This is a genomic window from Dyella sp. Tek66A03 (assembly GCF_052567735.1).
The window spans coordinates 860064-917734 of record NZ_CP199584.1; the positions used below are offsets into that span (position 1 = coordinate 860064).

48 protein-coding genes, 1 pseudogene and 1 riboswitch (2 of these 50 cut by a window edge) are annotated in these 57671 nt (G+C 64.9%); of the genes and pseudogenes, 19 read left to right on the forward strand and 30 right to left on the reverse strand.

Annotated features, from left to right (window positions below; genetic code table 11):
- Positions 1-23: the 3' end of a hypothetical protein gene (locus tag ACT01B_RS03765; protein ID WP_445146051.1), read on the forward strand. The gene continues 895 nt to the left of window position 1, outside the view; 23 of the gene's 918 nt are visible here — the last part of the coding sequence; its start codon lies beyond the left edge, outside the window; the stop codon is at positions 21-23.
- 120 nt (positions 24-143) lie between these two features.
- Here ACT01B_RS03765 and ACT01B_RS03770 read toward each other — a convergent pair whose 3' ends face one another.
- From ACT01B_RS03770 to ACT01B_RS03790, 5 genes are all read right to left on the reverse strand, one after another.
- A complete protein-coding gene (locus tag ACT01B_RS03770; RefSeq protein WP_445146052.1) occupies positions 144-1046 on the reverse strand; it encodes a DUF4097 family beta strand repeat-containing protein in 903 nt (300 codons plus the stop codon).
- Positions 1047-1064: 18 nt separating this feature from the next.
- Positions 1065-1502 (reverse strand): hypothetical protein, encoded by a 438-nt coding sequence (locus ACT01B_RS03775; protein WP_445146053.1) that lies wholly within the window; start codon positions 1500-1502, stop codon positions 1065-1067.
- Positions 1499-2047, reverse strand: a complete 549-nt coding sequence (locus tag ACT01B_RS03780) for an RNA polymerase sigma factor (RefSeq protein ID WP_445146054.1) — start codon at positions 2045-2047, stop codon at positions 1499-1501. The genes ACT01B_RS03775 and ACT01B_RS03780 overlap by 4 nt, the downstream gene beginning before the upstream one ends.
- Positions 2048-2176: 129 nt before the next feature.
- Positions 2177-3958: a phosphoenolpyruvate carboxykinase (GTP) gene (locus tag ACT01B_RS03785; RefSeq protein ID WP_445146055.1), complete on the reverse strand. Its 1782-nt coding sequence runs from the start codon at positions 3956-3958 to the stop codon at positions 2177-2179.
- 243 nt (positions 3959-4201) lie between these two features.
- On the reverse strand, positions 4202-4780 hold the full coding sequence (locus ACT01B_RS03790) for a TetR/AcrR family transcriptional regulator (RefSeq protein ID WP_445146056.1): 579 nt from the start codon (positions 4778-4780) through the stop codon (positions 4202-4204).
- A 122-nt stretch (positions 4781-4902) separates the two neighbouring features.
- Here ACT01B_RS03790 and ACT01B_RS03795 point away from each other — a divergent pair, with 122 nt between their 5' ends.
- The 3 genes and pseudogenes from ACT01B_RS03795 to ACT01B_RS03805 all read left to right on the forward strand — a co-directional run bounded on the left by ACT01B_RS03795 (position 4903) and on the right by ACT01B_RS03805 (position 8847).
- The gene (locus ACT01B_RS03795; protein ID WP_445147419.1) at positions 4903-5793 is read left to right on the forward strand and encodes an alpha/beta fold hydrolase; all 891 of its coding nucleotides are present in this window, start codon (positions 4903-4905) and stop codon (positions 5791-5793) included.
- 53 nt (positions 5794-5846) lie between these two features.
- Complete coding sequence (locus ACT01B_RS03800; RefSeq protein ID WP_445146057.1) at positions 5847-8318, forward strand: acyl-CoA dehydrogenase; 2472 nt, start codon at positions 5847-5849, stop codon at positions 8316-8318.
- A 57-nt stretch (positions 8319-8375) separates the two neighbouring features.
- Positions 8376-8847 (forward strand): annotated as a pseudogene (locus ACT01B_RS03805) (hotdog fold domain-containing protein).
- Positions 8848-8865: 18 nt separating this feature from the next.
- Here ACT01B_RS03805 and ACT01B_RS03810 read toward each other — a convergent pair.
- The 9 genes from ACT01B_RS03810 to ACT01B_RS03850 form a co-directional block, all read right to left on the reverse strand.
- Complete coding sequence (locus ACT01B_RS03810) at positions 8866-9861, reverse strand: diguanylate cyclase domain-containing protein (protein WP_445146058.1); 996 nt, start codon at positions 9859-9861, stop codon at positions 8866-8868.
- Positions 9858-10427: a chemotaxis protein CheB gene (locus tag ACT01B_RS03815; protein ID WP_445146059.1), complete on the reverse strand. Its 570-nt coding sequence runs from the start codon at positions 10425-10427 to the stop codon at positions 9858-9860. Before ACT01B_RS03815 ends, ACT01B_RS03810 begins: the two co-directional genes overlap by 4 nt.
- 1 nt (position 10428) lies before the next feature.
- Positions 10429-11310 (reverse strand): CheR family methyltransferase, encoded by an 882-nt coding sequence (locus ACT01B_RS03820; protein ID WP_445146060.1) that lies wholly within the window; start codon positions 11308-11310, stop codon positions 10429-10431.
- Entirely contained in the window at positions 11295-14948 is a 3654-nt protein-coding gene (locus tag ACT01B_RS03825) for a response regulator (protein WP_445146061.1), read from the reverse strand. The genes ACT01B_RS03820 and ACT01B_RS03825 overlap by 16 nt, the downstream gene beginning before the upstream one ends.
- Positions 14949-15019: 71 nt before the next feature.
- The gene (locus tag ACT01B_RS03830) at positions 15020-15949 is read right to left on the reverse strand and encodes a lysostaphin resistance A-like protein (protein ID WP_445146062.1); all 930 of its coding nucleotides are present in this window, start codon (positions 15947-15949) and stop codon (positions 15020-15022) included.
- A 257-nt stretch (positions 15950-16206) separates the two neighbouring features.
- A complete protein-coding gene (locus ACT01B_RS03835; RefSeq protein ID WP_445146063.1) occupies positions 16207-17808 on the reverse strand; it encodes a peptide chain release factor 3 in 1602 nt (533 codons plus the stop codon).
- A gap of 34 nt (positions 17809-17842) precedes the next feature.
- Positions 17843-18337: a GFA family protein gene (locus tag ACT01B_RS03840; RefSeq protein WP_445146064.1), complete on the reverse strand. Its 495-nt coding sequence runs from the start codon at positions 18335-18337 to the stop codon at positions 17843-17845.
- A gap of 26 nt (positions 18338-18363) precedes the next feature.
- Positions 18364-19029, reverse strand: a complete 666-nt coding sequence (locus ACT01B_RS03845; RefSeq protein ID WP_445146065.1) for a M24 family metallopeptidase — start codon at positions 19027-19029, stop codon at positions 18364-18366.
- Between the two features lie 81 nt (positions 19030-19110).
- Entirely contained in the window at positions 19111-19467 is a 357-nt protein-coding gene (locus tag ACT01B_RS03850; protein WP_445146066.1) for a DUF1304 domain-containing protein, read from the reverse strand.
- Positions 19468-19706: 239 nt separating this feature from the next.
- Between ACT01B_RS03850 and ACT01B_RS03855 the strand changes: the two genes are divergently transcribed.
- The 4 genes from ACT01B_RS03855 (at position 19707) to ACT01B_RS03870 (ending at position 24273) form a co-directional block, all read left to right on the forward strand.
- A complete protein-coding gene (locus ACT01B_RS03855) occupies positions 19707-20495 on the forward strand; it encodes a hypothetical protein (protein ID WP_445146067.1) in 789 nt (262 codons plus the stop codon).
- A 177-nt stretch (positions 20496-20672) separates the two neighbouring features.
- Positions 20673-20789: riboswitch (SAM riboswitch) on the forward strand.
- 89 nt (positions 20790-20878) lie between these two features.
- A complete protein-coding gene (metX, locus tag ACT01B_RS03860) occupies positions 20879-21907 on the forward strand; it encodes a homoserine O-succinyltransferase MetX (protein ID WP_445146068.1) in 1029 nt (342 codons plus the stop codon).
- A 57-nt stretch (positions 21908-21964) separates the two neighbouring features.
- Positions 21965-23155, forward strand: a complete 1191-nt coding sequence (gene metB / locus ACT01B_RS03865) for a cystathionine gamma-synthase (protein ID WP_445146069.1) — start codon at positions 21965-21967, stop codon at positions 23153-23155.
- Positions 23152-24273 carry a homoserine dehydrogenase gene (locus ACT01B_RS03870; RefSeq protein ID WP_445146070.1) on the forward strand — a complete coding sequence of 374 codons (1122 nt, stop codon included), beginning with the start codon at positions 23152-23154 and terminating at the stop codon, positions 24271-24273. The genes metB and ACT01B_RS03870 overlap by 4 nt, the downstream gene beginning before the upstream one ends.
- A gap of 85 nt (positions 24274-24358) precedes the next feature.
- On the opposite strand, the gene ACT01B_RS03875 is transcribed toward ACT01B_RS03870, so the two are convergent.
- Together ACT01B_RS03875 and ACT01B_RS03880 are read right to left on the reverse strand one after the other, a co-directional pair.
- The gene (locus tag ACT01B_RS03875) at positions 24359-25978 is read right to left on the reverse strand and encodes an APC family permease (protein ID WP_445146071.1); all 1620 of its coding nucleotides are present in this window, start codon (positions 25976-25978) and stop codon (positions 24359-24361) included.
- A gap of 200 nt (positions 25979-26178) precedes the next feature.
- The gene (locus tag ACT01B_RS03880) at positions 26179-27561 is read right to left on the reverse strand and encodes an L-serine ammonia-lyase (RefSeq protein ID WP_445146072.1); all 1383 of its coding nucleotides are present in this window, start codon (positions 27559-27561) and stop codon (positions 26179-26181) included.
- 183 nt (positions 27562-27744) lie between these two features.
- Here ACT01B_RS03880 and ACT01B_RS03885 point away from each other — a divergent pair, with 183 nt between their 5' ends.
- Positions 27745-27978: a glutaredoxin family protein gene (locus ACT01B_RS03885; RefSeq protein WP_445147420.1), complete on the forward strand. Its 234-nt coding sequence runs from the start codon at positions 27745-27747 to the stop codon at positions 27976-27978.
- 291 nt (positions 27979-28269) lie between these two features.
- Here the strand turns inward: ACT01B_RS03885 and ACT01B_RS03890 are convergent, their stop codons facing one another.
- From ACT01B_RS03890 to ACT01B_RS03910, 5 genes are all read right to left on the reverse strand, one after another.
- Complete coding sequence (locus tag ACT01B_RS03890) at positions 28270-29631, reverse strand: DUF697 domain-containing protein (protein WP_445146073.1); 1362 nt, start codon at positions 29629-29631, stop codon at positions 28270-28272.
- 9 nt (positions 29632-29640) lie between these two features.
- The gene (locus tag ACT01B_RS03895) at positions 29641-30204 is read right to left on the reverse strand and encodes a YceI family protein (RefSeq protein ID WP_445146074.1); all 564 of its coding nucleotides are present in this window, start codon (positions 30202-30204) and stop codon (positions 29641-29643) included.
- On the reverse strand, positions 30204-30782 hold the full coding sequence (locus ACT01B_RS03900) for a cytochrome b (protein ID WP_445146075.1): 579 nt from the start codon (positions 30780-30782) through the stop codon (positions 30204-30206). Before ACT01B_RS03900 ends, ACT01B_RS03895 begins: the two co-directional genes overlap by 1 nt.
- Positions 30779-31396, reverse strand: a complete 618-nt coding sequence (locus ACT01B_RS03905) for a YceI family protein (protein WP_445146076.1) — start codon at positions 31394-31396, stop codon at positions 30779-30781. Before ACT01B_RS03905 ends, ACT01B_RS03900 begins: the two co-directional genes overlap by 4 nt.
- Before the next feature lie 87 nt (positions 31397-31483).
- A complete protein-coding gene (locus ACT01B_RS03910; protein ID WP_445146077.1) occupies positions 31484-32965 on the reverse strand; it encodes a GTPase in 1482 nt (493 codons plus the stop codon).
- Positions 32966-33161: 196 nt separating this feature from the next.
- Here ACT01B_RS03910 and ACT01B_RS03915 point away from each other — a divergent pair, with 196 nt between their 5' ends.
- Positions 33162-36740 (forward strand): ATP-binding protein, encoded by a 3579-nt coding sequence (locus ACT01B_RS03915; RefSeq protein ID WP_445146078.1) that lies wholly within the window; start codon positions 33162-33164, stop codon positions 36738-36740.
- 184 nt (positions 36741-36924) lie between these two features.
- Here ACT01B_RS03915 and ACT01B_RS03920 read toward each other — a convergent pair whose 3' ends face one another.
- Together ACT01B_RS03920 and ACT01B_RS03925 are read right to left on the reverse strand one after the other, a co-directional pair.
- Positions 36925-37347, reverse strand: coding sequence for a DNA polymerase III subunit chi (locus ACT01B_RS03920; RefSeq protein ID WP_445146079.1), 423 nt, complete (start codon positions 37345-37347; stop codon positions 36925-36927).
- A gap of 68 nt (positions 37348-37415) precedes the next feature.
- Positions 37416-38903, reverse strand: a complete 1488-nt coding sequence (locus ACT01B_RS03925) for a leucyl aminopeptidase (protein ID WP_445146080.1) — start codon at positions 38901-38903, stop codon at positions 37416-37418.
- Positions 38904-39159: 256 nt separating this feature from the next.
- Here ACT01B_RS03925 and lptF point away from each other — a divergent pair, with 256 nt between their 5' ends.
- Together lptF and lptG are read left to right on the forward strand one after the other, a co-directional pair.
- On the forward strand, positions 39160-40218 hold the full coding sequence (lptF, locus tag ACT01B_RS03930; RefSeq protein ID WP_445146081.1) for an LPS export ABC transporter permease LptF: 1059 nt from the start codon (positions 39160-39162) through the stop codon (positions 40216-40218).
- Complete coding sequence (gene lptG, locus ACT01B_RS03935; protein ID WP_445147421.1) at positions 40218-41318, forward strand: LPS export ABC transporter permease LptG; 1101 nt, start codon at positions 40218-40220, stop codon at positions 41316-41318. Before lptF ends, lptG begins: the two co-directional genes overlap by 1 nt.
- 83 nt (positions 41319-41401) lie before the next feature.
- Here the strand turns inward: lptG and ACT01B_RS03940 are convergent, their stop codons facing one another.
- The gene (locus ACT01B_RS03940) at positions 41402-41680 is read right to left on the reverse strand and encodes a hypothetical protein (protein ID WP_445146082.1); all 279 of its coding nucleotides are present in this window, start codon (positions 41678-41680) and stop codon (positions 41402-41404) included.
- A 126-nt stretch (positions 41681-41806) separates the two neighbouring features.
- Between ACT01B_RS03940 and ltaE the strand changes: the two genes are divergently transcribed.
- Positions 41807-42826, forward strand: a complete 1020-nt coding sequence (gene ltaE / locus ACT01B_RS03945) for a low-specificity L-threonine aldolase (protein ID WP_445146083.1) — start codon at positions 41807-41809, stop codon at positions 42824-42826.
- Positions 42827-42890: 64 nt separating this feature from the next.
- On the opposite strand, the gene ACT01B_RS03950 is transcribed toward ltaE, so the two are convergent.
- From ACT01B_RS03950 to ACT01B_RS03960, 3 genes are all read right to left on the reverse strand, one after another.
- A complete protein-coding gene (locus ACT01B_RS03950) occupies positions 42891-44144 on the reverse strand; it encodes a polyhydroxyalkanoate depolymerase (RefSeq protein ID WP_445146084.1) in 1254 nt (417 codons plus the stop codon).
- 97 nt (positions 44145-44241) lie between these two features.
- On the reverse strand, positions 44242-44985 hold the full coding sequence (locus ACT01B_RS03955) for a class I SAM-dependent methyltransferase (protein ID WP_445146085.1): 744 nt from the start codon (positions 44983-44985) through the stop codon (positions 44242-44244).
- A 42-nt stretch (positions 44986-45027) separates the two neighbouring features.
- Positions 45028-45597, reverse strand: coding sequence for an RDD family protein (locus ACT01B_RS03960; protein ID WP_445146086.1), 570 nt, complete (start codon positions 45595-45597; stop codon positions 45028-45030).
- Here ACT01B_RS03960 and xerD point away from each other — a divergent pair.
- From xerD to ACT01B_RS03990, 6 genes are all read left to right on the forward strand, one after another.
- Positions 45596-46507, forward strand: coding sequence for a site-specific tyrosine recombinase XerD (gene xerD, locus ACT01B_RS03965; RefSeq protein ID WP_445146087.1), 912 nt, complete (start codon positions 45596-45598; stop codon positions 46505-46507). The genes ACT01B_RS03960 and xerD overlap by 2 nt on opposite strands.
- Positions 46508-46606: 99 nt before the next feature.
- Complete coding sequence (locus ACT01B_RS03970; RefSeq protein ID WP_445146088.1) at positions 46607-47386, forward strand: DsbC family protein; 780 nt, start codon at positions 46607-46609, stop codon at positions 47384-47386.
- A 349-nt stretch (positions 47387-47735) separates the two neighbouring features.
- Entirely contained in the window at positions 47736-51608 is a 3873-nt protein-coding gene (gene purL, locus ACT01B_RS03975) for a phosphoribosylformylglycinamidine synthase (protein ID WP_445146089.1), read from the forward strand.
- Positions 51609-51689: 81 nt separating this feature from the next.
- Positions 51690-52430, forward strand: coding sequence for a hypothetical protein (locus ACT01B_RS03980; RefSeq protein ID WP_445146090.1), 741 nt, complete (start codon positions 51690-51692; stop codon positions 52428-52430).
- Between the two features lie 72 nt (positions 52431-52502).
- Positions 52503-53414 carry a glycosyltransferase family 2 protein gene (locus ACT01B_RS03985; RefSeq protein WP_445146091.1) on the forward strand — a complete coding sequence of 304 codons (912 nt, stop codon included), beginning with the start codon at positions 52503-52505 and terminating at the stop codon, positions 53412-53414.
- A complete protein-coding gene (locus ACT01B_RS03990; RefSeq protein ID WP_445146092.1) occupies positions 53411-54313 on the forward strand; it encodes a DMT family transporter in 903 nt (300 codons plus the stop codon). The genes ACT01B_RS03985 and ACT01B_RS03990 overlap by 4 nt, the downstream gene beginning before the upstream one ends.
- Positions 54314-55247: 934 nt before the next feature.
- On the opposite strand, the gene ACT01B_RS03995 is transcribed toward ACT01B_RS03990, so the two are convergent.
- The 3 genes from ACT01B_RS03995 to ACT01B_RS04005 form a co-directional block, all read right to left on the reverse strand.
- Complete coding sequence (locus ACT01B_RS03995; protein ID WP_445146093.1) at positions 55248-55751, reverse strand: DUF2127 domain-containing protein; 504 nt, start codon at positions 55749-55751, stop codon at positions 55248-55250.
- A 154-nt stretch (positions 55752-55905) separates the two neighbouring features.
- Complete coding sequence (locus tag ACT01B_RS04000) at positions 55906-56100, reverse strand: YbdD/YjiX family protein (RefSeq protein WP_445146094.1); 195 nt, start codon at positions 56098-56100, stop codon at positions 55906-55908.
- Positions 56101-56111: 11 nt separating this feature from the next.
- Positions 56112-57671: the 3' portion of a carbon starvation CstA family protein gene (locus ACT01B_RS04005; protein WP_445146095.1), read on the reverse strand. 516 nt of this gene lie beyond the right edge of the window; the window shows 1560 of its 2076 coding nt (coding positions 517-2076); its start codon lies off the right edge, out of view — the gene reads right to left on this strand; it ends in the stop codon at positions 56112-56114.

Consider the following 57671-nt stretch of genomic DNA (forward strand, 5'->3'; position numbering starts at 1 on the left):
TGCAGTATCACCAGGACCTATAACCGTCCGTTGCCGTGGTTCGCGCTGTCATGGCGCAGCATCCAGCTCGTGGTTCCACACCTATCAAGCCAAGGGCCGCATGACATGACGCCATGCAGCCCCGTTGCGTTTGCGGCGCGTGCTCAATCTTGCTGACGGATGCGCAAGTCACCGCTGAACGTCTCGATGGCGATCTTGCCGCTGCCCGAACCGAGGGTGGTCTGGAGCGCACTCCCGGGCCCGTGTTCGGCTTTCTTCACCGTGCCGAAATCGCTGCGCAGGTCGCCGCTGAAGGTGTTGGCATGAATGGCTGCCGAGGTGTTGGCGGGTATCTGCAGTTGCACGTCGCCACTCATGCTGTCGACGTCGAGCGTGCCGCTCGTCGCGAGGCCGCCGGCGAGCTGCACGTCGCCGGAAACCGTGCTGAGGTTGAGCTTCTGCCACGGGCCACCGCTGACGCGAATGCGCCCCGACACCGTCTGCAATTCCGCGTTATTGCCGACGCTGGGTGCGAGGATGTCGCCGCTGACCGTTTGCAGTGAGACCCGATCGGCGTGGCCGGCCAGTTCGATGTTGCCGCTGACACTGTCCACTTCGGCGGAGGGCGTGCGGGCATTCACGCGCGCCTTGCCGCTGACGGCGTTGATCTTGATCTTGCCGCCGTCGATGCCGTCGATGCTGATCGGCGCGCTCACCACGTCCACGTCCAGCGACGCCCCCTTGGGCACGCGCACGTCGAGGGTGGTACCGCTCATCGAGGTATCGCTGTTCCAGTTGAGCCAGCCGGATTTTCCCTGCGCCTGCACCTTGATGGTCAGGTCGCTGTTGCTGCCTTCAATGGTCACTGGCTTGGCGCCATCGCCAAGATGACCACCGACCTGCACCTGGTCGCGGTCCCATGCAGTGACGGTGACCGCTCCCTTGACGTTGCCGATGCTGACGTGGACGGTGGGGATGGCGTCATGGCTGAGATTGATGGGCGTATCGGCCAGCGCCTGGCCAATCGACAGGCTGAGCAGGAGTGGAATGATGCGTGCGCTTTTCATGTGAAGGCTCCGCTGGACTCAACCAGCCTGGTGTTCCATCTGACGCAATTGCGATTGCTGTTTCTGGGTGCGGTACAGCAAGCGCTGCAACGCCGGTGAATCGGGCGCCTGCTCCATGGCTTGGCGCAGTTCCATACTCGCCGCGTCCAGTTGCACGGCAGCGCCGGCCAGGCGCGGATCGGATGGATGCCAGCGCGCCACGTCCGGCGTCGTTACGGTGGCTGTGGTCATGGGTTGATCACGCAGATGCACGGCGATGCTCCCGGCAAACAGCGACAGGCCGGCAAAACTGGCGGCGAGCAGCCAGGCCTGGCGTCGCTGGCCTCGTTGGCGCATCGGTTGCGCGGCAGGGTCCGCCGGGTCGAGCGTGGCTTCGATCTCGGGCCACAGGTCACGGCTTGGCATCACCGGTTCGCGCAGGGCGCGGGTCTGGCGGAGCCATTCGAATTCGTTCATGAGCGTTCTCCCAAAACCTTACGCAGCAGGCCGCGTGCGCGATGCAGCTGCGCTTTTGACGAGCCGACCGCCATACCAAGCTCGGCACCGATGTCCTCGTGCCGCCATCCTTCAATGTCATGCAAGACCAGCACGGCGCGCGCGCGTGGCGGCAGCTTGCCGATCGCGCGTTCCAATTCGTCGCGTTCAGCCGCGCAAAACGGCGTTTCGCCACGATCGGGGATGTCGTCTTCATCCATCATGCTGACCGGATCGGCACTGCGTGCACGGATATCCATGAGTGCCACGTTGACCGCCAAGCGATAAAGCCAGGTACCGAAGGCACTTTCGTGGCGAAAGCCGGCGAGCTTCTGCCAGGCGCGCACGAAGGCGTCCTGGGTGAGATCTTCCGCGCGGGCGTGGTCGTAACCGGCGAGCCGGTAGACGGCGCCGTAGACGCGCCCGACATGCAAGCGATAAAGTCGCTGAAATGCCTGCCGGTCACCTGCGGCGGCCGCGTGCACGTCATCCATGTCGGAAGGATCCGCGGCGGGCGCAGGCGGCATTGCGGTTCCGTTGGCAGGGCAGGAAGCAATCATCTTGCCAGCTTGGATGCGCCGCTGCGTGGCAAGGTTTAGAAGAGGGTATGCAAAAACGCCCATCAACCGCTTGCCGCAGCTGACGGGCGGCGTAGCTCAGCCTGCGGCAGCGGCGCGCGGGCTTACCGCGGCATCATCGAGCGCCTTGGCGACGCGTTGCTGCTCGGCGTGCAATGGCTGCGGCATGCGCTCGCCGAAACTGCGCAGGTACTCGCCGATGTCGGCCAGCTCGGCTTGCCAGCCGGCCTGGTCGACGTGCAGCAGCGCATCGAGCGTCTGGCGATCGAGGTCAAGCCCATCGAGCTTCAGTTCGCCCGTCGCCGGCACCGTGCCAATCGGGGTCTGCTGGCCGCTGGCCCGACCTTCGACACGATCGATCATCCATTCCAGTACGCGCAGGTTGTCGCCGTAGCCCGGCCACAGGAAGCGGCCGTCCTGGCCTTTGCGGAACCAGTTGACGTGGAAGATCTTCGGCAGCTTGGTGCCGGCCTGGTCGAACGACAGCCAGTGACGGAAGTAGTCGCCATAGTGGTAGCCGGCGAACGGCTTCATCGCCATCGAGTCGCGACGCAGCACGCCGACGGCGCCAGTGGCCGCGGCCGTGGTTTCCGAGCCCATGGCAGCGCCTACCAGCACACCGTGGGTCCAGTCGCGCGCTTCGAATACCAAGGGCACCAGGGACGGGCGACGGCCGCCAAACACGATGGCGCTGATCGGCACGCCCTGGGCATCCTCGGCACGCGGTGACCACGTCGGGCACTGCTTGGCACTGACGGTGAAGCGCGAGTTCGGATGCGCGGCGGGACCATTGGCCGGGTCGTACGGACGACCCTGCCAGTCGGTAACCGGCGTGCCCGGCAGCCCTTCCCACCAGGGCTGGTTGTCGGCGGTGACCGCGACATTGGTGAAGATGGTGTCGCGGGCGATGCTGGCCAGCGCGTTCGGGTTGGTCGCCTCGCTGGTGCCCGGCGCCACGCCAAAGAAGCCCGCTTCCGGGTTGATCGCGTACAGGCGGCCGTCGGCGCCGGGGCGCATCCAGCAGATGTCGTCGCCAACGGTCCACACTTTCCAGCCGTCCTCGCGGTAGCCCTCCGGCGGAATCAGCATGGCCAGGTTGGTCTTGCCGCAGGCCGAGGGGAAGGCGGCCGCGACGTAGTGGGTTTCGCCCTTGGGGTTCTCGATGCCAACGATCAGCATGTGCTCGGCCAGCCAGCCTTCCGACTGGGCCTGGTAGCTGGCGATGCGCAGGGCGTGGCACTTCTTGCCCAGCAGCGCATTGCCGCCGTAGCCGGAGCCATACGACTTGATGGTCAGCTCCTCCGGGAAATGCATGATGAAACGGCGCTCCGGGTCCAGCTCGCCGGTGGAGTGGAGGCCCTTCACGAAGCTTCCTTCACGCTCGATGCGCGCCTGTGCGGCGGCGCCCATGCGCGTCATGGTGCGCATGTTGACCACCACGTACGGGCTGTCGGTGATCTCGACGCCGCAGCGGGCGAGCGGCGAGTCGATCGGGCCCATGCAGTACGGAATGACGTACATGGTGCGGCCTTCCATGCAGCCTTCGAACAGCGCATCCATCTTTGCGTGCGCGTCGGCCGGTGCCATCCAGTGGTTGTTCGGGCCGGCGCCTTCCTCGTCCTTGGTGCAGACAAAGGTCAGGTGCTCGACGCGGGCCACGTCCGACGGACTGGAGCGGTGCAGATAGCAGCCAGGGTGGGTCTGCTGGTTCAGTTCGATCAGGTCGCCGGTCTGCAGCATCTGCTGCACCAGGCTCTGGTACTCGGCATCCGAGCCATCGCACCAATGGATTTGCGCAGGGCGGGTCTGCGCCGCCACTTCATCAACCCAGCGTTGCAGTGCTTCCAGCTTGCTCGACATCACGTTCCTCACTCTGGTCTTAGGTCAAAAAAGAGCAGAAACGGTAGTTTGCGTGTACTGGCATTGCAAGGAGGCGTGCAGCAAAAAGCCTGCTTGCTGCTCGCTAAACCGTAGGCAGGCCGAGGGTTTAGCGCGGGTTCTGGCAGTGACTCGAGCTACCCGACGGCAGCCAAAAAAACGACAGCGCCGCAGGGCGGCGCTGTCGTTGGTGGGCAGCTTGGCAAAGCCGATGTGAACAGGCTCTTAGCCCGGCGTCAGCGTCCTGATCATGTGCTCGACGTAGGCATCGAACTCGTCGTGGCTGATGCGCGGCAGCCCCAGCGTGAAATTGAGCTGCAGAAAGCCGACATAGGCCGCATAGGTCAGGCGGGCGCGATTCAGCGCCTCCTCGGGCGGCAGGCCTGCTTCGCGATAAATCGTGGTGAGGAACTCCATGCGCCGCTGCGACACGCGGGCCATCACCGGCACCACCTGCGGATGATCGAGAGCCTTCAGCAGGGCGGCATAGACGCGGTGCGGCGCCAGCTCATGTGCGACGCGACGGAACAGTTCCGGCAGGCGCCCGCGCGGATCGGGCATCGCCTCGATCTGGCTGATGACTTCGCGCTCACCGTATTGCTCCCAGCGCTCCAATGCCGCCTGTAGCAGGGCTTCGCGCGTGCGGAAATGCCAGTAAAAGCTGCCTTTGGTTACCCCGAGCTGGCGGGCCAGGGCCTCGACGGCCAGGGCGCCTACACCTTGATCGGCGATCAGCCTGAGTGCGGCGTCCTCCCAATCTTCGGCGGAAAGGCGGGTACGTTCGGGTTTGGCGCTTACATTCATACGCGCATGGTAGCCCCAGTTGGCCGCTTATGAAATCGCCGCCCTTGCAAGTGGTTGAATCCGTGGAGGGTTGGTTGCACTGCGTATTGACGTGGTAGGAAAGCAATTACATACTCGTGCGTATGGTCGATCATCCCCGCCTAGAACCGTCCGTGACACATATCGCTGCCGCCGACGGCCTCGGCCTGGCGGTCGAAGTGCGCCACCCGTCGGGTAGCCCGACCGTGCTGTTCGCCCATGGCTTTGGCCAAACGCGCGGTGCCTGGCACGGCACGGCTGCCGCGCTGGCGTCGCTGGGTTGTCGTTGCGTTAGCTACGACAGTCGCGGTCATGGCGAAAGCGATCGCCTTGCGGGCGGCGACTACCACATGGAACAGTTCGTGGGCGATCTGCGTCTGCTGGCCCATGCCGAAGTGCGCAAGCCCATTCTGGTGGGCGCCTCGATGGGCGGCCTGCTGGGCCTGATCATTGCGGGGGAGATCGATCCGCAGGCGTTCCGCGCGATGGTGCTGGTGGATATCACGCCGCGCTGGGAGACGGCTGGCGTCGAACGCATTCTCGCCTTCATGCAGGCGCATCCGGATGGCTTCGCCAGTTATGCGGAGGCGGCGGAGGAAATCGCGCTGTATATGCCGCATCGCGCGGGGCGCAAGTCCGAAGACCAGCTGCGTCCGCTCTTGCGCGAAGGTGCCGACGGCCGCTTGCGTTGGCATTGGGATCCGGCGCTGCTTGGCGGCCTCATCAGCGAGAGCGAGCGCTACCAGCCACGCCTGATGGCCGCGGCGGCGAAAGTCCAGCTGCCTGTGCTGCTGCTCTCCGGCGGCCGCAGCGATGTGGTGTCGCGCGACAACGTCGACGAATTCCTGAAGCTGGTACCGCATGCCGAACACCTGGAATTGCCGCGAGCCACGCACATGGTGGCCGGCGATGCCAACGATGCATTCACCCGCGAGATTGCACGATTCGTGGGTCAGTTTTCCGCCCAGGACCGCAGCGATGCGGTTCCCGTTTGAACCTGCGTGATGCCTGTGATCCGCCAAGTCGTCATTCGTAACGAGGTGTTGTGATGTCCGTGATCCTGACTCTGCTGGCGGCGCTTATCGCCTCTGGCGCCTGTGCCTACTATCGCAGCAGCCTGCGCACCTGGGCGATCGCCACGGTGGTTGCCACCGTGGTGGTCGGCCTGATGGCTGGCGCCACCTGGACGATGTTCATCCTGTTGCTGATCGAACTGGCGATCGCCGTACCCTTGCTGATGGATGGCTTTCGTCGCAAGCAGATCAGCGCACCGCTGCTGAAGCTATTTGCCCAGGTGACGCCCAAGCTCTCCGAAACCGAGCAAACCGCGCTGGAAGCCGGCACCGTCGGTTTCGAGGGCGAATTGTTCTCCGGCAAGCCGGACTGGCACGAGCTGCTCAATCAGCCCAAGCCCGAGCTGAGCGTGGAAGAGCAGGCCTTCATGGACGGCCCGGTGGAACAGTTGTGCGGCATGATCGACGACTGGCAGATCACCCACGAGCTGGCCGACCTGCCGCCGGACGTGTGGGCCTTCGTCAAGAAGCACAAGTTCTTCGGCATGATCATTCCGAAGCAGTACAACGGCCTGGGCTTCTCCGCGCTGGCGCATTCTGCCGTGCTGCAGAAGCTGGCAACGATGTCCGCCACCGTGGCCTCGACCGTCGCCGTGCCCAACTCGCTTGGGCCCGCCGAGCTGCTGCTGCACTACGGCAGCGACGAGCAGAAGAACCACTATCTGCCGCGCCTGGCGATCGGTGAGGAAATCCCCTGCTTTGCGCTCACCGGCCCCTATGCGGGTTCGGATGCCACCTCGCTCACCGACTACGGCATTGTCTGCAAGCAAGTGGTCGATGGCGTCGAAACGCTGGGCATGAAGCTCACCTTCGATAAGCGCTACATCACGCTGGCGCCTATCGCCACGGTCGTCGGCCTGGCTTTCCGCCTGTATGACCCCGAGCACTTGTTGGGCGACAAGGAAGACCTGGGCATCACGCTGGCACTGCTGCCGCGTTCGACGCCGGGCCTGGAGATCGGTCGTCGCCACTTTCCGCTGAACGTGCCGTTCCAGAACGGACCGCTACACGGCAAGGACGTGTTTGTGCCGATGTCGGTGCTGATCGGTGGCCCGCACATGGCCGGTCACGGCTGGCGCATGCTGGTGGAATGCTTGTCGGTGGGTCGCGCGATCTCGCTGCCATCCAATGCAACCGGCGGTGTGCGCGCCGCGGTAGCTGCCACCGGCGCGTATGCGCGCATGCGCAAGCAGTTCGGCCTGTCGGTCGCGCGCTTCGAGGGCGTGGAAGAGGCGCTCGCCCGTATTGGCGGCCTGACCTACGCCACGGCGGCGCTGTCGCGCGCGACCGCAGCGGCGGTCGATCGTGGTGAAAAGCCAGCCGTGCCCTCGGCCATCGCCAAGTACCACGCCACCGAATGGGGCCGCGTCGTGGCCGGTGATGCGATGGACGTGCACGGCGGCAAGGCCGTGCAGCTGGGTCCGAAAAACTACGCCGGCCGCTCCTGGCAGGGCGTGCCGATCGCCATCACGGTGGAAGGCGCGAACATCATGACGCGCAGCCTGATGATCTTCGGCCAGGGTGCGATCCGTTGCCATCCTTATGTGCTCAAGGAAATGCAGGCGCTGGCGATCGCCGACTACGGCGATCGCCTGAAGACGTTCGACCGCGCGCTGTTCGGCCATATCGGCTTCGGCATTTCCAATGCGGTGCGCAGCTTTACCCTCGGGCTCACCGGCTCGCGCTTCGGCGACACCGCCGGCGATGCCTATACGCGCCGTTACTACCGCAAGCTCAACCGCTATTCCGCGGCGTTGGCACTGTGCGCCGACGTCTTCATGGGTGTGCTTGGCGGCAAGCTGAAGTTCAAGGAAAAGCTGTCGGCCCGTCTTGGCGACGTGCTGAGCTACCTCTACATCGCCAGTGCCATGCTCAAGAGCTACGAGGATACCGGTCGTCCGGAGGCGGATCGTCCGTTGCTGGCCTGGGCGTTCCACGAGTGCGTGTGGCGCATGCAGATGGCGCTGGATGGCGCGATCCGCAACTTCCCGGTGCGTCCAGTGTCGTGGTTGTTGCGCGCGCTGGTGTTTCCGCTGGGTCGCCGTGAAGTGCCGCCCTCTGATCGTCTGGGCCGCCGCGTGGCCGCCCTGATCACGGCGCCAGGCGAGGCGCGCGATCGACTCACCGAATGGACCTATCTCACGCCGACCGCGAATAACACCATCGGTCGCATGAATGCGCTGCTGCCGGATGTGATTGCGGCCGAGCCGGTGGAGCGCAAGTTCGGTAAGGCGCAGAAGGCAGGCCAGTTCAAGTCGCACGACTACAACGGCCAACTGGGGGAGGCCATGCAGGCGGGCGTGATCAGCGCGGCCGAGTTCGAATTGCTCAAGCGCGTGCGCGAACGGGTCTTCGAGTTCATCTCCGTGGATGACTTCGATCCGTCCGAACTGCGCGCGGCGGTGACCCGCGCGGATCTCAAGAAGAAGCTGGCCGACGCGGCCTGAGCCCTCGTCATACGGAAAGGGCGGAGCCTCAGGCTCCGCTCATGCGGGAGATTTGCCATGAGTCCGGCGTTGTCACTCTATCGTCGACTGGTTTTCCTGCCGGGTGGGCGCTGGCTGTATGCCCGGCTCATCTGTTTCAAGGCACCTTACTTCGCGACCATCGCGCCACGTTTTTGTGACGCTGGAGCCGGGTCGCTGTGAGGTGACCATCCGTGACCGCCGTCGTGTGCACAACCATATCGGCACCGTACACGCGATCGCGCTGTGCAATGCGGCCGAGCTCAGCGCCGGCATGATGACCGACGTAACCATCCCCGCCAGCATGCGCTGGATTCCCAAGGGCATGACAGTCGAGTACGTGGCGAAGGCGAAGGGCCGCATGCATGCTATGGCCACTCCCGAGTTTGCCGCGACCGAAGCGGCCAGCGGCTACGCATGGCCGGCGCATGTCAGCATTCGCGACGGCGAGGGCAACGAGGTCTTTCGTGCGCGTATCGATATGTGGGTATCGCCGCGCAGCCAGCGCTGAGCGTCCATCGGCGCTGATTTATGGCGCCAGTACGCAGCGATTCTTGCCTTCGCCCTTGGCCTGGTAAAGCGCACGGTCGGCCGCATGGATCAGCGCCTCGTCGCTGCCGCCGGCATCCTGCCACACGGCAATGCCGATGCTGGCACTTACGTAGACCGCGAACCGACCTTCGCTTCCCTGAAGAGAGTACGGTTCAGCGAGCACTGCACACACCTGTTCGCAGCGCTTGAGCAGGGATGGCAGGTCGCCAACGTCTTCCACGATCAGCGCGAACTCGTCGCCACCCAGGCGTGCCACCGTATCGTTCGCCCGTACCTGTTCGCTCAGTCGCTGGGCAATGGCCTGCAATAGCGCATCGCCCGCAGGATGGCCGTGGTTGTCATTGACTCCCTTGAAGCCGTCGATGTCCAACAGGGCCAGCGCAAAGCCATGACCATGCCGCGGCACACGCTGCATTGCGGTACGCAGGCGGTCATGGAACAGGGTGCGGTTGGGTAGGCCGGTGAGCATGTCGTGCGTGGCCTGATGGCGAATCTGCGCCTCGATGCGCTTGCGCTCGGCGATTTCCTCGCTGAGCTGCGTGTTGCGCTCGGAGAGGGCGTCAAGGGTCATCTTCAGCTGGGCGCGTGCGGCATAGAGTTCCAGGAACACGCGTACCTTCGATTGCAGGATCACGTCATTGATCGGCTTGGCGATGTAGTCGACCGCTCCAAAGCGATAACCGCGCAGCCGGTTCATGTCGTCCGCGTAGGCGGCAGTGACGAAGATGATCGGCGTCTCGCGCAGATGCTCCGCTTCTCCCAGTAGCGCGGCCACTTCGAAGCCGTCCATCTCGGGCATGTTCACGTCGAGCAGGATCAGCGCGAACTCATGATCCAGGCACAGGGCCAGTGCAGCGTTGCCGCTGTCGGCTTCGTACAGCCGGGCGCCACTGTCGGTCAACAGGCGGCGCATGGCGACCAGGTTGGCAGGCGTGTCGTCGACGACGAGGATCTTGGGGGAGGCGATATTCATGGCAGGCAAAGACGGTTGAGCAACGGCGCGATGGCCGCCAGTGGAAGACAGTGGTCGGCGCCGGCGAGATCCAGGGCCGCCTGGGGCATGGCTGATTGTTCGGCGTCGGCAGGGTCCTGGGCGATAGCCAGGCCACCTAGCTGGCGAATCCGGCGCAGGCCCTCCGCACCATCGCTGTTGGCGCCGGTGAGCACGATGCCGATCAGGGCGTCGCGGTACGCCTCGGCGGCGGATTCGAACAGCACATCGATCGAGGGGCGCGCGAAACTGACTCTCGCATCGACCGATAGCGAGAAGCGACGGCTGGCTTCCACCAGCAGGTGATAGCCGCTGGGCGCGATATGGATGACGCCACCCTTGAGCGGCTCGCGTTCACGCGCCTCGACGACCGGCAGGCGGGCGTGATCGCCAAGCAGCTCGCATAACAGGTCGACCGTCGAGGAGCCCGTGTGACAGCAAACGGCGATGGGCTGGGGCAGTGCTGGATCGAGTGCGGCAAACAGCGCCTCCAGTGCGGTCAATCCGCCGGCCGAGCATCCAATGACGATGGCTTGCGGCGTGGCCATATCAGTCCCTGACGGCTGTGCGAGGACCAAGGCGGTAGATGCGCGAGGCGGTCTCCACTGCGGTGAAGTCGATCGACGAGGGCGCGAAGTCGAGGCTTTCGCGCGTGCCCAGGCAAAGAAAGCCACCGCGCACCAGGCTGTCACGGAACAGCGCGAGCGTACGGTCCTGCAATGGGTCGGAGAAGTAGATCAACACGTTCCGGCATAGCACCAGGTGCGCCTCGCAAAACACCTCGTCGGTCACCAGGTTGTGGTTGGCGAAGATCACGTTGCGGCGCAGTCGCTGGTCCAGTTTTATGAACTCATAGCGGGCGCTGTAGTAGTCGGCCAGGGTATGGCTGCCGCCAGCGGCAAGGTAGTTGCGTGACCACAGTTGCGCCTCCTTGGAAGGGTAGATGCCCTCCTGCGCCTGGGTTAGCGCGTCTTCGTTGAAGTCGGTGGCGTAGATCTGGGTGCGCTCGTACAGGCCGGCTTCTTCCAGCAGGATGGCCAGCGAGTACACCTCCTGCCCACGCGCGCAGCCTGCCTGCCAGATATTGATCTGGGGGTAGGAGGCCAGTACCGGGAACACTTGTTCGCGCAACGCGCGAAACACATCCGGATCGCGAAACATTTCCGACACGGGTACGGACAGTCCCGCCAGTACGACCGATAGCAGGCCGGGTTCGTGCAGCAGGCGGGCCGTGAGTGCGCTGACGGTGTGCGCTTCCAGTGCGCGGGCCAGCTGCAGCACGCGGCGCTTGAGCGAGGCCGGCGCGTATTGGCTGAAGTCGTAGCCGTGACGCAGCCTGAGCGCACGCACGAACAACTCGACCTCGATATCCTCCAGCGCGACGTCCTTGACCGGCACGGGTTCGCGCCGTTCGTTCATCGTTGCAGCCATACGCGCATCATCGACGACAGCTTGTCAATGTCGATCGGCTTGGACAGGTAATCATTGGCGCCAGCTTCCAGGCACTTCTCGCGATCGCCGCGCATGGCCTTGGCGGTGAGTGCGATGATCGGCAGACGGACCAGCCGAGGTTGGGCGCGAATATCGCGAATCGTATCGTAGCCGTCCATCACCGGCATCATCACGTCCATCAAGACCAGCTCGATGTCGTCGTGGTCGGCCAGCATCTTGAGCGCCTTCAGGCCGTCCTGCGCCATGGTGACGTGCATGCCCCATCCACGCAGCACCTTGGACAGCGCGAACAGGTTGCGCATGTCATCGTCCACCAGCAGCACCTTGCGCTCGCGCAGCTCGCTACCGTCGGGCGCCGCGGGCGAGGCCGCCGCGGTTGCCCGCATGTGCTTGCCGCCGTCGCGGAAGCTGTGCAGGAACAGACTCACCTCATCCATCAGGCGTTCCGCCGAACGGACACCCTTGATCACGATGCTGTCGGTGTACTGGCGCAGCTTGAGGCTTTCTTCGCGGCTGAGCTCGCGGCCGGAATAGACCACCACCGGCGGCAGGCGCCCGGCAGCGGAGAGCTGCTCGAGGAAGTCCATACCCGACATCCCGGGCAGGCCGAGGTCGAGCACGATGCAGTCGTAGCCGGTCTCGGCCATGTGCTGCAGCGCGTCCTCGGCGCTGCCGACCTCGTCGATGCTCACGTCGTCATGGCGCAGTAGGGTACGCAGCGCCGCGCGCGAGTCGCGGTCGTCGTCGATGACCAGCAGCTGACGTGTTTGTCCTTCCGCGAAGTGCAGTAGGCGGTCGAATGCCCCGCTGATGGCTTCGCGACTGACCGGCTTGGTCAGGAAACCCACCGCGCCCAGCTCACGGCCCCGATGCGCCTCGTCGACGGCGGAGATGAAGTGCACCGGCACGTGGCGTGTGACCGGACTTTCCTTCAACCGTTCGATCACCGTCCAGCCGTCCATGCCGGGCAACATCACGTCGAGCAGAATGCCCGTGGGTCGATAGTGCTGGGCCAGCTGAAGGCCAGACTCGCCATCGGCTGCGGCCAACACGCGGTAACCCTTGCGATGAACCATGTCGGCAAGAATGCGCGCGAATACCGGGTCATCCTCGATGATAAGGATGACCGTGTCAGCGGGAGCGAGGCTGGCGCGATCGTCGTCGATGGTTTCGGGCAGCAGTCCGGCTTGGGGTGCTGGGCGTGGCGCTGCCGGCAGCATCGTCGTATCGGCCGTCGGCGGCTTGAAGCTGGCGCCTTGCGGGCTGCGCTCGGGGAGCAGGATGGTGAAGGTGCTGCCATGACCGACGTCGCTGTGCACCACGATATCGCCATCGAGCAATTCGACCAAACGTTTGGAGATGGCCAGGCCCAGGCCGGTGCCGCCGTACTGCCGGCTGGTGCTGGCGTCGACCTGCTCGAAGGCGTGGAAGATCTTGTGCGCCTTTTCGGACGGAATGCCAATGCCGGTGTCGCTGACGGCGATGGCGATGACGTCCTTTCCGCGCAGCGTTTCGGGCAGGACGATGGCGGCTGAAGGCCGCCCGAGGTGGACGCTTACCGAGCCGTGGTGGGTGAACTTGAATGCATTGCCGATCAGGTTGTTCGCCACCTGTTCGAGCTTGCTGGCGTCCGTGCAGATGCTGGTCGGCAGGGCGGCATCGATGTCGATATGCAGGGCAAGCCGTTTTTCCTGCGCCACATGACTGAACGTGCGCCGCAGTACGCGTTCCAGATCCGCCAGCGGGAAATCGTCCAGCATCACTTCCATCTTGCCGGCCTCGACCTTGGACAGGTCGAGGATGTCGTTGATCAGCCGCAGCAGGTTGCTGCCGGAGTCGTGAATGATGCGAGCCGACTCGATCTGCTCGTCGTCCAGGTTGCCTTCGCGATTGTCGGCCAGGTTGCGCGACAGGATCAGCAGGCTGTTCAGCGGTGTGCGCAACTCGTGCGACATGTTGGCGAGGAATTCGGACTTGTACTGGCTGGCCCGCGCGAGTTCCTCAGCCTTGTCCTGGGTTTCGCGCTGCAAGGTCTCCAGCACTTGCTTCTGATGGTTGAGCGTGTCCGTCTTCTGCCGCAGCTCCTCGTTGGAGGCCTGCAATTCCTCGGTCTGCACGCGAAGCTCTTCTTCCGAAGCCAGCAAGCGTTGCGATTGCTCCTGCAGCTCGCGGGTCTTGGCGTTGAGTTCTTCGTTGCTGGTCTGCAGGTCGTGCTGCTGGTGACGCAGGGCCTCTTCCGATTCGCGCAGCTCGTCGGCCTGTTCGCGGGTGCGCTTGAGCAGACTCTCGGTGCGGATCGCGCGACTCAGGTTTTCCAGCGACAGCGATGCGATCGGCAGCAGCTCGCTTAGCAGACGCTCCTGCGGCTCGGTGAGATGGCGGAAACTGGCCAGCTCCAGAACGCCAAGCAGCTTGTCGCGCAACAGCAGCGGCAACAAGGTAATCGTGCGCGGCAAGGCTTCGCCGGTGCCGGAGTGAATGTGCACGTAGTCGTTGGGCACGTCCTGCAGGGAGATCGGTTTGCGTTCCACCGCGCACTGTCCCACCAGCCCTTCACCCAGCGCGTAATGCGAACTCAGGTGACGGCGATGCTGGTAACCGTAACTGCCTTCCAGCAGCAGGCTGCGGTCGTCCTCGTCGTACATGTAAAACACGCCGACACCGCCTTGCAGCAGCGGCACCAGCGCGCCGGTCAGCCGGTCGGCGAATTCGCGCGGGTCACTGACCGCCTGCAGTTCGGTGGCAATCTGCGAAACCTGGGTCTTCACCCAGGTCTGCGCGCTGGTTTCGATCGCCATCTGCTTGAATACCTGCAGTGCGCGGGCGATCTCGCCGATTTCGTCACGGCGTTCCAGCTGGCGGATCTCGACGGTGTGATCGTGTGCCGCCAAGCGCGTCATCAGGTCGGTCATGCGGCGGATCGGCCGGGTGATCAGGCGGAAGGTCATGGTGATCACCGCGACGCCAAGCACCAGGCTCAGCAATAGGGTGATCCAGGTGACGGCTTGCACCTCGAGCACATCCCGGTGCTGGATTTGTTCGCGCTGGTCGAGCAGGGTCGACTCGCTGTCATCCATCTGCCTGATCAGGATCAGTATGTCGCTGACGCTAACCGAAAGGTGGCTCAGATAGTTCGACTGGATTTTCTCGCGTTGCAGCGCGGCGGTGGCGGGATCGGGCGTGGTGACGTCCTTCACGGCATCGATGGCCGCGCTGGCCACCTCCTGCTGCCACTTGGTGGTCAGGCTTAGCAACTGGTCGATGCGGGCCTGCTGTAGGGGGTTGTCGGACGTCAGTTGCCGCAGCTGGCTGATGTTTTCGGAAAGATCGTGGTTGGCCTGTTGAAACGCGGCAAGTTCCGCCGGTTGCTGCGTAAGCAGGTAGCCGCGTGCGCCGATCTGGCTGGCTTGCAGGGCACGCACCGTGTCAGCGAGCTTAAGCTTGACCTCGTAGGTATGCCGGGTCCAATGCGAGCTGGTGGCCTGGCGCGACACGGACTGCAGTGTGACCAGGCCCGATATGACGAAGAGCAGCAGCAGCGTGCCAATCGCAATCAGGATCTTTCGCTGCATCGGTTGATGGGCGAGCCAGGAGTATCTGCTTGTTGGATTGGCCATGCGTCTTTCGTCGTTCGTGATGGCCTTGGCGTCCTGCCGGGCCGTAGCGGGCCCGGCCAGAGTATCTGCAGTCAACTGGCGGCGGTAGCCGCCATCGCCCGACGTCGACGCCAGGCAGGCGGCACGATGGAACCGCGGCGAAGCGCGACCACCAACAGCACCACCGAGCAGCATGAGCAGACCAGCAGCGCCACCACGGATGCCTCCGCGCCGAACACGCCGCCACTCAACCAGTCGGGACCGGTGCGCGAGGAAAGCAGCCAGCCGTGCGCTTCCGTTCCCGAAACGGGAATGCCGAAAACCGTGCCTTGCATCACGTTCCAGGCCGCGTGCAGTCCGATACATGGCCATAGTGAGCGGGTAACGTGAAAGAGTAGCGTGAGTAGCACGCCGGCTTCGATGGCGATGGCCAGCGAACTCCACAACGTCGCGCCGGTGTTGAAGATGTGCGCACCGCCGAAGAACAAGGCGGAAATGGCTAGCGCCCACCAGGTGCCCAAGCCTTCCTCCGTCATGCGAAACAACACGCCGCGCGTGATGATTTCCTCGGCGACGCCGGCGCCCACACCGACGACCAGGAGCGCAGGCAACCAGTTCACATGGGGGTCGCTGCCGCTGACGTGATAGCTGCCGACCAGCCAGAGCACCAGTACAACCGTGCTGAATAACACGGCGCCGAGCACCAGGCCGAGCGCGCCCCAGGTCGGCAAATCGCGCCAGGCGAGCTCTTGCATGGGCCGGCGTTCGACCGCCTTGACCAGCACGAAGTAGCTGACGACGGCCGGCACCAGTGAGATGGCCAGGATGCCCAGCGAACGGACCAGCGGGTCGACGCCTTTGCCTACCAAGCCCAGGCCGACCACACTCATGTAAGTCAGCTTGTACAGCACGAACATAAGTGCTGCGAAGAACACGATGCGCGCGACCGGCGAGAACACCATCCAACGTTGCCAGGCGGTGGCGGAGCTGGGTGTGCTGAAAGCTACGTGTGCGGCTGGCATGCGATAGGGCCCCCTTGAATGCAGGGTGCAAGGCTAGCAGCGCGCAGACCGGGCGACCATGGCAGCTTGTAGGAGCGCACCCTGTGCGCGACAAACCGGCAGGAAGGCCGGTTTGCACAGCGTCAGCTGCCCGTAGGGCGAGGACCAAAAATGGCCCAAGGGCCAAGGATGGCTCGAGTGACAAACCAACGGAGCGATGACTCCGTGATCGCGCACAGGGTGCGCTCCTGCATCAACAAGAGGGTGCGGCGTGGCGCTTAGAGATCGACGGAGGTGGCGTGCTCGCGCGTGGCAGAGAAGCGAACCTGTGGCCAGCGCTCCTGCGCCAACTGCAGGTTCACGCGCGAGGGAGCGAGATAGACCAGTTCGCCGGCGCCGTCGATGCCGAGGTTCATGGCGTTCTTCTCGCGGAATTCCTCGAGCTTCTTTGCGTCATCGCAATGCACCCAGCGCGCCGTGACGACGCCGACGGTTTCGAAGCTGGCGTCGACGCTGTATTCGTCCTTGAGGCGGTAGGCCACCACATCGAACTGCAGCACGCCGACTGCGCCAAGCACGAGGTCGTTGCTCATCAGGGGACGGAAGAACTGGGTGGCTCCCTCCTCGGACAGCTGCGCCAGTCCCTTCTGCAAGGCCTTCATCTTCATGGGGTCGCGCAGGCGGGCGCGGCGAAACAGTTCCGGCGCGAAGTTCGGGATGCCGGTGAAGTTCACCATCTCACCTTCGCTGAAGGTGTCGCCGATGCCGATGGTGCCGTGGTTGTGCAGGCCGATCACGTCGCCGGGATAAGCCGACTCGACGATCTCGCGATCACTGGCCATGAAGGTCAGCGCATTGGCAATGCGTACTTCCTTGCCGGTGCGCGTCTGGATCATCTTCATGCCGGCGGTATAGGTGCCCGAGCAGACGCGCATGAAGGCGATGCGGTCGCGGTGCGCCGGATCCATATTGGCCTGGATCTTGAAGACGAAGCCGGTGAGCTTGTCTTCCTCGGGCTTCACTTCGCGCGTCAGCGTGGCGCGCTGGCGCGGCGAGGGTGCGTGCTGCACAAAGAAGTCCAGCAGCAGCTGCACGCCGAAGTTGTTCACCGCCGAGCCGAAGAACACTGGCGTCAGTTTGCCGGCAAGGTACTGGTCCAGGTCGAACGGATGCGAGGCGCCTTGCACCAGCTCCAGCTCGTCGCGCAGTTCGGCCAGTGCTTCAGCGCCGATCTTCTCGGCGAGGCCTGGTGCGTCGAGACCCTTGAAGATGGTCGAGTCCTGGCGGGTGAAGTTCTTGCCTTGCTCGAACACATGCACTTCGTCGAGTAGCAGGTGATACACGCCCTTCAGGCGCTTGCCCATGCCGATGGGCCAGGTCAGCGGCGCGCAGGCGATGCCCAGCACCGACTCCACTTCGTCCAGCAGTTCGATCGGCGAGCGGCCTTCGCGGTCGAGCTTGTTGATGAAGGTCATGATCGGCGTGTCGCGCAGGCGGCACACCTCCATCAGCTTGATCGTGCGTTCTTCCACACCCTTGGCGCAGTCGATCACCATCAGTGCCGAGTCGACCGCCGTCAGCACGCGGTAGGTATCTTCGGAAAAGTCCGCGTGGCCCGGGGTGTCGAGCAGGTTGATGATGCGTTCCTCGTACGGGAACTGCATCACCGACGAGGTCACCGAAATGCCGCGCTCCTTTTCCAGCGCCATCCAGTCGGACGTGGCGTGGCGGGCAGCCTTGCGGCCCTTGACCGAGCCGGCCATCTGGATGGCACCGCCGAACAGCAGCAGCTTTTCGGTCAACGTGGTCTTGCCCGCGTCAGGATGGCTGACGATGGCGAAAGTACGGCGGCGGCGGGTTTCGGTCAGATGCGAGGACATGGCGGGCTATCAGGCTTGCGAACCGGCCATTGTACTAGTCCCTGGCGCGCTTTTCCCGCAGGATCTGGCGTCGTTCCAGGCTCGCCGGCGGCCAGTATTGGTCGGCCTGATAGAACTCGTCCACCGCGGGCACGCCCTCGGGAATGACCACCCAGGGCTGCTTGGTCGTGGTGTAGATGTGGATGTCGGGCCGGATCCGGTCCGGCTCGTCCAGGGTGCCCACCCGTACAAAGGCGACCAGGTTGCCGCCGCCGGCGTAGTGGCTCCACAGGGCCAGGCGGCAGTTCGGGCAGCGCATGATGGTCTGGCCCTTGCCGCTGTTCGAGGGCGTCACGATGGCCTCGGTCATGCCCTTGAGCAGGGTCAGTCGCTCGGTTTCGATCAGGGCGTTGAGGGCGAAGGCCGTGCCGGTTTCGCGCTGGCACCAGCGGCAGTGGCAGCAATGCACGAACAGGGGAGGGCCGAGCAACCGGTAACGCAGCTCGCCGCAGTCGCAGCCGCCTTCAAGGATGGGGTCACCGTTGGTCATGCCGTCACTCCTCGTGGATGGGCGCCCTAGTCGACGCTCAGCAAGTCCTCGTAGAAGGCGCCGTAGGGTTCGCTGGGGTGGGCGATCTGGATCTCCAGGATCCACAGGCCGCTGGCGGGTCGTTCGCCCAGTTCGCCGAGGTCGCCTGCCTTGTGCACCGCATGGGGAAAGTCGCTGACGCGATGGCCCTTGACCTCGTGGTTGAGTCGCCAGCCCATTGCCTCGGCCTGCTGCTCGGCGAAGCCATAGAGCGCTTCGCCACTAAGACCCTGGGTGCGCCAGGCATCGGCGACCACCTTGAACAGAGCCCGGGCGGCGTCGGCGCAGGCTTGCAGCGCAGGAGCATCGCCGACCACGAAGGTGTCGCCCACGTCGCCCTCGTGGCCTTCGAATACCAGGCCCAGGTCGATGAAGTAGATGTCGTTTTCGCCCAGGCGCACGCTGGCGTCGGAGCGCTCGCGGTAGGTCTTGGTGGTGTTGGGTCCGATGCGGATGATCACCGGGTGCCACAGGCGCTCCATGCCCAGCGCTTGGAACACCTCGGCGGCTGCGGTCCTGGCTTCATCCTCGCTGATGCCGGCCCGCATGCGCTCGCGGATGCCTTGCAGCGCGGCCCAACTGCGTTCGCGCGCATGCTGCATCAGGCGGAGATCGAAGCGGTTGCCCACCGCTTCCTGTTCAATGGGGCTCATGGGGTGGTCCGGCATTGCGATCGAACGAAAAGCATGGCACAGGGTCACGTCGTCTGCAGGAGATCCCGTCCCTGCCGGCGATCAGGCTAGCGCCACCAGGGCCAACCCGATCAGGGCCGGCAGGGCCTGGATGGCGAGTATTTTTCGGTTCGCCGTCAGCCCGCCGAACAATCCGGCGATCAGCACGCAGCCGAGAAAGAACAGCTGGATATCGGTGCCGTTGCCGCCCAGCCACAGTCCCCAGCACAGCCCCGCGGCCAGAAAGCCGTTGTAGAGCCCCTGGTTGGCTGCCAGCACCTTGGACTGGGCGGCGAAATCGGCCGTGAGCCCGAACGCGCGCCGCCCTGAGGGTTTGTCCCACAGGAACATTTCCAGGATCAGAAACCAGACGTGCAGCAGGGCAACCAGGGCAATGACAAGGTTGGCGGCGATGGACATGGTGGTTGCCGATGCGTGGCCTAGGTGCGACGCAGTGTTGCAGGCGGGGTGCCGGGTCGCAAATTCGGGCCGCCATATCCCGGCTTTTTCTAACCCTTTCAGCTGATTGCTAGGGGTTGGGGGCGGGCGTACGTTCGAACGGCTGGGTCCGGAAGGGAGTCTTGCTCGAACGACAGGGGCGTCGGCATGGGGGCGATGGGCAATACCTGGCCACACTCACTATCTGGGGAGTCGCAACCATGAAGAAGTCACTGTGTATCGGTCTGCTGGTCCTGCTTTGTCCGGTGTATGCGATGGCGCAGAGCGCCTTCGACGGCACCTGGAAGATCGACACCAACAAGGTGCAGATGTCCAAGAAGCCCGATGTGATCGTGCTTCAGAACGGCATGTACGAGTGCAAGACCTGTGTGCCAGCCATCAAGGTCAAGGCGGACGGCACCGACCAGAAGGTTACCGGGCACCCCTATTACGACACGATGGTTGTGCAGGTGGTGGACGACCATACCGTGAAGGAAATCGAGAAGAAGGGCGGCAAGGTAGTGTCGACCTCGACCACGACTGTATCGCCGGATGGGGCGACGGCCCAATTCGAGTTCACCGACAGCAGCAACACCAGTAGCGATCCGGTGACCGGCAAAGGCGGCATGAAGCAGGTGGCGAAAGGTCCGGCCGGCGCGCATGCCATATCGGGTTCTTGGGTGACGTCCGATATCGCGGGCTTCTCCGACAACGGTCTGTTGTTCACCTATAAGGAGGACGGCGGCAAGCTCGGCATGAGCACGCCGACTGGGCAGTCCTACCAGGCCAAGACGGATGGCACCGAGGCCCCCTACAAGGGGGACCCCGGTATCTCCACGGTGAAGGTGAAACAGGTCGGCAAGAACTCCCTCGTGGAAACCGACATGCGCAACGGCAAGATCATTGCGGTCGTGAAATCGACCCTGAGTGCGGACGGAAAGAGCATGGATATGGTCTACGAGGACAAATTGCAGGGCCGGACCATGTCCTATGTAGCGGTCAAGCAGTAGTTTTCCGGCGCCGCGCCAGGGCCTCTAGGCGCCCTGGCGCGATGAGGCGCAAAGCGAGACTGGAACTGGTTTTAGTTGTAACCAACGACCGTCATGGCCTATCTTCTATTGGAGTCTATGCGCCTAGACGTTTAGACGTCTATTGACACATGGCGCGAGCGAAGCTAGATTCTACCGAACTCATCGAGACCGGCGGAGGGACAGGCCCTTTGAAGCCGGGGCAACCTGCGGAACAGTTCCGCGACGGTGCCAATTCCTGCGGCAGCGCTTAGGGCGCACGCCGCGAGATGAGGGTAGATCCGCACCGCCGCGCTGTTCTTGCGCCGTGACGCGCTCTCCTCTCCTCTCCGGTCCGTAGGTCGATGCCGACCGGAGAGAAGCAGATGTCCAGCCAGCCGCAGCCCCTGACGCCCAGCGTTTCCGCCCTTGCTGCGGCCGGCGCGGCCATGCGGCCGGACCTCACCACCCAGCGCTGCACGCGCCGTATTCAGATCACCCCGAAGTACGGCAGCGCGCCATGCGAGCTTGACGTGAGCTACCTGTGGTGTGGCGCCCCGGACGCCCCCACGGTGATCGTGCAGGGCGGCATCTCGGCCAGCCGCGACGTGGTAACGCTCGACGGCGAGGCCGCCCCCGGGTGGTGGCAGGCCCTGGTCGGTAGCGGGCTTCCACTGGATCTACAGCGCTATCGTGTGCTCTCGATCGACTGGATCACCCCGGCCGACCTCGACGGCGTGCAGGCCATCTCCAGCGAGGACCAGGCCGATGCCCTGGCTGCCCTGGTGGAGGCGCTTGGCATCGGGCGTGTGCATGCCTTTATCGGCTCCTCCTACGGCGCCATGGCGGCGCTGGCGTTTGCGGCGCGCCATCCGTATGCACTGGGGCGGCTGATTTTGCTGGCCGGTGCCCATCGCCCGCATCCGTTGGCGACCGCACAGCGCTCGGTTCAGCGCGGCATCGTGCGCTTGGGCCAGGACTGCGGCCAGCCGGAGCAGGCACTGGCGCTGGCCCGCCAGCTGGCGATGACGACGTATCGCGGCAGCGACGAGTTCGCCCGCCGTTTCAGCGCCGCGCCGGAATTTCGCGACGGTCGTTTCCATTTCCCGGTCGAGGACTATCTGGAACACGCCGGTCGCCGCTTCGTCGAGCGTTTCGACGTCGAGCGCTTCCTGGCGCTATCCGAATCCATCGACCTGCATGACGTGCCGCCGGAGCAGATTGCCGCGCCGGCCACGCTGATCGGCTTTCCCTCCGACCGGCTGGTGCCGCTCGCGGACCTGTGCGAGCTGCAGCGCCGCTTGTTGGGTCCGGCTACGCTCGAAGTGGTCGAGTCGCCCTACGGGCATGACGCCTTCCTCAAGGAAACCGATCGTCTCGCGCCGTTGCTGCGCGATGCACTGGCCGGTTGTTGATCCACATACCAACGCCCTTGCCACCCACGGCAACGCTATACGCACGGAGATACACCCATGAGCGAGACCCCGTCCCCCTGTACCCGCGCCGTGCGTGCTGGCATCGAGTCCGATACCCAACACGGCGCCGTGGTACCGCCGTTGCATTTGTCGACCAACTACGCCTTCACCGGGCTGGGCGGCAAGCGTGCCTACGATTACTCGCGCAGCGGCAATCCCACGCGCGACCTGCTGGGTGAGGCGCTGGCCGAGCTGGAACAGGGCGCCGGTGCCGTCGTGACGGCCAGCGGCATGGCGGCGGTGGCGCTGGCGCTGGAGCTGGTGCCGGCTGGGGCGACGATTCTCGCCGCGCACGACTGCTATGGGGGCACCTGGCGCCTGCTCGATGCCTGGGCGAAGAAGGGGCGCTTCCAGGTCAAGTTCATCGACCTCACCAACGGCCATGCCCTGGCCGAGGGTCTCGCCGGCAAGCCGGCCCTGGTATGGGTGGAAACGCCGTCGAATCCGTTGCTGCGCATCACCGATATCCGCCACGTGGCGCAGGCCGCGCATGCCGTCGGCGCGCTGGTGGTGGTCGACAACACCTTCCTGTCGCCGGCCCTGCAACAGCCGCTGACCCTGGGGGCGGACGTGGTGGTGCACTCCACCACCAAGTACATCAACGGCCACAGCGACGTGGTGGGTGGCGCGGTCGTGGCGCGTGATCCCGCGGTGGCCGAGCAGCTCAAGTGGTGGGGCAACTGCAATGGCCTCACCGGCGCCCCGTTCGATAGCTTCCTTACCTTGCGTGGCCTGCGCACCCTAAGCGTGCGCCTGCGTCAGCATCAGGAAAACGCCGTCCTCATTGCCGATCGTTTGGACGGCCATGCGGCGGTGAGCAAGGTCTATTACCCGGGCCTGGAGAGTCATGTCGGTCACGCGCTGGCGGCACGCCAGCAACTGGGCTTTGGCGCGATGCTGAGTTTTGAACTGCAAGGCGATGTGTCCAACATCGAGGCCTTTGTCGACGGACTGCACTATTTCTCGCTGGCCGAGTCGCTGGGTGGCGTGGAAAGCCTGATCGCCCATCCCGCGTCGATGACGCATGCCGCCATGGCACCGGAGGCGCGTCGCGCCGCCGGTATCGCCGATAGCCTGCTGCGCCTTTCGGTCGGTATCGAAGATGGCGACGATCTGCTGCGTGATCTCGATGCCGCGCTCAGCCGCGCGGAAGCGGTGGGCTACGCCAAACGCAGGGTGAGCGCATGAGCGCCGTGGCGGAGGCAGGCATCGTGGGAGCGGCTTCAGTCGCGATCCCAGCAGGCCACGCAGTCGCGGCTAAAGCCGCTCCTAACATCGCCTCGGTACTGCTGGGCACCGGTGTGGTCGGCGGTGCTTTTCTGAAGCTGCTCAACACGCCAGCAGCGGCTTCGATCCGCCTGGTGGGCGCCGCCAATTCGCGTCGCCAGCAGACCCAGGTCGAACTGCTGGCCGATCGCGCCTTGCGCGAAAAGCTCAAGAGTCACGGCGACCACCGCGACGATGCCGTGTTGCTGAGCGCACTCGATGCGAGCGATGCCGCGGTGAAGGTGATCATCGACGCCACCGCCTGCGGTGCGCTCGCCTCACGCCATGCGGACTGGCTGGCGCGTGGCTATCACGTCGTCACCGCTAACAAGTCGCTGGCCGGTGGCGATCTGCCGGGCTGGCGCTCGCTGCAAAGCGCCTTGGCGCAGGGCGGGCGCTATGGTGATTCGGCTACCGTGGGTGCCGGCCTGCCGGTGCTGTCCACGCTGCGCCGCTTGCGCCAATGCGGCGATGCCTTGCTCACCCTGGAGGGCGTGTTTTCCGGCTCGCTTTCCTACTTGTTCAACCAGTACGACGGCAGCCAGCCATTCTCAGCCCTGCTGCGCCGCGCACGCGAACTGGGTTATACCGAGCCCGATCCGCGTTCCGATCTGTCGGGCGAAGACGTCGCCCGCAAACTGCTGATCCTCGCCCGTTGCGCGGGCTTCGCCCTGCGCCCAGATGAGGTGGAAGTGGAAAGCCTGGTGCCCGAGTCGCTGCGCGCGGTGAACCTCGAAACCTTCCTCGCCCGCCTGGAGGAGTTGGACGAACCGCTCGCCACCCGCCATGCGGAAGCGAAGTCGCGCGGCGGCTCGCTACGCTTTCTCGCCCGCCTCAATCAACGCGGCCGCGCTCGCGTCGGCCTGGTTGAAGTGCCCGCGAACCATCCGGCTACGCGGCTGTATGGCACCGACAACCAGTTCGCCCTCACCACCACGCGCTACAACACCCAGCCGCTGGTGATCCAGGGGCCGGGCGCGGGGCCGGAGGTGACGGCGCAGGCGCTGCTCGGCGATGTGCTCGCGCTGGCTCCGCACTGACTTTCGTCGGGCATTCAGCCTGGGCAAAATAAAAAAACGCGCGGCTCATCACCGCGCGTTTTCAATTTCCTGATGCGGGGGCGCCTTAGTGTTGCGAGAGGCGATTGGACGCTTCTGCCTCCGCCGCTTCCACCGAAGGCGTGCGCCAGCCTGACTTCACGCCCCAGATATAGAAGATCAAGCCGAGCACGGCGACCAGTAGCAAGTCCCAGCCGTAGGGAATGTAGTTATGGCCGTTGAACTTCGAGCTGCCGGCCCAGGAGATCAGGGCGATGGTGGGCAGGTAAACGATCAGCCACCATGCGCCGCCGAGTTGGCGACCCATGTCGTGCCAGCCCGCTTTCGCCTGGTAGTAAATGTAGACCGGCAAGGCGACAACCATCAGCAGGATGATCTTGCCAGTCAGCGGCCATGCTGCCCAGTACAGCAGCTCCGTGGCCATGATGAAGGCGATGGCTGCGAGCACGGGCAAACCAGCAAGACGGAATGGTCGATGCATGTCGGCTGCCGTGCGACGTAGCGTCATCACGCTGACCGGACCGGTGAGATAGGAGATCACGGTGGCCACACCGATCACGGCTGCCAGCGAATCCCAGCTGCGTGAGTTGTACAGAAAAATAAACGAGACGATGAGATTGAGCCACATGGCCGGGCGCGGGATGCCCCACTTCGGGTGCAGGCGACCGAAGATCTTCGGCATCGTGCCGTTGCGCTCCATGCCGTAAATCATGCGTGCTGTAGTGGCGGTATAAGTGATGCCGGTGCCGCTGGGGCTGATCACGGCGTCGACGAACAACAGCCAAGCCATCCACTGCAGCCCAAGAATGATCGCCAGGTCGGCAAACGGCGAGCTGAAGTTGATGCCGTGCCAGCCGGCCTTGGCCAGCAGTTCGGTCGGCACCGCGCCGATATAGGCAACCTGCAAAATCACATAAATGACCGTGGCGATGGCGATCGAACCAACTACCGCGAGCGGAATGCTGCGACCGGGGTTGCGCGCGTCGCCAGCGAGATTCACCGGACTCTGGAAACCGTTGAAGCTGAAGACGATGCCGGCGGTGGTTATGGCAGTGAGAATGGCCGGAAAATCGATCGCGTGCTGGTCGCCATGAATGCCGACCGAGAAGTTTTCGTGATGGAAGCCGCTGGCGATCAGCAGAAGGCCGGTGGCGGCGGGAACCACCAGCTTGAAGGTAGTGATGGCGGTGTTGGAGTGCGCGAACAGCTTCACGCTCCAGAAGTTGAGCAGGAAATACACCAGCACCAGCACGCTGGCGATCGCCATGCCAGCCGTCGTCAGTTCGATATGACCGTTGCCCATCGGCGTGGACAGGCTGTGCGCCCATTCAAACGGCCAATGGTGCATGTACTGCACCGAGGCGACCGCCTCGACCGGAATCACCGACACAATGGCGATCCAGTTGGCCCAGGCGCCGATGAAGCCGACCAGCGAGCCATGCGAGTAATGGCTGTAGCGCACCATGCCGCCGGACTCGGGGAACATGGCGCCGAGTTCGGCATAGGTCAGGGCGATCGTCATGATGATCGCCGCGCCCAGGACCCAGGCCCATACCGCGCCGGGGCCGGCCAGACTGGACGCGCGAGCCGCACCAAATAACCAGCCGGAGCCGATGATCGAGCCCAGGCCGGTAAGCATCAGGGCGAAGGGACCGACATCGCGGCGGATGGGGCTGGATGAAGACATGCGGGTTCCCAGGTCTGTGGATCGACGGGCCGCCACCCGGGCGACACAAGGGGCGGATGATGACAGACCCGGCGCGGCGCTGTCAGCCTGACGGGAGTCATGGGCCGTGACGCGACGCAGCAGGCAGGTGGTTGAATCGGTTGTGGAAAGGGCGAGCTGTTAGCCCCCTCTCCCCGAAGGGGAGAGGGGCAAGTGCCACGTCAGCACTCGATGACGTTCACCGCCAGCCCGCCACGCGAGGTTTCCTTGTACTTGTCCTTCATGTCGCGCCCGGTGTCGCGCATGGTGGCGATGACCTTGTCCAGTGACACACGGTGCTTGCCGTCGCTCCTGAGCGCCATGCGGCTGGCGTTGATCGCCTTGACCGAGCCCATCGCATTGCGCTCGATGCAGGGGATCTGCACCAGCCCGCCGATCGGGTCGCAGGTCAGGCCGAGGTTGTGTTCCATGCCTATTTCGGCGGCGTTCTCCACCTGCAGCACGTTGCCACCCAGTGCGGCGGTGAGGCCACCGGCGGCCATCGAGCAGGCCACGCCCACTTCACCCTGGCAGCCCACTTCGGCGCCGGAGATCGAGGCGTTCTCCTTGTAGAGAATGCCGATGGCGCCGGCGGTGAGCATGAAATCGACGATGCCGTTCTCGTCCGACTTCGGGCAAAAGCGGTGGTAGTAGTGCAGCACCGCTGGCACGATGCCGGCCGCGCCATTGGTCGGCGCCGTCACCACGCGGCCACCGGCCGCGTTTTCTTCGTTCACCGCGAGCGCGTAGAGGTTCACCCAGTCGAGGATGGTCAGGGGGTCCTTCAGCGCCGCCTCGGGTTCGTTGCGCAATTCAGCGGCCATCGCTGGTGCGCGACGCACCACCTTGAGACCGCCGGGAAGCACGCCGGGCGAACGCAGGCCGCGATTGACGCAATCCTGCATGGCCTTCCAGATGACCAGCAGCCCTGCGCGTGTTTCCTCCTCGCTGCGCCAGACCTTTTCGTTTTCCAGCATCAACTGGGCGATGGTCATGCCGTGCTTTTCGCACAGCGCCAGCATCTGGTCGCCGGTGGAAAAGGGATATGGCTGCTCGGTGGTGTCGGCCACGATGCGGTCTTCGGCCGCTTCGTCGTGATTCACCACGAAGCCGCCGCCGACGGAGTAGTAATCACGCGTGGCCAGTTCATGGCCCTCAGCGTCGTAGGCGGAGAAGCGCATGCCGTTGGTGTGGAACGGCAGCTTCTGGCGCTTGTTGAAGACCAGGTCGCGCTTTTCCTCGAACTCGATTTCGTGCTTGCCAAGCACGCGCAGGCGATGGGTCGAACGGATACGCGCCAGCGTCTCGGGAATCCGGTCGGGATCGACCGTGTCAGGATGCGCACCTTCGAAGCCGAGCAGCACCGCTTTGTCGGTACCGTGGCCACGGCCGGTCATCGCCAGCGAGCCATACAACTCCGCGCGCACGCGTGTGACTCTATCGAGCACGCCTTTTTCTTCCAGCCAGCGCTCGGCAAAACGCGCCGCCGCCCGCATCGGGCCCACGGTGTGCGAGGAGGATGGACCGATACCGATCTTGAACAGGTCGAATACGCTGACAGCCATGGAATGCGCAATGTGGGCGGGGAGGGCTGTCTATTCTACGCAGGCCGCGTGGCGATGCTTGCCGCGCCGCAGCGGGGCGTCGTTCAGTGCGCGAGCGTATGGCCGGCGACCTCGCTCTGGCGGAGCCGCCACGGCGCGCTCGCGGGTGATCGAACGCTCGCGTATCGTTCACCACCTATGCCTATGCGATTCGTGCTCTACCAACGCGACTACTGCCACCTATGCGACCAGGCGCTGGCTGTGATGGCCGAGGCGCGCGTGCCGGATTTCGACAGCGTCTGGGTCGATGACGATGCGGCGCTGGAAGAGCGTTACGGCGTGCGTGTGCCGGTGCTGCGCGATGTCCGCGATGGCCGTGAGCTGGACTGGCCGTTCGATGCGGCAACGCTCCGTCTGTTCCTTGCCCAAACCCCGTAGGAGCGCACCCTGTGCACGACAAAGCGGCAGGACTGCTGCTTTGCACAGCGCAAGCTGCCGCAGGGCGAGGGCCAAGGATGGCCCGAGTGACAAAGCGGCAGGACTGCTGCTTTGCACAGCGCAAGCTGCCGCAGGGCGAGGGCCAAGGATGGCCCGAGTGACAAAGCGGCAGGACTGCTGCTTTGCACAGCGCAAGCTGCCGCAGGGCGAGGGCCAAGGATGGCCCGAGTGAAAAGCCTACGCAGCGGCGATGCCGTGATCGCGCACAGGGTGCGCTCCTACAAGAACGCGTCAGTGTGATTTCAGGCGCCTGAGAATTTCCTCGCGCGCTTCACGCAGGATCGAATCCCGATCGAGGCTGGCGACAATCTCGGCGACGACGCGCTTGGGGCCTTGTTCGCCCCAGGATTTGCCGGCGACGAGATAGCGTTCCGCCGCGCGTCCGATCAAGACCGTGGCGTACCAGCCCAAGGCACCCTGGGCGGCTGCGGTGACCACGACGGAGAGCCCGGCGCTGACGCCTTTGAGCGTGGACGCCACCAACTGCACACCCCAGATCGCACCCATCAAGGCCGCCAGTTGCGCCGAGATGACGACGACAAGACGCCCGGATTCGGCGCGGGTCAACGGCAGGCCATATACGCGCGACAGTTGCACCACCATCGCTGCATCGAGGCCGGCAGCGGCGAGAAGATCGGCCACCGGGATGGGGTTGAGCGCCACTGCCACGCCCTTGGCGATGCAGTATTGCCTGATCAGGCGACTCGCCAGCTGGCGCCGGCTGGCGGCAATGCGTGCGCTGACCTGATCGGTGAGCCGACCGGCATACAGACCCGCGTTGAGTGCCGACAGTGTCTTGCCTTCGCGTTGTGCGATGGCGAGCAGGCGTTCCCGCAGTGCCGCCACCTCCGGCAGTCGCGCCTGTTCGTGGGCGCGCTCACGGCCATGAGTATCGATATCCAGCACGCGCTGCGGAGACGGGCGTGCAGCGACGGCAATCACATCCTCGGGCCGGATCGCTCCAAGCGTGCGCTCGCGCAGTCGCTCGAGCAATGCGTCGCGTTCATCCGCGCGATAGCGATCGGACTTGTTGAGCGCAAGCAGCAAGGGGCGCTGCGTGGCGGCGAGCGTGCGGATGGCGTCCAGCTCATCGCGGGTCAGGTCGCCATCGGCGACGAAGATCACCAGGTCGCTGACTTCGGCGACTTCGAAGGCCAGCCGTTCGCGGGCCTCACCATCCAGCTCATTGATGCCCGGTGTGTCGATCAGCACCAGGCCGTCCTGGATGGCTTCGTCGAGCATGGCTTGTTGAGCGGCATCGGTGGTGCCATGAAGCACGCCGACCGTAAAAGCCTCGCGACCGAGCAGTGCGTTGCCGAGCGCCGACTTGCCAGCGGAGACGCGACCAAACACGGCGACATGCAGCTCACCACGTTCCAGCCGTTCGAGCATCGCCTCGATGCGGCCGAAATCCGCCGCGAGTTCGCTGCGGATCGTCGGCGAGATCGTGGGATCATCGAGCAGGCTGCGCAGACTTGCCGTCATGCGCGACTGGGCGGTGTCCATGTGGGCGGTGTCGCCAGCGACGCTGGCGACGGGCGCGTCTGGCTTGAGCCAGCCACGCAAGCGTCGCCACAGCGCGTCGACCGCCATGTCGGCGAGTTACTTCGCGGCGAGCACGAGATGTGCGTTGATCTTCACGTCCGCACCGATCACCGAGGTGTCGGCATAATCGCCGCCGCCTACGCCGAAATCGAGGCGCTTCACCGAGCCGCTTACATCCAGCGCGGCGCCAGTGCCTTGCGGCTTGAACGCGATGGTGAGACTCACCGGCTTGGTGACGCCGCGCAACGTGAGGTTGCCATCGGCCATCACCTGCGCGCCATTCTGACGAAAGCCCGTGGTGACGAAATGCGCCTGCGGAAACTTGGCGGCATTGAAGAAGTCGGGCCCAGGCAGGGCGCCGTCGCGGTCGTTGTCGCCGGTTTTGGCACTGGTCAGATCGACCTGGACGTCGAACTTGGACGTGGTCAGCTTGGCGGCGTCATAGCTGATCGCTGCCGTCCACTTGCCGAACGTGCCATCGAACGACTGGCCCTGGAAGCTGCCGCTGAAACCGAGTTTGCTCGCTGCCGGCTGCACGGCGTAGTCAGCGGCGCTGGCAAGGCTGGGCAAGGCTAGTGTCAGCAGCAACGGCGCGAGGAACGTGAGGGCAGGGCGTTTCATCAGGGTTCTCCTTGGGAGGGGGAGCTCTCGCGCAGGCGACGGTAGGGAAGCATGCGGAGCAGGACGTTGTCGCGATCAAACAGGTGATGTTTCAATGCGCCGGCGATGTGAGGTACTAGCACGGCCACCAGGATCCAGAACATGTATTCATGCAACGCGTGCGCGGTATGCCGCATAGCAGGATTGGCTTGTGTCAGCGCAGGCAGATTGAACAGCTTGAAGAACTGCAGCGGCTTGCCCGAGATCGAATTGAACCACCAGCCGCTAAGCGGCAAGGCAGCAATCAGCAGGTAGAGCAGGCCGTGGACCGAGTGTGCGGCGATCTTCTGCCAGCGCGGTGCGGGTTCCTCCACCGGGCGGTCGTCGCGCCAGCGCCAAAGCAGTCGCAACAACAGCAAGGCCAGCACGGTAAGGCCGATCGATTTGTGCAGGGCCAACCAGTTGATCTGCTGCATCGGCGAACTGGCCAGGTCCATCGCGAGGCCGAAGATGCCATTGCCAAGGATCAATAGCGCGGTGGTCCAGTGGAGAAACTTGGCGACCGAGCCCCATTGGCGACGGGTGCTGCGCAGACTCATGGTGACTCCTTGGTGGTTTGAACGTGATCGTCCTGGATCGCTTCCAGTTCCAGCCACACGCTGACGCCATGGCCGATCGAATTGGGGGTGGCGGTGATGCCAAAGTCGTCGCGATTGAGCATGGTGTTGGCGGAAAAGCCAGCGGTGGTATGCATGCCGTAGACGGTGGTGCCAATGCGGTTGACGGTGAACGCAAGATCGATGGGGCGGGTGATGCCGCGCAAGGTGAGGTTGCCGTGCAACACGCCGTGCTGATCGTCTTTTCGCTCTACCGAGGTGCTGACGAAATGCGCGTAGCGGGACCGTTCGGCATCCAGATAGGCGGGCTTGCGCACCGCGGCGTTCCAGGCCTCGTCACCCATGTCGAGGCTGGCCAGATCGATGTCCAGCTCGGTCGCCGACTGGGTCCAGTCCGCAGCATCGAAGCGTAGCCAGCCCTGTGCGATATGCAGTCGCCCGAACGGTCGCGAGAAACCGTTGTGGTCGATGCTGAAAACGATCTGGCTATGCGTGGTGTCGTAGCGATAACTGACGGGCGCTGCCTGCGCGCCGGCGCTGAGCAGCAAGCCGGCGAACAGGGATAGGGCCCAGCGGGGAAGGCGCGAGCTGATCATGTGCGGAAGTCTGGAGGAACGGCGGCGGCGATGCCAGCCGCCTCGCCAGAACATATCGTTTCCCGAACGGCGACACCTCGGTTGCGTTCAGCCGGGTGTCGCGCCTTTGTCATCGTCACGTTCACGCAGGGTATCCATCGTAAGTGTGGCCAATTGGCGGATGCGCGCGCTGCCCGTCTCGGTGAGCAGGTGCTTGAGTCGCGCGCTGGCATCGTCCTGGTCCAGTGCCTGGCGCTCGGCCAGCGAGCTAGCCAGGGCGCGGCCCATGCTGTCGAAGATCAGCGCGTAGGCAAACGCATGCAGTACGCCACCGCCGAGTGTGCCGAGGCCCGGGAACGCCTTCAGCGCGTTGCCGGCAATGGCGAGCACGATGGAGCTGCCGGTGCGCAGGGTGAGCTTGGCCTGCTGCACGAAGTCCTCAATTTGCACGTCGCTTACGCGCACCTCATACAGGGCTGCCAGTTCGCGGGTCAATGCGGCCGCCAGCGCGCCCTGGATAATCAGGTCACTGCCCGGCGCCACCGCCGCCATCGCACCGACGATGGCGCGGCGTGCGTACTTGCGGACGATGCGCTCGCTCGCGACGGCACGCGTCTGTGCTTCCAGCGCACCGGTGCGCTCGTGCAGGCCGGCGAGTACCGCGTGTTCGCGTTGCGGCTCAAGACTTTCGGGGCCAGCAGCGGTAAGGCGCGACAAGGCGTCGATCAAAGGTTGTAGCGCTGGTTTGCGCAGGCGTTCCACTCTTTCGAGGCCGCCGTCCGCCAGCTGTCGCTGGAAGTGCTCGGATCCTCCGGCGCTGACCGTGACGACCGCACTTGCCAGCCCCCTGGTCTGCTCGCGCAGCCGCCGGCGCAGTTGCTCCAGCTCCTGCGTGCTCCATTGATCGGCCTTGTTGAGTACCAACAGTAGAGGCTTGCCAAACGCGGCGAGCCAGCGCACTTCCTCCATCTGCGTGCGCGAGAGATCGCCCGCACAGAGGTAGACGACGGCGTGCGCGCGCAACGCCTCATCGCGGGCCAGAGTCTCGTGGGCCACGCCATCGGCCTCGCGGCTGCCGGGCACGTCCGCGATGACCAGCGTGCGGCCATCCGCAAGCACGCTGTCGTAGTGCGCCACTTGGCGCGTGGTGCCGCCACGGACATCGCTGCTCGCCGCGGACAACGGCGACATCGCGCGGATCAGGGTGGACTTGCCCGTCGATATCTCGCCGAACAGTGCAACGTACATGCGGGCCGTGGCACGGCGTCGATCCAGTTCGAGCAGTTCGGCGCCGAGCGCCTGCGTGTCCGCGCCCTGGTCGCGCAGGCGTTCGACGCGCCGCTCCAACCCGCTGCGATCGGGCGCGGGTACCGCCTTGCGTTTCCGACGTGGTCTTACCAGCCACCAAAGCACTGCAAGTCCGGCGACGGCGAACAAGGCCAGCGTGGCGCCCAAGGTCCATTGCAGCCAGGTCGGCAGGCCAAGAAAGCGTTGCGCCAGCGCGAGTGCCCGCTCGGCAATGGCCAGCAATAGCCATAGCAGGGCGGCGAGGGCGATAGCAGCGAGCAGCCAGCGTAGTCGTCGGGACATCGACGCATGGTAGAGCCATGGAGGGCCGGTGGGCGCGGGCCACGCATGGAGCACGCGTGCAGGGGCAGGTCGGCCTGTCCCGGTCTTCACAAAACGATGCATGGGTCGGCTAGTCGGTCGGGGGCCCTATTGGACCAAGCGGCGGGTCGTTCTGGCGCGGTGGCTCTGGCATGATCGAGCCACTTGGGGGGAGTCCATGCTGTCGTCTTTGCTGCTCAGCGTCTTCCTGTTCGGAACCGCACCCACGGCGGCAGCGCCCACCGCTGCCGTCGCGCCTGCGGCTGCCCCCGCCCTGCCAACGCCGCAGTTCCGTCGCTACGGCACGGCCGAGGGGCTTCCCAGCAGCAGTGTGTATACCGTGGCGCAAGCGTCGGATGGCGCGATGTGGTTTGGCACCAAGAGCGGTATCGCCCGCTATGATGGTGTGGGCTTCAAGGTGTTCCGCCACGTGGCGGGCGAGCCGCAATCACTGTTCAACAATGGCATCTCCGCCCTGCTGTTCGACCGCGGCGGACATCTGTGGGCCGCCGGGCTGGAAGCGGGTCTCAATCGTTATGACGAACGCTCCGATGCGTTCCAGCATTGGGGCTACCAGCCGGAGGATCCGGCGAGCCTGAGCAGCGACAAGGCATGGTCGATCGCGCAGACCGGCGATGGCACGATCTGGGTCGGCACCGCGGCGGGTCTTGATCGCCTGCGCGTCGATGGTCGTGGCTTCGATCATGTGGTGGTGCCGCCGGCGGGTGATCATGCGGCTGCGCTGGGCACGGTCGGGGCCTTGTTCGTGGACACGCGCGGGCAGCTATGGGTCGGCAGCGACAATGGCGTTTTTCGTCGCGATGCGGCGGGTGGATTTCATGCGATCACCTCGGATCGGGCCGGGCAGGCGCTGGACGCCTGGCGCATCGACGGTGATGGCGACGAGATCCGCATCGCCTCGTCGCACGGATTGTTCGTGGTCGGCAGCGATGACGTCGCCCGGCAGGTCGGGCGTGGCGAACTGCCCGAAACCAATGTGCTGACCAGTGTGCGCGATGGTGCCGGGCGCTTATGGGTGGGCACCCAGCGTGGGCTGTTCCTGCGCAATGGCAAGGACGCGCCGATCCAGGGAGTGGTTGACCAGCCGGTGCTGTACGGCAATCTGCCGGGCACCTGGGTATGGCAAATCCAGGCGGACAACGAGGGCGGGCTGTGGATTGCCCTGTTCGATGGCGGTGTGGCCTATCTCGCTCCCGGCTGGAACAGCGTCAGCCGTTTCACCCATATTCCTGACGATGACCGGAGCCTGCGGGATTCCGTGGCTTATGCCATTGCCCGCGGCTGGGATGGCGCCATCTGGGTGGGCGAGCGTCATGGCCGCGTCGACCGGCTGTGGCCGTCCAGTGGCGCGGTCGAGCATGTGCTGTCCGGTTTGCGCGGCGATGTGTTGGGCATGACCCAGGATGCGCAGTCCCGGTTGTGGATCACCGTGCAGGGCGCCCTGTTTCGCTACAGCAACGGCAAGCTCGACATGGTGCCTTCGAGCAGCAAAGGCATGCGCCATCCGCTCGAAGTGGAGGTTGGTCCGGATAACAAGCTCTACGCACGTACGTTTGGCGAGGGTCTGTTCCGCGTCGATCAGGAGACGATGGAGGTCTCGCCGGTCCCCTTTGTACCGGCGGACGAAAAGGCCCGCTGGGGCAGCCAGATTACGCTCAACCGCGGCACCTTCTGGTACGCCAGCGATGGCGGCATGCTGCGCCTGGATCGCACGCGCGAACATTTCGAGCCGGTGCCTGGCGTCAACAACAACCAGGCCGTGGATGCCTTCGACTTTGGCGAAGACGGCCTGTGGATGGCCCGGCCCCACGGACTCGAGCACTATCACTACGAAGGTGCTGGTCTGGCGCTGGACCGCATCGTCGATGGGGCGCATGGGTGGCCGTCGATCAACGTGGTCGATCTGGCGGTGGACCGGCATCGGCGCGTGTGGATCTTCGGTCGCGATGGCCTCTGGCGTTTCGACCCGGCCAACGGCCGCTTCCGCGAACTCGGCTTGCAGGATGGCCTGAGCAATGGCGAGTTCCTGCGCGGCTTCGGTCGCGCTGCGGATGGCACCATCTATGCGCCCACGCTTGGCGGCGTGATGGGCTTCAATCCCAATCGCATCGACGAGCACGGCACGCCACCTCAAGTGGGGATCACGCGCATCAGCGTTCGTCGTGACGGCCTGCTGCAGGATATCCCGGTACCCTCATCCGGCGAGCTGTTTGTCGGCTGGAAGGATCGTGGACTCAATATCGAGTCACGCGTGTTCTCGTACATCGACCCGGCCGCCAACCGCTACCGTTTTCGCCTGCACGGCGTGGACGCAGGATGGGTGGACACCGGCAGCCGCGGCGAACGCGACTTCGCCGGCCTGGGGACCGGCGACTACACGCTCGAGGTGATGGCAGCGGGCGCCGATGGCGAATGGGTACGCCTACCGGCGCCCTTGCAGATCCATGTGCAGGCGCCGCCATGGGCACGGTGGTGGGCATGGTGCGGCTACCTGCTGCTGGCCGTGCTGGCGCTGTGGCTGGCCTTGCAGGCATGGCGGCGTCGCTTGGCCCAACGCCATCAGATCCAGCTGGCCGAGCAGCGCAGCCGTCTGGCAGAACAGGCGAGTGCGGCAAAAACCCAATTCCTCGCCACACTCAGTCACGAGATACGCACGCCCATGACCGGTGTGCTGGGCATGGCTGAATTGTTGTTGAGCACACCGCTGAGCCAGGTCCAGTGCAATTACGCCGAAGCCATGCAACGCTCAGGCGGCATGCTCCTTAAGCTGCTCAACGACGCCCTCGATCTGGCGCGTATCGAGGCGGGCAAGCTGGATCTGGAGCTCGCGCCATTCGACCCGCGTTCGCTGGTCGATGACGTGGCCCATCTCGAGCTGAGTCAGGCAAAAGCCAAGGGGCTGCGTTTCGATGTGGACATCGCCGTCGACCTGCCGCACCGCATGATCGGCGATGCCGTGCGCATCAAGCAGGTGCTGCTGAACATGGCCAACAATGCCCTGAAGTTTACCGAGCGCGGCGGGGTCACCTTGCGCGCGCGACGTACCGTGCACGGCTTGTGTTTCAGCATCATCGACACCGGTCCTGGCATTCCCGAGGCCAGCCAGGCGCGCTTGTTCGAGCGGTTCGAACAGGTGATCGGCCCCAAGCGGCGGGCGGGCAGCGGTCTTGGCCTGGCCATCTGCCGCGAACTGGTGGCGATGATGGGCGGCAGTATCGAGTTGGAATCGAAGGTGGCTTACGGCAGCACGTTCCATGTGCGCTTGCCACTGCCGCTCGCCGCGGAAGGGACCGAGCCCTCCACCGCGCGCGGCGAACGTGCCCCCGCGCCATTGCTCAACGTGCTACTGGTTGAAGACGACGCGATCGTCGCAGCGGTCATCCGCGGCCTGCTGGAGCGGGCAGGTCATGAGGTGCGCTATGTAGCCAATGGCCTGGCAGCGCTGGCCGAACTCGCCCAGGCGCCGTGCGATGTGATCCTGCTGGACCTCGACCTGCCAGGTATCGATGGCTTCCAGATTGCGCGACTGATCCGACAGCGCGAGGAACTGGGCCAGCACGTGCCGATCGTGGCGATCACCGCGCGCTCGGGTGGTGACGAGGAGGCGCTTGCGCGCGCCGCGGGCATGGATGGCTTCCTACGCAAGCCGCTCACTGGCGAGCAGCTGATCGACGCGATCATGGAGCATCTGGAGCCGTCGGAAGGGAATGTGCGGGAGGTGGCCCATGTGGAGTGATCTGGTGACGTCGCGGTTTTATTTTGTAGGAGCGCACCCTGTACGCGACAAACCGGCAGGAATGCCGGTTTGCACAGCGTCAGCTGCCCGCGGGACGACGGCCTAGGATGGCCCGAGTGAAAATCCTACATAGCCGCAATACCGTAATCGCGCACAGGGTGCGCTCCTACATCGTAGGGGCCACCTACATATCGAACTTGTTCACCTCAAAACCACGCCGCTTGTACTCGCCCCAGCGCGTCCGCGACCCCTCGCGTTCCGCCGGATCGGCAGCTACCACTTCGAGTACGCGATCGCATTGGCCCGCCGGGCAGACCTCACGCAGATTGATCTGCAACGGCCTGTCCGCCGTATCGATACCGGGCGGAACGATCAGCACGGCCGTGTTCGCGTCGTCATCGTCACCGGCCAGCTGATGCGGGATATAGCCATCCTCTTCGAACGCCCACAGCATTTCGTCGATCGCCTCCGCCTGGGCGAAGTCGCGGGCGAGAATCAGCGTGGGCTGTTGCGATGCATAGGCGCGCTTGGCCAACTCGCACACCAGCAACAGCGGTTGCTCGCGAAAGCGCGGCTTGTCGATCAGATAGAAATCGGCACGAGGCATGGGCGGGAGCCGGGACGAGTGGTTGGGATCGTCATTCCGGACTATGCCGGAATGACGATGGCTGGAACTTAGACGCTGCGATCGATCAGCCACTGCACCAGTAGCGACACCGGGCGGCCGGTGGCCAGGCCCTTGCGGCCTTCGTCCCAGGCGGTGCCGGCGATGTCCAGATGGGCCCAGCGCTGACCTTCGGTGAAGCGCGCCAGGAAGCAGCCCGCGGTGATCGCGCCCGCGTTCTTGCCGCCGATATTGGCGACGTCGGCAAAGCCCGATTCCAGCTGCACCTGATATTCGTCCCACAGCGGCAGGCGCCAGGCACGATCGAGCGCGTGTTCACCGGCGGCAATGAGTTCGGCAGCGAGGTCGTCGTGCTTGCTCATCACGCCGCTGGCATGTTTGCCCAGGGCGATGACGCAGGCACCGGTAAGGGTGGCAGCATCGATCAGTACCTTCGGCTGGAAGGTCTGCGCGGTGTAGGTGAGTGCGTCGCACAGGATCAGGCGACCCTCGGCGTCGGTATTGAGCACCTCGATGGTCAGGCCCGAGAGGCTGGTCAGCACGTCACCCGGACGGTAGCTGTCACCGTCGGGCATGTTTTCCACGGCCGGCACCACGCACACCAGGTTGACCGGCAGCCCGAGCTTCACGGTCGCCACGAAGCTGCCGAGCACGCCGGCGGCGCCGCCCATGTCGAACTTCATCTCTTCCATGCCAGGGCCTGGCTTGAGGCTGATGCCGCCGGTGTCGAAGGTGATGCCCTTGCCCACGAAGGCATACGGCTTGTCGCCCTCGGCACCGCCCTTGTACTCGAGCACCACCAGCTTGGGCTTGTTGGCCGAGCCGCGGCCGACCGCCAGCAACGAGCCGAAGCCGAGTTCGCCCATGACTTCGTGATCGAGCACCTTGCAACTGACCTTGTCGTGCTGGTCGGCGAACCGGCTGGCCTGGTCAGCGATGTAGGCGGGGTTGCAGATGTTTGGCGGCAGGTTGGCCAGCTCGCGCGCAAAGCGCACGCCTTCGGCCATGGCCACGGCCTGGTCGAGGCCAATCTGCGCCTCGTGGCCCGCGGCCAGGGTGAGGGCGCCCAGCTCCGGCTGGGGACTCTTGTCGCGGGGCTTGAAGGTGGCGGTGTAGCGGTAGGCGGCGTGGTCGGCGGCCAGCGCGGCGGTGCGCACGCGCCAGATCGCATCGTGGCCGGGCACGTCGACTTCGCTGAGGTAGGACACGGCGCTGTCGATCGGCAGGCGGCCGAGCGCACGTACGGCTTCGCTGTTCACGCGCTGGTAGCGTGCACCATCCAGGGTCTTCTGCGTTCCCAGTCCCACCACCAGCACGCGCTTGGCCGTGACGCCCTCGGGCGCATACAGCAGCGTCGTGGTGCCGGCCTTGCCGTTGATGTCACCGCTCTCCACCTGGCGCTTGATGGCGCCATGGGCGGCGGTGTCAACGCGGGCGGCGGCACTGGTGAGCACACCGTTCTCATAGACGCCGACCACCACGCACGGGGTATCGACGGTTTCGGGAGCGGCGGAGCCAAGGCTGAACTGGAGAGTCATGTGATGTCCTGCAGAAAGGTCCGGAAAGGTTCGGACAGGCTAAACTTGGGGTTTGCCGGCCCCGAAAGGCGCGGCGCCAAGCCCTTCATCTTATCGCATGTCGAGAACCTGTCCCCATGACCCGGGCGATAGCACGTACACTTAGCGGTCGTTTCCCGTCCTGCAGGCGCGTTCCCAGCGCCGCGGGCTACTCCGAGCGTGAGGACCGTTTCTGAGCATCCTCGATCGATATTTCCTGCGTGAGCTGGCTCAGAACGTGGCCGCGACCGCCATCGTGCTGCTGGCCATCATGTCCGGCACGCAGTTCGCGCACGTGTTGCAACAGGTGGCGAACGGCAGTTTTCCGGCCAGCGTGATGTTCCAGGTGCTGGGCCTGAACATGCTTACCGGCCTCACGACGCTGTTGCCGCTGTCGGCCTTCCTCGGTGTCTTGCTTGGCCTGGGTCGCATGTATCGCGAGAGCGAAATGCATGTGCTTGCCTCGTCGGGCATGGGTGCCGACGGTCTGTTGCGCCCGATGGCGATACTCGCGTTGAGCGTGGCCGTCCTGGTCGGCGCGGTGTCGCTATGGCTCGGACCGTGGGCGGTGCGCACCTCGGACGCCCTGGTGGCCGCGGCCAATCGTTCGGTGATCGCCGCCGGCCTCGATGCCGGACGCTTCACCGAGTTGCCGGGCCGGGGTGGCATCATCTTCGTGGATGAGCTGAGCCGCGATGGCAGCCAGCTCGGCAATACCTTCATCGTGACCGAGCGCGTCGGCGTTGACCACGTGACGCATGTGAAGCTGGTGACCGGCAAGCGTGGCCAGCTATATCAGGAAAGCGATGGCAACGACCGCTTCCTGGCGTTGAAGGACGGCTGGCAGTACGACCTGCCGCTGGGCGCGGACAACTGGCGCAAGATGAAGTACGAGCGCAACGACGCCTCGCTGTCCAGCGTCCAGTCGGACAACAGCGATGAGGATCCCGCCGCTTCGTTGACCACGATGGCGCTGCTGCGCACGGAGACGCCCGATGCCCGCGCCGAGTTCGCCTGGCGCACCATCGCACCGGCGATGACCCTGGTGCTGCTGATGCTGGCCATGCCGCTTTCGCGACAGACACCGCGCGAGCCGCGCTTTGGCCGCCTGCTGCTGGCTGTGCTCAGCTTCTACTTCTATTACCTGCTGCTGGCGTTGTGCCGCGGCCAGATCATCAAGGGCCACTGGCACCACGCAGGACCGATGTGGATGGTCAGTTTGATTGTGTTCGGCATTGCCGCGTGGATGTTCCGTAGCCAGTACGTCGAGCGCAAACCCCGCAGGCTAGCCGCGTGATTGCCGCGCTGCGCGTCAAGCGGGTCGACTGGCTCGTCGGCATCACCGTGCTCAGCGCCATGCTGATGGTGTGGCTGGTGATTACCGGCCTCGATGCGGTGTTCCAGTTCCTGCGTCAGCTCGGCAACGTGGGCAAGAACGGCTTCACCTTGACCAATGCCATCGTCTACGTGCTGGTGACTTTTCCGCGCCGCCTGTACGAGATGTTCGGCAATGCCGCGCTGATCGGTGGCTTGTTGGGCCTGGGCGGACTGGCTAGCAGCAACGAGCTTACGGCACTGCGTGCGTGCGGTCTTTCCAAGTTGCGCATCGCGGTGGCCGCGGTGGGTGTGGTGGCCATTCTTATTGTGGGCGTGGTGATCCTGGGCGAAACCGCGGCGCCCTGGGGCGACCAGCAGGCCCAGGCCATGCAGTTGCGCCTGAAGACGAACAATGTGGGGCTGGGTGGCGCGTCCGGCCTGTGGGCGCGCGACGGCGATCGCATCATCAATGCCAAGGGTTGGACGGCCAAACGCAATGGCACGCACGCCACGGTGGAGTTGCACGATGTGCGCGTATTCACGCTCACGCCCGACGGGCAGGTGACTCACTTCGACTGGGCGCAGACGGCCGAGCACGATGGGCGGCAGTGGGTGATGAGCCAGGTGCGCAGCTCCACGCTCGACGAGCAGGGCGTGCATAGCACCGCGATCCCCAGCCAGCGCTGGGATTCGCACCTCAATCCGCAGGTGCTGGAGCAATCGGTGATCCAGCCGCAATACCTGCCGATGCGCGATCTGCGGCGCAATATCTCCTATCTGGAAGCGAATAATCAGAACCCGGGCGTGTATGCCTCCGCGTTCTGGACGCGTGCGCTCTATCCGCTCAACGTGCTGGTGCTGGTGTTGTGCGCCATGCCGTTCGCGTTCGGCACGCTGCGTTCGGGTGGCCTGGGCAAGCGCATGTTTATTGGCATGCTGCTCGCCATCGGCTGGTACTTCCTGCAGAAGGCGATGGTGAATTTCGGCACGGTCTATGGCGTACCGCCATTTCTCGCGAACTTGCTGCCCGCCGTCGTGTTGGCCTTGGCCGCCTGGCTTTATTTCCGCAAGAACGGCTAAGCGAGCCTTTGCCTCTCCCCTCCGGGCGACTTGAAGATAGTCCCTGTGGGAGAGGTGGGCGGCCCAGCCGCAGGCAGTCGAGCTTACGTACTGCTCCTTCTGAGGAAGCCGAGCTTGGCGCTCAAGGCGATCTCGAACACCTCATCGAATGCCTTCATCACGACCTCGCATGCCTGTTCGCTCTGGCCGGTTTTGCTGGCCATCTCGGTGATGACACGGCCGTGATCATGCTTGATGCCCTTGAACTTGTTGGTCAGGGCATCGCCGCAAATAGCTTCGAAAGCCTTCAGGGCCGCCGCGCACTGCGCCGGCGGCTGTCCCGTCTTTGCGGCAACTTCCCTGATCACATCCTGCTTGTTCATGGTGATGGCTCCTTGTTGCCCGCAAGCGTAGGTCCAGGCGTCCATGCGCTTCATGATCTGGAAGCGCTTGCCTGACAGCCGGCAAGTGCGCAAGCTGTTCGCCTGTTTTCCCAGCGAGCGACCACCGTGGAACCGATCGACCTGCGTAGCGATACCGTCACCCGTCCCACCCCCGCCATGCGCGCGGCCATGCTGGATGCCGCCGTGGGCGACGACGTGTATGGCGAAGACCCGACCGTCAATGCGCTGCAACGTCGCGTGGCGGACGACCTGGGCTTCGAAGCGGCGCTGTTCGTGCCCACCGGCACGCAGTCGAACCTGCTCGCGCTGATGGCGCACTGCGAGCGCGGCGACGAGTACCTGGTGGGCGCGGACGCGCATACATACAAGTTCGAAGGCGGTGGCGCGGCGGTGCTGGGCTCGATCCAGCCGCAGCCGATTCCTCACGAAGTCGACGGTTCGCTACCCTTGGACAAGGTTGCCGCGGCGATCAAGCCGATCGACCCCCACTTCGCCCGCACGCGCCTGCTTGCCCTGGAAAACACCTGGCACGGCCGTGTGCTGCCGTTGGACTATCTGCGTGCCGCGCATGACTTCAGCCGCGAGCGTGGGCTTGGCCTGCATCTGGACGGCGCGCGCATCTACAACGCGGCCGTCGCCAGTGGTGTGCCGGCACGCGAGATAGCGCGGCACTTCGATAGCGTGTCGGTCTGCCTGTCCAAGGGGCTGGGCGCGCCGGTGGGCTCGGTGCTGGTAGGTACAGCGGCGCTGATCGAGAAAGCACGCCGCTGGCGCAAGGTGGCGGGCGGCGGCTGGCGTCAGGCTGGCCTGCTGGCGGCGGCTGCCAGTTATGCGCTGGACCATCATGTGGTGCGCTTGGCCGACGATCATGCGCGTGCGGCTACGTTGGCGGCCGGCCTGGGAGAAATTCCCGGCGTCAAGCTGCTGGGTCACTTCACCAATATGGTTTTTGTCGATGTGCCGGCTGACCGTCTACGCGAACTGGACGTCCATTTGCGCGAGGCCGGCGTGCGCATCAGCGTCGGTTATCTGCCGACATTGCGACTGGTGACGCATCTGGACATCGACGATGAGGGCATCGCGCGCACGGTCGATGCGTTCCGGCGGTTCTTCGTTCGTAGCTAGGCCGTTGCCTGCGCGCTCGCTGTTGTAGGAGCGCACTCAGGCGGTCTGCCCTGCGTCGGTTCGGTCAGCCCTGGGGGCGATCGAACTTGCGGATGAAATCCTTGACCTGCGGATAGACCACTTCGCGCCAGCGCCTGCCGCTGAAGATGCCGTAGTGGCCGGCGCTCTCGATCACCCGGTGCATGCGGCGATCCACCGGGATGCCGGTGCACAGGTCGTGGGCGGCCTCGGTCTGTCCGAGACCGGCGATATCGTCCAGCTCGCCTTCGATGGTGAGCAGCGAGGTGGTGGTGATCGTGCTGGGCTTCACGCGCTCGCCGGCCACATCCCACAGGCCGCGCGGCAGCAGGAACTGCTGGAACACGGTGGCGATGGTATCGAGGTAGTACTCGGCCGGCATGTCGAGCACGGCGTTGTACTCGTCGTAGAACTTGCGATGCGACTCGGCATCGTCCTCGTCGCCGCGCAGCAGGTCCTCGTAGAAATCCCAGTGCGAGTTGACGTGGCGGCCCGGGTTCATGGCGATGAAACCCGCATGCTGCAGGAAGCCCGGATAGACCTCGCGACCGCGCCCCGGATAATTCGGCGGCACGGTGTGGATGACGTTGCCCTTGAACCAGCTCAGCGCCCGCGTGGTGGCGAGGTTGTTCACCCCGGTCGGATTGCTGCGCGGCTCGATCGGGCCACCCATCATGGTCATGCTCAGCGGCGTCTGTTCGCCGCGGGCAGCCATCAGCGACACGGCAGCCAGCACCGGCACCGTCGGCTGGCACACCGAGATCACATGCAGGCGATGTGCGCCGATATGGCGGATGAATTCCTGGATATAGGCCACGTAGTCGTCAAGATGAAACGCGCCGTCGCTGGTCGGCACCATGCGCGCATCGACCCAGTCGGTGATGAATACCTTGTGGTCGTGCAGCAGGGTACGCACGGTGTCGCGCAGCAAGGTGGCGTGGTGTCCTGACAGCGGCGCCACCAGCAGCACGACGGGATCGTTCTTCAGCTTTTCGATGGTGTCCGGATCGTCGCTGAAGCGCTTGAAGCGCTTGAGCTGGCAGAACGGCTTGTCCAGCACGACGCGCTCGATGACGGCGATCTCTTCCCCATGCGCATTGACCTGCGGCAGGTTGAAGGTGGGCTTTTCGTATTCCTTGCCCAGTCGGTGCAGCAGTTCATAGCCGGCGGCAAGGCGTTGCGCCCCCGGGACGTGCGACAGCGGACTCGTGAGGTCGCTGAACATCTTGGCGCTGGCGTCGGCGTAGTGGCTCAACGGGCCGAGGATGGCGCGTTGCCACTCGTGAATCTGATACAGCATGGGGGCGAAACCGGAAGGATCGAAGGGCATCATCTTACCCGGTTTGAGCGCCTCGTGCTGCGCCGCCGCATCGTCTCAAGCCTGCTGAATCAGTTGCTTACGCGCGCCCGCAGAGCAAAAGGATCTCGTCGACGTCAGCCGTGTCATCCAGTCCGGGCCGCCATTGCAGCGATTTCTGGAAATGCAGCCCCCATGGCATGAACACGCGGTTGTACCACCACATCGCACGTTCCCGGTGGTGGGTGAGGTACCACTGGCCCAAGGCGAGCAAACGGGGCGAGGAAGGTTGCATGCCGTAGACCGCGCTGCGCTCGACGCGCCAGCCATGGGCGGCCAGTCGCTCGGTGATCTCGATGGGCTCGTAGCGGCGGTAGTGGCCGACAAACTCGTCAAAGCCCGTCCAGGCCTCCGGGTGCAGCGGCACCGACACCAACAGGCGCGCGCCCGGGGCCGCCACCCGTTGCAGTTCACGCAGGGCGGTGCCGTCGTCCACCACGTGTTCCAGAATGTCCAGCGCGCAGATCAGGTCGAAGCTGGCATCCGCGCAGGGCAGGGCGCCGATGACACCACGCATGGTCATCGCCCCGTGGGCGTGAAGAACATCGAGCGCCGACCGGCTCAGGTCGACAAAGCAGGTGCCATCCAGCGGCAGGCGCGGGCGCAGGCCGGGCGCCACCTCGACGCGGCGCAGCGCGGCGGCAGCCAGCTCACGGACCAGCGGCCAGGTATTGAAGCGACTCGGATCGACCAGTCGGGAGCGGCCCCACAGCGACTCATAGAACTCCCGGTTGATGCGGGTCAGGTCGGCGTCGGTACGGGGCGAGAGCGCGAGGTTCTGCATGCCCTCAGTGTTGTCAGTCGAAGCCTGACGTAGACGTGAAGCTCAGCCGATCCGCCGCAGCTCGGTGCGGGCCGCGAGATCATGTACGGCGCGGCGCCGCGGATCGAAGGCCGCCGTGGCAAACCACGCAGCCCAGCCGATGACGACCGCCCACACGGCGCCACGCGTGCCGATCCAGGGGGCCAGCCCCAGCAACAGCATCGGCAGGGCCGCCACCAGCAGGCGTACCAGGGCCTGCGCCAGTGTCGGGCGGCCGCCGTCGCTGGCCGTAAGGCGGATGCGCCAGGGGCGCATCCCCAGGGTCTGGCCACCGCGCAGCCACGAGACGACGAAGTAAGCCGACACCATGAGCGCCTGCACGGGCTGGTACCACCAGGCGATCTGGGTACGACCGTCCGTACTGATCAGGGTGCCCCCGGTGAGGCGCTGGCAGACATAGCCCACCACCATGATGATCGCGACCACGGCCAACAGGTCGTAGACCAGGGCGACCAGGCGGCGCCACAGCGGACAGGTCGGATCGGCGGAAAGCGTGCTGGAGGTCATCGGAAGCGCGGCCGGTGATGATGAGCGCTTGCACGCGACGTGGCCGGCGGCGAGCATCGCGTCCATGCAGGAAGAAAAACCAAGTATCACCGATGCGGACCGCCGCGGCATCGACGCCTTCATCGAGCGCGTCTGGTCCGAGGATGGTCTGGCCAATCGCACGCTGGAAGCCTATCGCCAGGATCTTGAGGCGCTGGCGCGATGGCTGGCCACGCAGGGACTCGACCTGCGCAGCGCGCAACGCCAGCACCTTTCCGCCTACCACGGCAGCCAACGGGTCGCCGTGCGTTCGCTGGCGCGACGGCAATCGGCGTTCCGCCGCTACTACGCCTTCCTCGCGCGCACCGAGTCAGGCTTCGACGATCCGACCCTGCTTATCGAGCGCCCCAAGACGCCACGCAGCCTGCCGAAGGCGCTGGCGGAACGCGAAATCGAGGGCCTGCTCGACGCGCCGGACCTCACCAGCACGCTGGGTCTGCGCGACCGCGCCATGCTGGAGCTGATGTACGCCTCGGGCCTGCGTGTGTCCGAACTGGTGGAGCTGCCGCTGGCCTCGCTCAACCTGCGCCAAGGTGTGGTGCGCGTCACCGGCAAGGGAGGCAAGGATCGCCTGGTGCCGATCGGCGAGGTGGCGGCGGAGCGGATCGAGGCCTACCTGCATGGCGCGCGCCCCGCACTGGCACGGGGACGTCAGCCGGTCGCCCTGTTTCTCAGCAATCGTGGCGCAGGCATGACACGGCAGATGTTCTGGACCCTGGTCAAGCGCTATGCGCTGGTGGCCGGCATCACGCCCAAGCGCATCTCGCCACATGTGTTGCGCCACTCCTTCGCAACGCACTTGCTGAATCACGGCGCGGACCTGCGCGCCCTGCAGATGCTGTTGGGCCATAGCGCGCTGAGTACCACCCAGATCTACACCCTGGTGGCGAAGGAAGGCCTGAAGCGCTTGCACGCGCAGCACCATCCGCGCGGATAAGGCAGGCGGGGTTGTCGCGGGGTGCCCAGTGTCCGACGGAACCATTCAGTCGCCTGTGCCAGAATGACGGATTCCCCGCGTTTTCGTCCGCGGAAACGCATGCTTGTGAGGTTCGAGATGTTCAAGAAGTGGTTGCTGGCGCTGTGCGTCAGCGGGTTCGCGCTCAACGCCTGTGCCGCCAGCGACGGCGCCGCCGCGACTCCCGAGGACACCGTGCGCAAGGCCGTGCAGTCGGTGGCGCCAACGATAACCATCGATTCGATCAAGCAGGCCCCGTTGCCGGGCTTCTACCAGGTGATTGCAGGTGGCCAGCTGGTTTTTGTCAGCGCCGACGGCAAGTACATGTTGAACGGCGATCTGCTCGATGTGGCCGCCAAGAAGAACGTGACCGACTCTGGCTGGGCCGCGTTCCGCAAGGCCGAGCTGGCCAAGGTGCCCGAGTCCCAGCGCATCGTGTTCGGTCCGGCGAATCCGCGCTACAAGGTCACGGTATTCACCGATGTGAACTGCGGTTACTGCCGTGCGTTGCACGAGCATGCGGCGGCTTTCACCAAGGCGGGCATTGCCTTGGAGTACGTGGCGTGGCCGCGCGATGGCGTGACCGATCCGGCGGGCCGCAACACCCAGATCTACAACGAGATGGTCTCGGTCTGGTGCGCTGCCGACCGCAAGGCGGCCTTTACCGCAGCGAAGGAAGGCAAGACGCCCAAGTCGGCGACCTGCGCCAATCCGGTCAAGGATCAGTTTGAGCTGGGTGTGAAGTTGGGCGTCACAGGAACGCCGACGATCTTCGCGGAAGACGGCACCATGCTCGGCGGCTATGTGACGCCGGAGCAGATGCTGCAGTTGTTGAACAAGGGCAAGGCGGCGGGCGGCTGAGGAGCGGGCTCCGCGCTGATCGTCCTCAAAAGCCCAATCGCCGTTGTAGGAGCGCACCCTGTGCGCGATCACGGCGTTACTGCTACGTAGGTTTTACTCGGGCCATCCCTGGCCCTCGCCCTGCGGGCATGTGCAAACCGGCGTTCCTGCCGGCTTGTCGCGCACAGGGTGCGCTCCTGCGCACGCCTTCCGGGCCCAGGGTGCGCCATCGGCGCGGTGCCACGCGCCGCGGATGGCCATGGCGCCCAAAGCCAGAAAATCCCTCCAACCCCGCTCGAATGCTGCGTCGCGGTAGCTTTGACCCGCCTTCGGGTACAATAGGCGTTTTCGCATAGCTCCCGTTCCCCGAATGATCGCACTCGACGGGCAGAGCGCCCTCTCCCCTTTCCGCCTCGAACGCCTGAACGCCCGCCTGGAAGCCATTCATCGTGGCACCCGCGTGCAGTCTTCGTGGTTTGTCTATTTCATCGACGCCGCGGTGATGCCGGAGGGCGAACAGCGCCGGCGTTTGCTGGAGGTGCTTGAGGCCAGGGATGCGGCGCCGGAAACGGCATCGCTCTGGGTTGTGCCGCGACTGGGCACCATCTCGCCCTGGTCTAGCAAGGCCACCGACATCCTGCACGGCGCCGGCTTTGACGTGCATCGCGTCGAGCGCGGCACGGCCTGGCTGGTCGCCGGTTTGCCTGACCCAGGCTCGCCGCAGCACGAAGCCGTGATGACGGTGCTGCACGATGCGATGACGCAATCGGTGCTGACCAGCCTGCAGGACGCCCAGGGCCTGTTCCTGGCGGGTCAGCCGGGTCCGCTGGTGCATATCGCCCTTGGCGGCGATGCCCGCGCGGCGCTGGCCAAGGCGAATGCCGAACTGGGTCTGGCGCTGGCTGACGACGAGATCGACTACCTCGCCGAGCGCTATGCCGAACTCGGTCGCGATCCGACCGACGCCGAGCTCTTCATGTTCGCCCAGGCCAACTCCGAGCATTGCCGCCACAAGGTGTTCAACGCGAGTTGGACGCTGGACGGCAACGAACAGGAAAAGAGCCTGTTCGGCATGATCAAGAACACCCATCAGCATTCGCCGGCGCATACGCTGTCCGCCTATAAGGACAATGCGGCGGTGATCGAAGGCTACGAGGGCATGCGCTTCTTCGCCGATAAGGACGGCGTGTGGCGCGCCCACCAGGAGCGCGTCGATTACGCGATCAAGGTGGAGACGCATAACCATCCGACTGCGATCGCGCCGTGGCCCGGCGCGGCTACCGGCGCGGGCGGCGAGATCCGCGACGAAGGCGCCACCGGTCGTGGTGCCAAGCCCAAGGCCGGCCTCACCGGCTTCTCCGTGTCCGATCTGCGCATCCCGGGCACGCCGCGACCGTGGGAAGTGGATCGCCCGCTGCCGCCGCACATGGCCACCGCGTTCGAGATCATGCGCGATGGCCCGTTGGGTGCGGCCGCGTTCAACAACGAATTCGGCCGTCCCTGTCTGGGCGGCTATTTCCGTACCTACGAGCACGAGACCGGTGAAGCCGGCGTCCGCCGTGGCTACGACAAGCCGATCATGCTTGCCGGCGGCCTGGCCAATATCCGCAGCAGCGACGTGCAGAAGCGCGACGTGCAGCCCGGCAACAAGGTGATCGTGCTGGGCGGCCCGGCCATGCTGATTGGCCTGGGCGGCGGTGCCGCTTCGTCGGTGGCCTCGGGCACCTCGAGCAAGGAACTGGATTTCGCCTCCGTGCAGCGTGACAACGCCGAGATGGAGCGCCGCTGCCAGGAAGTCATCGACGCGTGCTGGCGCCGCGGCGACAAGAATCCCATCGTCAGCGTTCATGACGTGGGCGCGGGCGGCTTGTCCAATGCCATCCCCGAGTTGCTCAACGACGCTGGCGTGGGTGGTCGCATCGATCTTTCCCGCCTGCCGTGCGATGACCCCTCGTTGTCGCCGATGCAGGTATGGAGCAACGAGTCGCAGGAACGCTACGTACTGGCGATCGGTGCCGAGGATCTGGCCGAATTCGAAGCCTACTGCGCACGCGAGCGCTGCCCGTATGCGGTGGTGGGCGACGCCACGGCCGAGCGTCAGCTGGTGCTGCATGATCCGCGCACCGACACCCTGGTGATCGACCTGCCGATGGATGTGCTGTTCGGCAAGCCGCCGCGTATGCATCGCGATGCCACCCGCTTGAAGCCCCGCGTCGACCTGGTGCCGGATCTCACTGGCATCGGCATGGACGAGGCGCTGCTGCGCGTCCTGCGCCTGCCCACCGTGGGCAGCAAGAGCTTTCTTATCACCATTGGCGACCGTACCGTGGGTGGCCTCAACCACCGCGACCCGATGGTCGGTCCGTGGCAAGTACCGGTCGCCGATGCCGCGGTCACCATCACCGATTTCGACGGCTATACCGGCGAAGCGATGGCGATGGCCGAGCGTGCGCCGGTGGCCTTGCTCAACAGCGCCGATGCGGCGCGCCTCGCGGTCGGCGAAGCCATCACCAACCTGGCTGCCGCGCCCATCGCTGCGCTCAGCGAAGTGCGCCTGTCGGCGAACTGGATGGCGGCAGTGAACTATCCGGGTGAAGACGCGGCACTGTTCGACGCCGTGAAGGCCGTCGGCATGGAGCTGTGCCCGGAGTTGGATATCTCGATCCCGGTCGGCAAGGACTCGCTGTCCATGCAGACCGTGTGGCAGGACGGCGACCAGCCGCAGCGCACGGTATCCCCGGTCTCGCTGGTGATCACCGCCTTCGCGCGCGTGACCGACGTGCGCCGCACGCTGACGCCGCAACTTCGCCTGGACCGTGGCGATTCCGAGCTGTGGCTGCTCGACCTCGGTGCCTGCCGCGACCGCCTGGGCAGCTCCGCGCTCACCCAGGTCTTCAACCGGGGTGGCGGCGTGCCGCCGGACCTGGATGACGCGAAGCGCCTCAAGGCACTGTTCGAGCTGATTCAGGAAGCGAACGCGAGTGGGCTGCTGCTGGCCTATCACGACCGCTCCGACGGCGGCGTCATCGTGACCTTGCTGGAAATGGCCTTCGCAGGTCGTTGCGGCCTCGAGATCCACCTCGACGGTTGGGCCGAAGCCACGCTGCGCGCGCTGTTCAACGAAGAGCTTGGCGCGGTGGTGCAGGTGGCGTCGGCCAATCGCGAGGCGTTCGAGGCGCTGCTGGTCAAGCACGGCCTCACCGGCATGGCTTATCGCATTGGCCGTCCGAAGGAAAAGCTTGGCATCAAGCTGTTCCACAACGGCGATACGCTGTTCAAGTGGAATTGGACCACGCTGTTCGAAGCGTGGAACGAGACCAGCTACGCCATGCAGCGCCTGCGCGACAACCCCATGACGGCCGATGCCGAGCGCGAGTGGCGCCTTGACGATGCCGACCCGGGCATCACCCCCAAGCTCAGCTTCGATCCGGCTGATGACATCGCCGCGCCATATATCGCAAAGGGTATCGCCAAGGGTGCGAAACCGCGCGTTGCGGTGCTACGCGAGCAGGGCGTCAACGGCCAGGTGGAAATGGCCGCCGCGTTTACGCGCGCCGGCTTCGAGGCGGTTGACGTGCATATGTCCGACCTCGCCAGCGGCCGTATCAAGCTGGCCGACTTCCGCGGCTTCGCCGCCTGCGGTGGTTTCTCCTACGGTGACGTGCTGGGCGCCGGTCGTGGCTGGGCCACGTCGATTCTGTACAACGACTTCCTGCGCGCCGAGTTCAGTGCCTTCTTCGCCGACAACACGCGCTTCGCGCTGGGCGTCTGCAATGGCTGCCAGATGATGAGCCAGCTCAAGGACATCATTCCGGGCGCACAGCATTGGCCGAAGTTCCTGCGCAATACGTCGGAGCAGTACGAGGCACGCCTGGCCACGATCGAGGTGCTCGATTCGCCGAGCATCTTCTTCAAGGGCATGGCCGGTTCGCGTATCCCGGTGGCGGTGGCGCATGGCGAGGGGCGCGTGAGCTTCCCGCAGGCGTGCAGCCCGTCCAAGTCGGGCGGCGCGCTGCGCTATGTCGACAACCGCGGCCGGCCGACCGAAGACTATCCGCTGAACCCGAACGGTTCGCCGGGCGGTCTCACCGGCTTCACCGCCGCGGACGGTCGCGTGACGATCCTGATGCCGCACCCCGAGCGCGTGCACCGCTCGGTGCAGATGAGCTGGCATCCGGAGAAGTGGGGTGAGGATTCGCCGTGGATGCGCATGTTCCGCAACGCACGGGTGTGGTGCGGCTGATGGTTCGGGGCCACGCTGGGAGCCCGTTCCGGTTCTCGGCGTGGCTTGCACGGTTCGCGCGGGCATAACGTGACTTCCCTGGTGGCGCGCTGGCTCCTACGAGTGCTGCCGGCGGTGGCGTGGACCTGTCTGGTGGGGTTGCTGCCCTGGTGGACGGGTTTGCCGTTGCTCTTGCTACTGGCCGTGGGCGCCGTCGTCTTTGCGCGACGCATCGTGCATTACGCAGCGCTTTGTCGTCGCGGTTTGCGTTGGGGCTTGCCGGGCTTGCTGTTTGCGATTCAACGGGCGCTGGGTGGCGACCTGGTGGCCTGGGGCGCTGCCTTGCTGGGAGCGCTGGTGGGCTTTTCGCTGGTGGCGCTGATGGAGTCACTGCTGGATAGGCGTGTGCGGCGATTGCCGTATGCTTCGCCTTCACCGAATTGGCAGGAGATGGCGCTGGCGCCAATCGGGCCGCCGACGCATTTCATCGAGTTGTCGCGCGCAGCATGGTGCGAGGCAAGTGACGAATTGACCGATCCTCGCGGGGACCGCGTGCACTACGAAACCCATAGGAGTGATCAAGGACGCTACGTGTTCGCGAAGGGGCGGGTGATCGACCAGGTGAGTCCACGTTGCTGTTTCGGCCCGGGCGGACGCTGGTTCGTGGCCAGCCTGCCTGAAGGGCGGGGCGACCTCTTGTGGGATCGTCAGGCCGATCGCCTGCACCGTCTGCCGGGGTGGGAGTTATGCGGTTGGCAAGGCGAGCAACCCTGGCTGGCGCAAAGCCCCGACGGCGTGCCGACGTCGCTGCACGAGGTGCTGGGGCAGGGGCACATTTCCTAGCTACGTAGCGCTACGCTTCCGCCACCTTTCTTCACGCCTCGACACGCAAGTCCTCGCGCATACTTGGATCCAGTGAACACTACCGCCCAAACATCCTTGTCCTCGGTATTGCCGGTCAGCGTGATCGTGGTCGCGGCCGACAGCGGCCCATCGTTGCGCGAGTGCGCGCGCCGCGTGCTCGCATGTGAAGTGCCGCTGGAATTCATCCTGGTCGACAATGCCTCGGGCGATGGTGTGCCCCAGGCCATCGCGCGCGCCTACGAGAGCGACGCGCGTCTGCACATGGTCTACAACCACGCCAACCTGGGCTTTGGACCGGCCGTGAATCGCGGCGTGGCGCAGGCCCATGGCAAGTCGGTGCTGGTGCTCAATCCGGATTGCCTGATCGACACCGATACGTTGCGGCGCCTGCTGGAGATGCTTGCCGCGCATCCGCGTGCCGGCGTGATTGGCGCCGTCGTGTGCGACGAGCACGGCGTCGCCGACCCCGCCTCGTATCGTCGCGATCCCTTGTTGAGTCGCGCCTTGAATACGCTGTTCAAGCGCGCTGGCGGAGGCGTCAACATCGAAGGTCCGATACCGCATGAACTGGTCGAAGTGGAGGCGGTATCGGGGGCGCTGATGCTGTTGCAGCATCGTGTCTTCGACTATCTCGCCGGTTTCGACGAAGACTATTTCTTGCATTGCGAAGACCTGGACCTGTGCCGCCGCGCGCGTGATGCCGGTTACCGCGTGATGCTGGCAGGTGACGTGCGCGTGCTGCACGGCAAGGGCAGTTCGAGCCGGCATCGTCCCGTGTTTGTCAGTCGACACAAGCATCGCGGCATGTGGCGCTGGTTCCGCAAGTTCGATCCGGCCGCGCGCAAGCCGTGGCTTTCGGCGCTGGTGTGGCTTGGCATCTGGACGCACTTCTTGCTGTTGATCCCCGGGCAGTGGCTTCGACTGCTGCGGCGCAACTCCGCCAGCGGGCATGCCGACGCATGAGCGCTTTGTCGTCGCGTACGGCGATGCTCGCAACGGTCGGGCTGATTGCCGTCACCGCCGTATGGGGCTCCACCTTTTTCCTGATCAAGGATCTGGTCGCGCGCATGCCGGTGGCCGACTTCCTGGCCGTGCGCTTCCTCATCGCTGCGCTCACCATGCTGGTGTTCTTCCGCCGGCCATTGCTGCGCCTGAGTCGGCGCGAATGGGGGCAGGGGCTCGCGCTTGGTGCGATTTTTGGCATCGCGCAATTGCTGCAGACGTCCGGCCTGGAGCACACCTCGGCGAGCATCAGCGGCTTCGTCACCGGTATGTACGTGGTGTTTACGCCGCTGCTCGGCACCGTGTTGTTGCGCCAGCGCCTGCCGCCCATCACGTGGATTGCGGTGTTGCTTTCGGTGGGTGGCCTGGGCCTGCTCGCCTTGCATGGCCTGAGCATCAGCTACGGCGTGTGGCTCACGCTCGCCTCGGCGGCCCTGTATGGCTTGCACATCGTGGGGCTGGGCGCGTGGTCACGCGCGGGGAGCGCCTTCGCGCTATCCACCGTGCAGGTGATCGTGATTGCAGCCGTCTGTTTGCTCGCGACCTTGCCGGCCGGTCCCGGCTTGCCGCCTGATCGTGGTGCCTGGATAGCCGTCGTCTACATGGCCCTGGCAGCCGGTGCGGGCGCCATGTTGGTACAGACCTGGGCCCAGGCGCACCTGTCACCGACGCGGGCGGCGATCGTGATGACCTTGGAGCCAGTATTCGCCGCGGCGTTTGCGGTGAGCTTTGGTCATGACACGCTGACCTGGCGCATGCTTGCCGGCGGTGTGTTGGTGCTGGCGGCGATGTATCTGGTGGAACTGGTGCCGCGGGGTGGGGTCGCCTTGCAGGCGGAAGGGTTGCATCACGAGGTGTGATGTCGGTGGTTCGTTGCCGTCGCGGTTTGTCGGGCCGAGACCCTCCACTTTTGCTCGTCATGCCAGCGCAGGCTGGAGGCGCTTTACAACGGCGAACCTGGTCATCCAGTGTCTTTCGCCTTTGTATGCGTGGTTGCGACCTGGCCCGCCTGCCGCGGGCCTCCGCCCTCCTGCCGGAGGCCGGGTCACTTTTCTCTGTTTGGCCAGAGAAAAGTAACCAAAAGAGAGGCCACCCCGATGGCGCGCCTTCCGGGCTACGCCCTCCAGGTGCGCGGGTGGGTTACGGAGGTTTGTCGACAGGGCCTCCTGCCCTGACGACAAACTGGCCGGCGTCCTGCCGGCCACCCTGCGGGCTTTTCCTCCACCCACCCGCCGCGCCATAGGGGCTCGAAGAGCAGCAGAGCAGGGGCAAGAGCCAAAGCAAAACCCCGCTGCGCCCGGCTTTCCTGTAGGAGCGCACTCAGTGCGCGAAAAGCCAACGGAGCGGTAACGCCGTGATCGCGCACAGGGTGCGCTCCTACAACGACGGCTCTGCTTTTGACGTTTGGGACCCCTGTGCGGCGGTGAGGGTCGGACGATCAGGCCCGCAGGGGGATCGACAGGGATGTCGATCCCTTTTCGTCAGGGCAGGAGCCCTGTCGAAAAGCCCGGCCGACCCTCACGGACTTGTCGAGCTTTAGCTCGGCAAGCGCCAAGCGGGGTGCCCTTCTCTTTGGTTACTTTCTCTTGGGCACGCAAGAGAAAGTAACCCGGCCTCCGGCAGGAGGGCGGAAGCCCGCCGCAGGCGAGCCAGATCGCGATGGTGTGCAGAAAAGTGAAAGTCACTGGTCCCTAGCGTGACTGGCCATTCGGCTGTTAAGAGCCGATGGGATGACGAGCGACAAGGACTGAGTCCTGGCTTGACCAGCTTCACGCGCGTGCAGAAGTCGCGCGCTCACTTCGCCTTCGGCGGCCGCGGCTGCAACGCAATCCTCACCAGATAAATCACGATGGCGACATTCGCCACCAAGGCCCCCAACTTCAACCAGCTGAAGCGATGCAGCGTCTCGTAGAACTCGACCGGTATCAGCGAGCCCGTGGCGATCACTGTGAACCACTCAGCCCAATGCTTGCGCAACCACAGCCCGGTACCTTCGGTGGCGAAGATCGCCGCATAGGCCAGTGCCACCAGCCCGATCGCGACGAACTTGCTCGGGCCCATCTGCTGCAATAGTTCGACCAGACGCCAGCGCAAGCCATTGCTGTCGCTGAGCGACAAGTGTTCCAGCCAGTGCACCAGCTTCTCGAAATTCTGTTCGCGATCCAGGTGAAACGCAAAGGCCGCCACCAGAATCAGGCAGACGGTTTTCACCGCCTTGTAGATGGCGATGACACGCAAGCCGATGCTGTGCTGCGCTTCGACTTCCGAGGTGGGCTGGGTGAGGTGGTGTTCGGTCATGGTGAGACGTGTGGCTCAGGGCATCGCATATTCACGGCACGATGATGAAGGGAAAGGCACGGAAAGCCCAGCGCCATCCGTCATGGCGCTAATGCAAACGAAAAAGGCCACGCCCCGCGTCGAGGCATGGCCTTTTCGGGGACAGATCGTCGGCTCAGCAGCAACGTCCGCCGGTGCCCTTGTAGCGGGCGATCTGGCGCTCGCGGAAGAATTCCTTGTAGCTGGGCACCGGGCGCTCGGGATGGTGTTCGCGCAGATGCTTCACGTAGACGTCGTAGTCGGGGACGCCGCACGAGAGGCGGGCGGTTTGCACCGCCCACTTCCATATGGCCTGCAGGTTCGCTTTCATGGTTGCAGCCCTCATTGGGTGGGCACGCTCCCCAGTGCCACGTACGGTTCCTCGTGCGCGGTCGGGTGGTTGACGCGCCATGCCTTGAGTATCGCGTTGATGGTGAAGCCAAGCATGGTGAGGATCAGCAGGATGAAGATGCCGGTGAGCGCGGCGTCCACATAGTTGTTGGTGATGATGCGCTGCATTTCGTCCATGCTCTTGGCGGGCGCCAACAGTTTGCCGTCGGCGGCGGCATCGGCATACTTCTGCGCCGCGGCAGAGAAGCTGATCGGACCGCTGAGTTTCTGCCAGCCGGCGGTCAGCGTGCACACCACCAGCCACGTAGCGGGAATGCCCGGCACCAGTACGTAGCGCTCGCGTTTGAGCTTGACGGTGACCACGGTGGCCAGCATCAGCGCGACCGCAGCGAGCATCTGATTGGCGATGCCGAACAGTGGCCACAGGGTGTTGATGCCGCCCAGTGGATCGACCGCACCCTGGTACAGGAAGTAGCCCCACAGACCGACGCAGATGGCGGTAGCGAGCAGGTTGCCGGTCCACGATTCGGTGTGCTGCAGCGGTTTGTACACGAGGCCCGCGATCTCCTGGATCATGAAGCGGCCCACGCGCGTACCGGCATCCACCGTGGTGAGGATGAACAGCGCTTCGAACAGGATGGCGTAGTGGTACCAGAACGCCATCATGCCTTCGCCTGGAATGATGCCGTGCAACAGCTGGGCCATGCCTACGGCGAGTGTTGGCGCACCGCCCGCGCGGCTGAGAATGCTCTGCTCGCCGATGTTCTTGGCGGTATTGAGCAGCTCGTCCGGCGTCACCACGAAGCCCCATTCGCTGATCGTGGTGGCGGCCTGCTGTGCGGTGGTGCCGATCAGGGCGGAGGGCGAGTTCATGGCGAAGTACACGCCCGGGTGCAGCGATGCGGCCGCGATCAGCGCCATGATCGCGACGAAGGCCTCCATCAACATGCCGCCGTAACCGACCATGCGGGCCTCGCCTTCACTGGCAAGCAGTTTCGGCGTGGTGCCGGAGGCAATGATCGAATGCCAGCCCGACACCGCGCCGCAAGCGATGGTGATGAACAGGAACGGGAACAGGTTGCCCTGGAACACCGGGCCGGTGCCATCGATGAACTTGGTGACGGCTGGCATCTGCAAGGTCGGCGCGGCCAGGAAGATGGCCAGCGCCAGCAGCAGGATGGTGCCGATCTTGAGGAAGGTGGACAGGTAGTCGCGCGGTGCCAGGAGCAGCCATACCGGCAGCACCGAGGCGCAGAAGCCATAGGCGATCAGCAACCAGGCGAGCGCCTTGGCGTCAAAGTTGAACATCGGAGCCAGCGTCGGCGAGACGCTGACATGCGCGCCGAACCAGATCGAGGCCAGCAGCAGCACCAGGCCGATGATCGACACTTCGAGAATCTTGCCGGGACGAATCCAGCGCAGGTAGATGCCCATCAGCAGCGCGATCGGAATGGTGCAGGCCACCGTGAACGTGCCCCAGGGGCTATGCGTCAGCGCCTTGACCACGACCAGGGCGAGCACCGCCAGCACGATCATCATGAGTACAAGCAC

Excerpts from the sequence above, each read along its gene's own strand:
- ACT01B_RS03890 (WP_445146073.1), bottom strand. The coding sequence starts at position 29,631 with ATGGCGGTCGACGCGCTGTGGCGACGCTTGCGTGGCTGGCTCAAGCCA.
- ACT01B_RS03835 (WP_445146063.1), bottom strand. The coding sequence starts at position 17,808 with ATGTCCTCGCATCTGACCGAAACCCGCCGCCGCCGTACTTTCGCCATC.
- ACT01B_RS03915 (WP_445146078.1), top strand. The coding sequence starts at position 33,162 with ATGCTGTCGTCTTTGCTGCTCAGCGTCTTCCTGTTCGGAACCGCACCC.
- ACT01B_RS03900 (WP_445146075.1), bottom strand. The coding sequence starts at position 30,782 with ATGAGTCTGCGCAGCACCCGTCGCCAATGGGGCTCGGTCGCCAAGTTT.
- ACT01B_RS03950 (WP_445146084.1), bottom strand. The coding sequence starts at position 44,144 with ATGCTGTATCAGATTCACGAGTGGCAACGCGCCATCCTCGGCCCGTTG.
- xerD (WP_445146087.1), top strand. The coding sequence starts at position 45,596 with ATGCAGGAAGAAAAACCAAGTATCACCGATGCGGACCGCCGCGGCATC.
- ACT01B_RS03825 (WP_445146061.1), bottom strand. The coding sequence starts at position 14,948 with ATGGCCAATCCAACAAGCAGATACTCCTGGCTCGCCCATCAACCGATG.
- ACT01B_RS03995 (WP_445146093.1), bottom strand. The coding sequence starts at position 55,751 with ATGACCGAACACCACCTCACCCAGCCCACCTCGGAAGTCGAAGCGCAG.
- ACT01B_RS03855 (WP_445146067.1), top strand. The coding sequence starts at position 19,707 with ATGAAGAAGTCACTGTGTATCGGTCTGCTGGTCCTGCTTTGTCCGGTG.
- ACT01B_RS03880 (WP_445146072.1), bottom strand. The coding sequence starts at position 27,561 with ATGGCTGTCAGCGTATTCGACCTGTTCAAGATCGGTATCGGTCCATCC.
- ACT01B_RS03785 (WP_445146055.1), bottom strand. The coding sequence starts at position 3,958 with ATGTCGAGCAAGCTGGAAGCACTGCAACGCTGGGTTGATGAAGTGGCG.
- ACT01B_RS03990 (WP_445146092.1), top strand. The coding sequence starts at position 53,411 with ATGAGCGCTTTGTCGTCGCGTACGGCGATGCTCGCAACGGTCGGGCTG.
- ACT01B_RS03925 (WP_445146080.1), bottom strand. The coding sequence starts at position 38,903 with ATGACTCTCCAGTTCAGCCTTGGCTCCGCCGCTCCCGAAACCGTCGAT.
- ACT01B_RS03920 (WP_445146079.1), bottom strand. The coding sequence starts at position 37,347 with ATGCCTCGTGCCGATTTCTATCTGATCGACAAGCCGCGCTTTCGCGAG.
- ACT01B_RS03830 (WP_445146062.1), bottom strand. The coding sequence starts at position 15,949 with ATGCCAGCCGCACACGTAGCTTTCAGCACACCCAGCTCCGCCACCGCC.
- ACT01B_RS03790 (WP_445146056.1), bottom strand. The coding sequence starts at position 4,780 with ATGAATGTAAGCGCCAAACCCGAACGTACCCGCCTTTCCGCCGAAGAT.
- ACT01B_RS03815 (WP_445146059.1), bottom strand. The coding sequence starts at position 10,427 with ATGGCCACGCCGCAAGCCATCGTCATTGGATGCTCGGCCGGCGGATTG.
- ACT01B_RS03960 (WP_445146086.1), bottom strand. The coding sequence starts at position 45,597 with ATGGACGCGATGCTCGCCGCCGGCCACGTCGCGTGCAAGCGCTCATCA.
- ACT01B_RS03850 (WP_445146066.1), bottom strand. The coding sequence starts at position 19,467 with ATGTCCATCGCCGCCAACCTTGTCATTGCCCTGGTTGCCCTGCTGCAC.
- ACT01B_RS03895 (WP_445146074.1), bottom strand. The coding sequence starts at position 30,204 with ATGAAACGCCCTGCCCTCACGTTCCTCGCGCCGTTGCTGCTGACACTA.
- ACT01B_RS03970 (WP_445146088.1), top strand. The coding sequence starts at position 46,607 with ATGCTTGTGAGGTTCGAGATGTTCAAGAAGTGGTTGCTGGCGCTGTGC.
- ACT01B_RS03810 (WP_445146058.1), bottom strand. The coding sequence starts at position 9,861 with ATGAATATCGCCTCCCCCAAGATCCTCGTCGTCGACGACACGCCTGCC.
- ACT01B_RS03875 (WP_445146071.1), bottom strand. The coding sequence starts at position 25,978 with ATGTCTTCATCCAGCCCCATCCGCCGCGATGTCGGTCCCTTCGCCCTG.
- ACT01B_RS03775 (WP_445146053.1), bottom strand. The coding sequence starts at position 1,502 with ATGAACGAATTCGAATGGCTCCGCCAGACCCGCGCCCTGCGCGAACCG.
- ACT01B_RS03795 (WP_445147419.1), top strand. The coding sequence starts at position 4,903 with ATGGTCGATCATCCCCGCCTAGAACCGTCCGTGACACATATCGCTGCC.
- ACT01B_RS04000 (WP_445146094.1), bottom strand. The coding sequence starts at position 56,100 with ATGAAAGCGAACCTGCAGGCCATATGGAAGTGGGCGGTGCAAACCGCC.
- ACT01B_RS03885 (WP_445147420.1), top strand. The coding sequence starts at position 27,745 with ATGCGATTCGTGCTCTACCAACGCGACTACTGCCACCTATGCGACCAG.
- ACT01B_RS03955 (WP_445146085.1), bottom strand. The coding sequence starts at position 44,985 with ATGCAGAACCTCGCGCTCTCGCCCCGTACCGACGCCGACCTGACCCGC.
- ACT01B_RS03840 (WP_445146064.1), bottom strand. The coding sequence starts at position 18,337 with ATGACCAACGGTGACCCCATCCTTGAAGGCGGCTGCGACTGCGGCGAG.
- ACT01B_RS03940 (WP_445146082.1), bottom strand. The coding sequence starts at position 41,680 with ATGAACAAGCAGGATGTGATCAGGGAAGTTGCCGCAAAGACGGGACAG.
- ACT01B_RS03820 (WP_445146060.1), bottom strand. The coding sequence starts at position 11,310 with ATGGCTGCAACGATGAACGAACGGCGCGAACCCGTGCCGGTCAAGGAC.
- ACT01B_RS03910 (WP_445146077.1), bottom strand. The coding sequence starts at position 32,965 with ATGTCCCGACGACTACGCTGGCTGCTCGCTGCTATCGCCCTCGCCGCC.
- ACT01B_RS03845 (WP_445146065.1), bottom strand. The coding sequence starts at position 19,029 with ATGAGCCCCATTGAACAGGAAGCGGTGGGCAACCGCTTCGATCTCCGC.
- purL (WP_445146089.1), top strand. The coding sequence starts at position 47,736 with ATGATCGCACTCGACGGGCAGAGCGCCCTCTCCCCTTTCCGCCTCGAA.
- ACT01B_RS03770 (WP_445146052.1), bottom strand. The coding sequence starts at position 1,046 with ATGAAAAGCGCACGCATCATTCCACTCCTGCTCAGCCTGTCGATTGGC.
- ACT01B_RS03905 (WP_445146076.1), bottom strand. The coding sequence starts at position 31,396 with ATGATCAGCTCGCGCCTTCCCCGCTGGGCCCTATCCCTGTTCGCCGGC.
- ACT01B_RS03800 (WP_445146057.1), top strand. The coding sequence starts at position 5,847 with ATGTCCGTGATCCTGACTCTGCTGGCGGCGCTTATCGCCTCTGGCGCC.
- ACT01B_RS03780 (WP_445146054.1), bottom strand. The coding sequence starts at position 2,047 with ATGCCGCCTGCGCCCGCCGCGGATCCTTCCGACATGGATGACGTGCAC.
- ACT01B_RS03870 (WP_445146070.1), top strand. The coding sequence starts at position 23,152 with ATGAGCGCCGTGGCGGAGGCAGGCATCGTGGGAGCGGCTTCAGTCGCG.
- metX (WP_445146068.1), top strand. The coding sequence starts at position 20,879 with ATGTCCAGCCAGCCGCAGCCCCTGACGCCCAGCGTTTCCGCCCTTGCT.
- metB (WP_445146069.1), top strand. The coding sequence starts at position 21,965 with ATGAGCGAGACCCCGTCCCCCTGTACCCGCGCCGTGCGTGCTGGCATC.